51 protein-coding genes, 2 tRNA genes and 4 pseudogenes (1 of these 57 cut by a window edge) are annotated in these 57,121 nt (G+C 66.9%); 32 read left to right on the top strand and 25 right to left on the bottom strand.

The window, feature by feature from the left end; all coding sequences use genetic code 11:
• Both MKK70_RS29550 and MKK70_RS29545 read left to right on the top strand, forming a co-directional pair.
• Positions 1-70: the final stretch of an HK97 family phage prohead protease gene (locus tag MKK70_RS29550; RefSeq protein WP_147858885.1), read on the top strand. 419 nt of this gene lie to the left of the window's left edge; only the last 70 of its 489 coding nucleotides appear in the window; its start codon lies off the left edge, out of view; the stop codon is at positions 68-70.
• Positions 71-155: 85 nt separating this feature from the next.
• On the top strand, positions 156-1,439 hold the full coding sequence (locus tag MKK70_RS29545; protein WP_243951581.1) for a phage major capsid protein: 1,284 nt from the start codon (positions 156-158) through the stop codon (positions 1,437-1,439).
• A gap of 54 nt (positions 1,440-1,493) precedes the next feature.
• Here MKK70_RS29545 and MKK70_RS29540 read toward each other — a convergent pair whose 3' ends face one another.
• The 3 genes from MKK70_RS29540 to MKK70_RS29530 all read right to left on the bottom strand — a co-directional run bounded on the left by MKK70_RS29540 (position 1,494) and on the right by MKK70_RS29530 (position 3,977).
• A complete protein-coding gene (locus MKK70_RS29540; protein ID WP_147843741.1) occupies positions 1,494-2,069 on the bottom strand; it encodes a PAS domain-containing protein in 576 nt (191 codons plus the stop codon).
• A 181-nt stretch (positions 2,070-2,250) separates the two neighbouring features.
• Complete coding sequence (locus MKK70_RS29535) at positions 2,251-3,126, bottom strand: S1 family peptidase (RefSeq protein ID WP_147843740.1); 876 nt, start codon at positions 3,124-3,126, stop codon at positions 2,251-2,253.
• Positions 3,127-3,233: 107 nt separating this feature from the next.
• Complete coding sequence (locus tag MKK70_RS29530) at positions 3,234-3,977, bottom strand: S1 family peptidase (protein ID WP_243951579.1); 744 nt, start codon at positions 3,975-3,977, stop codon at positions 3,234-3,236.
• Positions 3,978-4,013: 36 nt separating this feature from the next.
• Here MKK70_RS29530 and MKK70_RS29525 point away from each other — a divergent pair, with 36 nt between their 5' ends.
• From MKK70_RS29525 to MKK70_RS29485, 9 genes are all read left to right on the top strand, one after another.
• A complete protein-coding gene (locus MKK70_RS29525) occupies positions 4,014-4,571 on the top strand; it encodes a hypothetical protein (RefSeq protein ID WP_243951578.1) in 558 nt (185 codons plus the stop codon).
• Positions 4,572-4,610: 39 nt separating this feature from the next.
• Complete coding sequence (locus MKK70_RS29520; RefSeq protein ID WP_243951576.1) at positions 4,611-4,982, top strand: head-tail adaptor protein; 372 nt, start codon at positions 4,611-4,613, stop codon at positions 4,980-4,982.
• Positions 4,979-5,434 carry a DUF3168 domain-containing protein gene (locus tag MKK70_RS29515; RefSeq protein ID WP_243951574.1) on the top strand — a complete coding sequence of 152 codons (456 nt, stop codon included), beginning with the start codon at positions 4,979-4,981 and terminating at the stop codon, positions 5,432-5,434. Before MKK70_RS29520 ends, MKK70_RS29515 begins: the two co-directional genes overlap by 4 nt.
• Positions 5,431-5,841, top strand: coding sequence for a phage major tail protein, TP901-1 family (locus MKK70_RS29510; protein ID WP_243951572.1), 411 nt, complete (start codon positions 5,431-5,433; stop codon positions 5,839-5,841). The genes MKK70_RS29515 and MKK70_RS29510 overlap by 4 nt, the downstream gene beginning before the upstream one ends.
• A 110-nt stretch (positions 5,842-5,951) precedes the next feature.
• A complete protein-coding gene (locus tag MKK70_RS29505; protein WP_147858893.1) occupies positions 5,952-6,275 on the top strand; it encodes a gene transfer agent family protein in 324 nt (107 codons plus the stop codon).
• A gap of 29 nt (positions 6,276-6,304) precedes the next feature.
• On the top strand, positions 6,305-6,490 hold the full coding sequence (locus MKK70_RS29500) for a phage tail assembly chaperone (protein WP_243951570.1): 186 nt from the start codon (positions 6,305-6,307) through the stop codon (positions 6,488-6,490).
• A 27-nt stretch (positions 6,491-6,517) separates the two neighbouring features.
• Complete coding sequence (locus MKK70_RS29495; RefSeq protein WP_243951568.1) at positions 6,518-7,093, top strand: phage tail tape measure protein; 576 nt, start codon at positions 6,518-6,520, stop codon at positions 7,091-7,093.
• Between the two features lie 14 nt (positions 7,094-7,107).
• Entirely contained in the window at positions 7,108-7,749 is a 642-nt protein-coding gene (locus tag MKK70_RS29490) for a DUF2460 domain-containing protein (RefSeq protein WP_243951566.1), read from the top strand.
• Between the two features lie 13 nt (positions 7,750-7,762).
• A complete protein-coding gene (locus tag MKK70_RS29485) occupies positions 7,763-8,551 on the top strand; it encodes a DUF2163 domain-containing protein (RefSeq protein WP_243951564.1) in 789 nt (262 codons plus the stop codon).
• Positions 8,552-8,770: 219 nt separating this feature from the next.
• Here MKK70_RS29485 and MKK70_RS29480 read toward each other — a convergent pair whose 3' ends face one another.
• The 3 genes from MKK70_RS29480 to MKK70_RS29470 form a co-directional block, all read right to left on the bottom strand.
• Entirely contained in the window at positions 8,771-9,967 is a 1,197-nt protein-coding gene (locus tag MKK70_RS29480; protein ID WP_243951562.1) for a hypothetical protein, read from the bottom strand.
• A gap of 106 nt (positions 9,968-10,073) precedes the next feature.
• Complete coding sequence (locus tag MKK70_RS29475; protein ID WP_243951561.1) at positions 10,074-11,273, bottom strand: IS256 family transposase; 1,200 nt, start codon at positions 11,271-11,273, stop codon at positions 10,074-10,076.
• A gap of 42 nt (positions 11,274-11,315) precedes the next feature.
• Complete coding sequence (locus MKK70_RS29470) at positions 11,316-12,143, bottom strand: alpha/beta fold hydrolase (RefSeq protein WP_243951559.1); 828 nt, start codon at positions 12,141-12,143, stop codon at positions 11,316-11,318.
• Between the two features lie 282 nt (positions 12,144-12,425).
• Here MKK70_RS29470 and MKK70_RS29465 point away from each other — a divergent pair, with 282 nt between their 5' ends.
• Entirely contained in the window at positions 12,426-12,722 is a 297-nt protein-coding gene (locus MKK70_RS29465) for a type II toxin-antitoxin system ParD family antitoxin (protein ID WP_313899123.1), read from the top strand.
• Positions 12,715-15,135 (top strand): PAS domain S-box protein, encoded by a 2,421-nt coding sequence (locus tag MKK70_RS29460; RefSeq protein WP_409568342.1) that lies wholly within the window; start codon positions 12,715-12,717, stop codon positions 15,133-15,135. Before MKK70_RS29465 ends, MKK70_RS29460 begins: the two co-directional genes overlap by 8 nt.
• A gap of 652 nt (positions 15,136-15,787) precedes the next feature.
• Here MKK70_RS29460 and MKK70_RS29455 read toward each other — a convergent pair.
• A complete protein-coding gene (locus MKK70_RS29455) occupies positions 15,788-17,707 on the bottom strand; it encodes a DUF6538 domain-containing protein (protein ID WP_243951556.1) in 1,920 nt (639 codons plus the stop codon).
• A gap of 120 nt (positions 17,708-17,827) precedes the next feature.
• Positions 17,828-17,902 (bottom strand) — tRNA-Gln (locus MKK70_RS29450).
• 75 nt (positions 17,903-17,977) lie between these two features.
• On the opposite strand from MKK70_RS29450, the gene MKK70_RS29445 reads away from it, so the two are divergent.
• Positions 17,978-18,718, top strand: coding sequence for an SDR family oxidoreductase (locus MKK70_RS29445; RefSeq protein ID WP_243951555.1), 741 nt, complete (start codon positions 17,978-17,980; stop codon positions 18,716-18,718).
• Between the two features lie 157 nt (positions 18,719-18,875).
• Positions 18,876-20,492, top strand: coding sequence for a peptide chain release factor 3 (locus MKK70_RS29440; RefSeq protein ID WP_409568341.1), 1,617 nt, complete (start codon positions 18,876-18,878; stop codon positions 20,490-20,492).
• Positions 20,493-20,523: 31 nt separating this feature from the next.
• Here MKK70_RS29440 and MKK70_RS29435 read toward each other — a convergent pair whose 3' ends face one another.
• Entirely contained in the window at positions 20,524-20,976 is a 453-nt protein-coding gene (locus MKK70_RS29435; RefSeq protein WP_147725058.1) for a response regulator, read from the bottom strand.
• Between the two features lie 121 nt (positions 20,977-21,097).
• On the bottom strand, positions 21,098-21,565 hold the full coding sequence (locus tag MKK70_RS29430) for a BLUF domain-containing protein (RefSeq protein ID WP_147725060.1): 468 nt from the start codon (positions 21,563-21,565) through the stop codon (positions 21,098-21,100).
• Positions 21,566-21,805: 240 nt separating this feature from the next.
• Between MKK70_RS29430 and MKK70_RS29425 the strand changes: the two genes are divergently transcribed.
• From MKK70_RS29425 to MKK70_RS29410, 4 genes are all read left to right on the top strand, one after another.
• Positions 21,806-23,239 (top strand): flagellar hook protein FlgE, encoded by a 1,434-nt coding sequence (locus MKK70_RS29425; RefSeq protein ID WP_147725062.1) that lies wholly within the window; start codon positions 21,806-21,808, stop codon positions 23,237-23,239.
• A gap of 45 nt (positions 23,240-23,284) precedes the next feature.
• Positions 23,285-25,132, top strand: coding sequence for a flagellar hook-associated protein FlgK (gene flgK / locus MKK70_RS29420; RefSeq protein WP_243951553.1), 1,848 nt, complete (start codon positions 23,285-23,287; stop codon positions 25,130-25,132).
• A 10-nt stretch (positions 25,133-25,142) separates the two neighbouring features.
• Complete coding sequence (locus MKK70_RS29415; RefSeq protein ID WP_243951551.1) at positions 25,143-26,960, top strand: hypothetical protein; 1,818 nt, start codon at positions 25,143-25,145, stop codon at positions 26,958-26,960.
• A 163-nt stretch (positions 26,961-27,123) separates the two neighbouring features.
• On the top strand, positions 27,124-27,486 hold the full coding sequence (locus MKK70_RS29410; protein ID WP_243936616.1) for a porin: 363 nt from the start codon (positions 27,124-27,126) through the stop codon (positions 27,484-27,486).
• A 5-nt stretch (positions 27,487-27,491) separates the two neighbouring features.
• On the opposite strand, the gene MKK70_RS29405 is transcribed toward MKK70_RS29410, so the two are convergent.
• Genes MKK70_RS29405 through MKK70_RS29395 form a run of 3 tightly spaced genes read right to left on the bottom strand, consistent with a single transcriptional unit; the run spans position 27,492 to position 29,501 of the window.
• Positions 27,492-27,965, bottom strand: coding sequence for a hypothetical protein (locus MKK70_RS29405; RefSeq protein WP_147725071.1), 474 nt, complete (start codon positions 27,963-27,965; stop codon positions 27,492-27,494).
• Positions 27,955-28,335, bottom strand: a complete 381-nt coding sequence (locus MKK70_RS29400) for a rod-binding protein (RefSeq protein ID WP_147725072.1) — start codon at positions 28,333-28,335, stop codon at positions 27,955-27,957. Before MKK70_RS29400 ends, MKK70_RS29405 begins: the two co-directional genes overlap by 11 nt.
• 35 nt (positions 28,336-28,370) lie before the next feature.
• The gene (locus MKK70_RS29395; RefSeq protein ID WP_147725074.1) at positions 28,371-29,501 is read right to left on the bottom strand and encodes a flagellar basal body P-ring protein FlgI; all 1,131 of its coding nucleotides are present in this window, start codon (positions 29,499-29,501) and stop codon (positions 28,371-28,373) included.
• 238 nt (positions 29,502-29,739) lie between these two features.
• Here MKK70_RS29395 and MKK70_RS29390 point away from each other — a divergent pair, with 238 nt between their 5' ends.
• From MKK70_RS29390 to MKK70_RS29345, 10 genes and pseudogenes are all read left to right on the top strand, one after another.
• Positions 29,740-30,165 carry a flagellar assembly protein FliX gene (locus MKK70_RS29390; protein ID WP_243951548.1) on the top strand — a complete coding sequence of 142 codons (426 nt, stop codon included), beginning with the start codon at positions 29,740-29,742 and terminating at the stop codon, positions 30,163-30,165.
• Between the two features lie 148 nt (positions 30,166-30,313).
• Positions 30,314-30,390 (top strand) — tRNA-Arg (locus MKK70_RS29385).
• Between the two features lie 1,439 nt (positions 30,391-31,829).
• A pseudogene (locus MKK70_RS29380) lies at positions 31,830-32,657 on the top strand (IS5 family transposase).
• Positions 32,639-32,953, top strand: a pseudogene (locus tag MKK70_RS29375) (integrase core domain-containing protein); the annotation flags it as partial. The pseudogenes MKK70_RS29380 and MKK70_RS29375, both read left to right, overlap by 19 nt.
• Positions 32,954-33,283: 330 nt before the next feature.
• Positions 33,284-34,183 carry a ferritin-like domain-containing protein gene (locus tag MKK70_RS29370; RefSeq protein ID WP_243951546.1) on the top strand — a complete coding sequence of 300 codons (900 nt, stop codon included), beginning with the start codon at positions 33,284-33,286 and terminating at the stop codon, positions 34,181-34,183.
• A 99-nt stretch (positions 34,184-34,282) separates the two neighbouring features.
• A complete protein-coding gene (locus MKK70_RS29365) occupies positions 34,283-34,873 on the top strand; it encodes a hypothetical protein (RefSeq protein WP_243951544.1) in 591 nt (196 codons plus the stop codon).
• 68 nt (positions 34,874-34,941) lie between these two features.
• Complete coding sequence (locus tag MKK70_RS29360; RefSeq protein WP_243951542.1) at positions 34,942-35,442, top strand: hypothetical protein; 501 nt, start codon at positions 34,942-34,944, stop codon at positions 35,440-35,442.
• Between the two features lie 136 nt (positions 35,443-35,578).
• Positions 35,579-36,079 (top strand): tetratricopeptide repeat protein, encoded by a 501-nt coding sequence (locus tag MKK70_RS30925; RefSeq protein ID WP_243951540.1) that lies wholly within the window; start codon positions 35,579-35,581, stop codon positions 36,077-36,079.
• A gap of 395 nt (positions 36,080-36,474) precedes the next feature.
• Complete coding sequence (locus MKK70_RS29350) at positions 36,475-37,392, top strand: ferritin-like domain-containing protein (RefSeq protein WP_243951539.1); 918 nt, start codon at positions 36,475-36,477, stop codon at positions 37,390-37,392.
• A 54-nt stretch (positions 37,393-37,446) separates the two neighbouring features.
• The gene (locus MKK70_RS29345; protein WP_243951537.1) at positions 37,447-38,361 is read left to right on the top strand and encodes a ferritin-like domain-containing protein; all 915 of its coding nucleotides are present in this window, start codon (positions 37,447-37,449) and stop codon (positions 38,359-38,361) included.
• A gap of 256 nt (positions 38,362-38,617) precedes the next feature.
• Here the strand turns inward: MKK70_RS29345 and MKK70_RS29340 are convergent, their stop codons facing one another.
• The 11 genes from MKK70_RS29340 to MKK70_RS29290 form a co-directional block, all read right to left on the bottom strand.
• Positions 38,618-40,108: a TadE/TadG family type IV pilus assembly protein gene (locus tag MKK70_RS29340; RefSeq protein ID WP_243951535.1), complete on the bottom strand. Its 1,491-nt coding sequence runs from the start codon at positions 40,106-40,108 to the stop codon at positions 38,618-38,620.
• Positions 40,105-40,725 carry a TadE/TadG family type IV pilus assembly protein gene (locus tag MKK70_RS29335; protein ID WP_243951533.1) on the bottom strand — a complete coding sequence of 207 codons (621 nt, stop codon included), beginning with the start codon at positions 40,723-40,725 and terminating at the stop codon, positions 40,105-40,107. Before MKK70_RS29335 ends, MKK70_RS29340 begins: the two co-directional genes overlap by 4 nt.
• The gene (locus MKK70_RS29330; RefSeq protein ID WP_243951531.1) at positions 40,715-41,161 is read right to left on the bottom strand and encodes a TadE/TadG family type IV pilus assembly protein; all 447 of its coding nucleotides are present in this window, start codon (positions 41,159-41,161) and stop codon (positions 40,715-40,717) included. Before MKK70_RS29330 ends, MKK70_RS29335 begins: the two co-directional genes overlap by 11 nt.
• Positions 41,162-41,169: 8 nt before the next feature.
• Positions 41,170-42,063, bottom strand: a complete 894-nt coding sequence (locus tag MKK70_RS29325; protein WP_243951529.1) for a type II secretion system F family protein — start codon at positions 42,061-42,063, stop codon at positions 41,170-41,172.
• Positions 42,064-42,097: 34 nt separating this feature from the next.
• Positions 42,098-43,024, bottom strand: a complete 927-nt coding sequence (locus MKK70_RS29320) for a type II secretion system F family protein (protein ID WP_243951528.1) — start codon at positions 43,022-43,024, stop codon at positions 42,098-42,100.
• Positions 43,025-43,043: 19 nt separating this feature from the next.
• On the bottom strand, positions 43,044-44,453 hold the full coding sequence (locus MKK70_RS29315) for a CpaF family protein (protein ID WP_243951526.1): 1,410 nt from the start codon (positions 44,451-44,453) through the stop codon (positions 43,044-43,046).
• Entirely contained in the window at positions 44,450-45,664 is a 1,215-nt protein-coding gene (locus MKK70_RS29310) for a CpaE family protein (RefSeq protein WP_243951524.1), read from the bottom strand. Before MKK70_RS29310 ends, MKK70_RS29315 begins: the two co-directional genes overlap by 4 nt.
• Positions 45,665-45,757: 93 nt before the next feature.
• On the bottom strand, positions 45,758-46,729 hold the full coding sequence (gene cpaB / locus MKK70_RS29305; protein ID WP_243951522.1) for a Flp pilus assembly protein CpaB: 972 nt from the start codon (positions 46,727-46,729) through the stop codon (positions 45,758-45,760).
• Complete coding sequence (locus MKK70_RS29300; RefSeq protein ID WP_279603851.1) at positions 46,726-46,917, bottom strand: Flp family type IVb pilin; 192 nt, start codon at positions 46,915-46,917, stop codon at positions 46,726-46,728. Before MKK70_RS29300 ends, cpaB begins: the two co-directional genes overlap by 4 nt.
• Positions 46,918-47,085: 168 nt before the next feature.
• A complete protein-coding gene (locus tag MKK70_RS29295; RefSeq protein ID WP_243951519.1) occupies positions 47,086-47,529 on the bottom strand; it encodes a prepilin peptidase in 444 nt (147 codons plus the stop codon).
• Positions 47,530-48,054: 525 nt separating this feature from the next.
• A complete protein-coding gene (locus MKK70_RS29290) occupies positions 48,055-49,566 on the bottom strand; it encodes a type II and III secretion system protein family protein (protein WP_243951517.1) in 1,512 nt (503 codons plus the stop codon).
• Positions 49,567-49,835: 269 nt separating this feature from the next.
• On the opposite strand from MKK70_RS29290, the gene MKK70_RS29285 reads away from it, so the two are divergent.
• Both MKK70_RS29285 and MKK70_RS29280 read left to right on the top strand, forming a co-directional pair.
• Complete coding sequence (locus tag MKK70_RS29285; RefSeq protein WP_243951516.1) at positions 49,836-53,048, top strand: glycosyltransferase; 3,213 nt, start codon at positions 49,836-49,838, stop codon at positions 53,046-53,048.
• Positions 53,029-54,030 (top strand): hypothetical protein, encoded by a 1,002-nt coding sequence (locus MKK70_RS29280; protein WP_243951514.1) that lies wholly within the window; start codon positions 53,029-53,031, stop codon positions 54,028-54,030. The genes MKK70_RS29285 and MKK70_RS29280 overlap by 20 nt, the downstream gene beginning before the upstream one ends.
• A gap of 277 nt (positions 54,031-54,307) precedes the next feature.
• On the opposite strand, the pseudogene MKK70_RS29275 reads toward MKK70_RS29280, so the two are convergent.
• Positions 54,308-55,168: pseudogene (locus MKK70_RS29275) on the bottom strand (integrase core domain-containing protein); the annotation flags it as partial.
• 72 nt (positions 55,169-55,240) lie between these two features.
• Here MKK70_RS29275 and MKK70_RS29270 point away from each other — a divergent pair.
• Positions 55,241-56,283: pseudogene (locus MKK70_RS29270) on the top strand (IS110 family transposase).
• Positions 56,284-57,121 lie beyond the last annotated feature (838 nt).

Genomic DNA, 57,121 nt, shown 5'->3' with positions numbered 1-57,121 from the left:
GCGCGCCTTCGCCCGGCGCCTCGCGCCGGTGCGTGCCGCCGGGCGCTCCGCCACCCCCGCCGGGTGGTGAGAGGCGGCGGGCGCCCACGTTCTTCCCTCCCCCGCAGAGGGGGAGGGATCCGCGCGTAACTTTTCATTCCAACGGTGAGGCTCACATGACCCGTCACGAGACCTTCGATACCAAGTCCGATCGCGTGCTGCTGGAGAACAAGGCCGGGCGGCCCGGCGCCGAGCCGGGCACCGCGCGGGACGCCTTCGACGGGCTGACCCAGGCCTTCGAGGCCTTCAAGGAGACCAACGACACCCGGCTCGCCCAGATCGAGGGCCGGCTCGGGCCCGACGTGCTCACCGAGGAGAAGCTCGCGCGGATCGATGCGGCGCTGGACAGTGCTCGGACGCGCCTCGACCGGATCACCCTGGACCGCGCCCGCCCGCCGCTCGGCCGGCCCGAGCAGCCGCGCGATGCGGCCGCCGACGAGCACAAGACGGCGTTCGACCTCTACGTCCGCGCCGGCGAGAGCGGCGGCCTGAAGAGCCTGGAGGCCAAGGCGCTCTCGGCCGGATCCGGCCCGGACGGCGGCTACCTCGTGCCGCAGACCATCGAGCGCGAGGTGCTCAAGCGCCTAGCCGACCTGTCGCCGATCCGTGCCATCGCCAGCGTCCGCACCATCTCGGGCGGCCAGTACAAGCGCGCGGTGGCGACCGGCGCCCCAATCGCCGGCTGGATCGCCGAGACCGCGCCGCGCCCGGCCACCGACGGGCCGGTGCTGTCGGAGCTGAACTTCCCGGCGATGGAGCTCTACGCCATGCCGGCCGCGACCCAGACCCTGCTCGACGACGCCGTGGTCGACATCGACGCCTGGCTCGCCGACGAGGTCGAGACCGCGTTCTCCGAGCAGGAGAGCGTCGCCTTCGTCACCGGCAACGGCGTCAGCCGCCCGCGCGGCTTCCTCAGCTACGACACCGTGGGCAACGACGCCTGGGTGCCGGGCAAGATCGGGATCGTCGGCACCGGCACGGCCGGCGCCTTCCCGGCGGCGAACCCGGCCGACGTGCTGTTCGACCTCGTCTACGGCCTCAAGGCCGGCTACCGCCAGAACGCCGGCTTCGTGATGAGCCGGCGCACGCAGAGCGCGATCCGCAAGTTCAAGGACAACGAGGGCAACTATCTCTGGCTGCCGCCGACCGCCTCGGACCGGGCCGCGACCCTGCTCGGCTTCTCGGTGACGGAGGCCGAGGCGATGCCCGACATCGCCGCCGGCAGCCTCGCGCTCGCCTTCGGCGATTTCCGCCGCGGCTACCTCGTGGTCGACCGCACCGGCCTGCGGGTGCTGCGCGACCCGTATTCCGCCAAGCCCTACGTGCTGTTCTACACCACCAAGCGCGTCGGCGGCGGCGTGCAGGACTTCGCCGCGATCAAGCTGCTGAAGTTCGCCTGATCCGGGCCGCGGGCGGCGTCCCCGCCCGCGTCGACGGCCCGCCCCGGGCCGGCCTCACGCGCCCTGGCGCCGTGCCAGGGCGCGGCCCACCTCTAGCAGCAGCGTATCGACGAGGGTGCGCAGGCGCTTCTGCCCGGTCCGGTCGATCGCCACGCGGGCGGCCAGGATCTGGTCGGCGGCCTGCTCCAGCGGATCGGCCGGGGGCAGCAGGCGAAGCTTCGGCCGGGGCAGGACGTCGAGCTTCGCGCGCGTGTCGGTGACGTCGAAGAAGGCGCCGTGGCCGTGCATGCCGGTCTCCGTCCGGGTCACGTGGCCGCGGTTGCGGATCCAGCGGATGTCGCCGCCTTCCGTGACGATCCGGAAGTCGGCGGAGAACGAACCGCCGGTCTCGCGCACCTGCCTGATCCGGTCGAACACCCAGTCGCGATCCTCCGGGTGGATGCGCGCGAGCGACTCGTCGAGCGTGAGGGGCTTGCCGGCGAGCGACGCGTCGCCCGCCATCACGTCGCAGGCACCCTCGTCGAGGACCGAGCGCCCGGCCGCGACGTTCGTCTCCCAGGCGCCGACGAACCCGAAGGCGATGAGCGCCGAGGCGAGCGAGGGCGTGGCGGGTGTCGAGCCGTCGAACATGAGCGATGCTCCCGGGAGCGAAGCCGCATCGCGTTCCGGTTGAGGCCGGATGCGTCGGCGCCATCGCATCAAGCGGTATCATTCACTGAATTGAAAATGCAATCGACCAGATGCACGGGCGACGATCGCGCGACCGCACGTGAAACCTGGTCCTTCTGCAAATTCCGGTTCGGGTCAGGGTTCAGCGGTTGCGCCCGGGCCGGGCCATCCAATCCGAGCGGTTGCCGCGGCCGGCCGGCATCGCCTGGCCGACCTCGATCCGGGAAAGCTCGGCCGAGCGTGCCGCGATCCACCCGGTGTGCTCGGCCACCGGCGTCACCGCCGTGAACCCGCCGCAGGCGGTGCGGCGGCGGGCGTCCTGGCGCATCGCCCCGCTCGACCAGCTCACCACGCCGACGATCTGGTAGCCGCCGGGGCCGCCCGACAGGATCGGGCCGCCGGAATCGCCGAGGCAGGCGCCGGCGCCGGCGGTCTCGGCCATGCGGCGGCGGTCGGTGACGACGGTGACGCGGTTGGCGACCTGCAGCGACCCGATCGAGACGAGGTGCGCCTGGCGCAGGGTGCGGGCGGTGTTGCGGCGGTTCTCGGCGACGACGCCGAAGCCGGCGATGTCGACCGCGTCGCCGTTGCCGATCGAGCCGGCGCCGCGCGGATCGAGGGGCGCGTAGTCCGTGCCGAGCGGCTGCTCGAGCTTGAGCAGGGCGAGGTCGACGCCCGGCTGGTCCTCCGGCGTGGTGCCGGGGACGAATTCGGGATGCATTGAGGCGGCGATCACCGAGACGCGGCGCTGGCGGAAGCCGCGGTCGACCGCCACGATGCTGTAGCCGGCCGGCTGCATCACGCAATGGGCTGCGGTCAGCACGAGATCGGGCGCGATCAGCGTGCCCGAGCAGATCTCGCCCTGGGTGCTCTCGATCCGCACCACGAAGTTGCGCGTGCCGTTCGGGTCGCGGGTCACCTCGCCGTTGATCACGGCCGAAGCCGGTGCCGGCAGCGAGCCGAGGAGGCCGACGGACAGGCCGCCGAGCAGGGCGCCGCGGAGCACAGTGGCGAGCATCGTTCTCTCCGGGGGCCGAGGGCGCTCTCGGCAGGTGGGACTGAAGCCTAACGTAAAGCAATCCGTCGGCCAAGGTTCGGTTCCTCGGGGCCGGCGGGACCGCCGGCTCAGTGCCAGCGCGCCGTCCGGTCCCAGCCGGCGAGCGTGCGGTCGAGCCAGTCGCGCTGCGGCGCGACGCGGACGGCCTGGGTCAGGCCACCGCAGGCGCCGCCGATCCAGGCGGTGACGGCGACGACGCCCGCCGCGTCCGAGACCGGGCCGCCGGAATCGCCCTGGCAGCCGCCGGCGCGGCCCGCTGCCTTGAGCCAGACCAGGATGCGGCTCGGGCCGTAGGGCTCGATCACCGGCAGGGCGACGCTGCGGAAGGTACCGGTCGAGCGCGGGTCGCCGGGCCGCTCGGCGCCGTAGCCGGCCAGCGTCAGCGTCTCGCCGGCCCGCGGGCTCGCGGTGCTGAACGTCGCCGGGGAAAAGCGCGGCGGCAGCGGCGTCGCCGTGCGCAGCAGCGCGAGGTCGATCGAGCGCCGCCGGCCGGCGATCGCCCCGGCATCGTAGCCCGGATGGACCGCCCGGGCCGCGACCTCGACGAGGACCGGCTGCCCGGACGCGTCGCGGAAATGGACGCGGTGCTCGAGGCCCGCGCCGGCGCAATGGCCGGCGGTGAGCACCGTGTCCGGCGCCACCACCACGGCGGAGCAGACCCCGCCCTTCGACGACAGCACCATCACCGCGCCCTCGGGCGTCGCCTCGGCGCCGCCGACCACGGCATGCGCCGGCCCGCCGGCCCACGCCAGGGTCGCGAGCCACGCCAGGCCGATCGCGACCGGGCGGGGAACGCGCTGTCCGAACACCATCGAGACCCCTCGATCCACGCTTCATGGAGATGCGCGATGATGCCGATACGCGTGGCCGGCGCCGTCGTCGAGCCGGTGAGCGTGCCCGAGCTGCGCGGCTACCTGCGCCTCGACCCGGACGACGCCACCGAGGACGACCTGCTCGCCGGCCTGATCGCGGCTGCCCGCAGCGAGGTCGAGGCCGAGACCCGGCGCATCCTCGTGCCCGGCACCTGGCGGATGGTGCTGGACCGGCTGCCCGCGGACGGGCGCGTGTCGGTGCCGCTGAGCCCCCTCGTCGCCCTGGTGCGCGCCGGGTTCTCCGCGGCGGATGGCGGCATCGCCGAATTCGCCGCGGGCTCGGCGAGCCTCGCCGCCGACCGGATCGAGGCGCCGGGCCTGCTCTTCGCCGCGATCCCCGATGCGGCCGGGCGCGCCGTGCTGGTCGATCTCGTGGCCGGATACGGCGGCGACGGGCCTCCGATCCCGCCGCCACTGAGGCTCGCCGTGCTGCGGCGCGCCGCCGCCCGGTACGAGCACCGCGGCGACGACGCCTTCTCGGACGGGGCCGACCTCGCGTCGGCGACCGCGCTGTTCCGCCGGCTGCGGCTCTGATCCGCGCCGCCGGACGCGCTCGCCCGAACCCGCTTCGCGATGTCCCGTACCCCGGAGGCCACCATGCCCGACACCGTTCCGCGGGCGATCGGCACGCGCCGGCGCCGGCTCGTGCTGGAGCTGCCGGTGGACGAGCCCGACGGGTTCGGCGGCATCCTCCGGCGCTACGTCGCCGGGCCGGTGCTGTGGGGGGCGATCGAGCCGGTCGGCGCCGTCGAGCGCCTCCGCGGCGGGCGCGACGACAGCGTCGCGACCCACCGCATCACCCTGCGGGGGCGCACCGGGCTCACGCCGGCGATGCGGCTCGCCGCCGGCCCGCGCCGCTTCGCCATCCGGACGATCGTCGATTCGGACGAGCGCGGCCGCGACCTCGTCTGCCATGTCGAGGCCCTGTCGGAGGCGAGCCCATGACCGACGCATCGCCCGGCACGGCCCTCGCCCCGCCGGCGCCGAGCCCGCTCCTCGCCCTGCGCGCGGCGCTCATCGCGCGGTTCTCCACCGATGCCGCGCTCGCCCGGCTGATGGGGGGCACGTTCCGGCTCTACGACGAGCCGCCGGCCGGCGCGCAGCCGGTCTACGCCCTGTTCGGCGACGCCGAGATCCGCGACGATTCCGTCGACGGCGCCGTCCGCCACCAGCACAACCACGCGCTCGTGGTGTTCGCCCGGCCCGGCTCGGTCCGCACCGCGCTCGACGCCGCCGAGCGGATGTCGCTCCTCGTCGCCGATCCGGCCCTGGCGCTCACCGGCCACGCCCTCGTGACCCTGCGCGTCCAGGCCATCGCCGCGCGGCGCGACGAGCGCACCGGCGAGGCCCGCGCCGTCCTCACGCTCCAGGCCGTCACCGAAAGGAACCCGACATGACCGCTCAGAAGGGGAAGGACCTGTTGGTCCGCGCCGGCAACGGCGCCGGCGGCTTCGTCGCGGTGGCGGGCCTGCGCGCCCGCCAGATCGCGTTCAACGCCGAGGCCGTCGACGTCACCAACGCCGATTCCGCCGGGCGCTGGCGCGAGCTCCTCGCCGGTGCCGGCGCGCGCCGGGCCGCGATCTCGGGCTCCGGCGTGTTCCGCGACGAGGCCTCCGACCTGCGCCTGCGGCAGGTGTTCTTCGACGGGGTCATCGAGACCTTCCAGGTGGTGGTGCCGGCCTTCGGCACCCTCGAGGGGCCGTTCCAGATCACCGCGCTGGAATACCGCGGGGATCACGCCGGCGAGGTGACCTTCGACTTGAGCCTGGAATCGGCCGGCGCCATCGCCTTCACCGCGCTCTGAGCCGGCACGGGCATCCCGACGCCGGTCGGCGAGCGCGACCGCGCGCCGCCGCCGGTGCGGCGGACGCCGTCGGCCGGTTCCGGTCGAAGGCCACCCCGGAGAACCCCTTCATGGTCAACCGCAGGCGCGGCGAGGTGCCGCTCGATCTCGGCGGCACCCGCTACACCCTCTGCCTGACGCTCGGCGCCCTGGCGGAACTCGAGGCCGCGCTGCAGGCGGGCGACCTCGTCGGCCTGGCCGAGCGCTTTTCCTCCGGCCGGCTCGCGGCGCGCGACCTGATCGCGCTGCTGGGCGCGGCGCTCCGGGGCGGCGGCCACGCCCTCGACGACGCGGCGGTCGCCGCCCTGCCGCTGGCCGGCGGCCTGGAGCCCCTCGCCGGCGCCCTCGGCGAGGCGCTCGTCGCCGCCTTCGGGGAACCGCCCGCGGACCCTTGAGCCCCACGGGCGGGAGCGCGCCGGGCCCGATGCCCGCCTTCCCGTGGGACGACGCGCTGGCGCTCGGGCTCGGGCGCCTGCGCTGGCGCCCGCGCGATTTCTGGCGCGCCACGCCGCGCGAGCTGCTCTCCGCCGCCGGTCTCCGCACCGGGTGCGGAGCGCTCGGCCGCGACGGGCTGGCGCGGCTGATCGCCGACCATCCGGACGCAACCTGACGCCGGTCCGCGTCGCTGGAGGCCACCATGGCGGAGACCGACCTCGACCGGGCGAACGCCGCCCGCATCAAGCAGCTCGACACCCTGGACAAGCTCGCCCAGCGCTTCGGGCAGAGCCTGTCGACGGCCCTGACCCGAAGCCTCAGCTCCGGGCGGCAGCTCGACGGGGTGCTCGGGTCGCTGGGCACGCGGCTCGCCGGGGCGGCGGTCCAGGCCGCGCTCAAGCCGGTCCGCACCGGCCTCATCGGCCTGGTCGACGGCCTGCTCGGCTCGAGCGTGGGGGCGGACGCGGCGTTCGCCCGCGGCGGCGTGCTTCAGGGCGGCCGGGTGCGGGCCTTCGCCGGCGGCGGGGTCGTCGCGGCGCCGACCTACTTCCCGATGAGCGGCGGCACCGGCCTGATGGGGGAGGCCGGCCCCGAGGCGATCCTGCCGCTGCGCCGCGGCCCCGACGGCCGCCTCGGGGTCGGCGCCGGATCGGGCGGCCGGCCCGTCGCGGTCACCGTCAACATCGCGACGCCGGACGCAACCTCGTTCCGCAAGTCCGAGGCGCAGGTGACCGCGAGCCTCGCCCGCGCCGTGGCGCGCGGCCAGCGGGCGCTATGATCGGAGGAGGACCGATGCCGGACGATTTCCACGAGGTGTCCTTTCCCCTCGACGTGGCGCTGCGCGGCAGCGGCGGCCCGAGCCGGCTGACCGAGATCGTCACGCTGGCCTCGGGGCGGGAGCACCGCAACAGCCGCTGGGCCGATTCGCGCCGGCGCTACGATGCCGGCTTCGGCATCCGCTCGCTCGACACGCTCCATGCGGTTCTGGGCTTCTTCGAGGAGCGGCGCGGGCGGCTCTACGGCTTCCGCTATCGCGACCGGGCCGATTTCCGCTCCGGGCCGCCGGGCCGGGTGCCGGCGCCGACCGACCAGCGCCTCGGCATCGGCGACGGCGCGACCGCCGCCTTCCCTCTGGCGAAGACCTACGGTGCCGGGCCGACGCCCTACCGGCGGACGATCGCCAAGCCGGTCGCGGGGAGCGTGCGGGTGGCGGTCGCCGGGATCGAGGTGGCGGCCGCGGGCTTCGCCTGCGATCCCGCGACCGGGCTGGTCGTGTTCGGCGCCGGCTCGGTGCCGGCGGCCGGCGCCGTGATCACCGCGGGCTTCGCCTTCGACGTGCCGGTCCGGTTCGACACCGACGACCTCGTCGTCAACCTCGAAGCGTTCGCCGCGGGCGAGATCCCGAAGGTGCCGCTCGTCGAGATCGTGCCGTAGGGAGTTCGGAACCATGCGCGACCTGCCGCCCGCCTTCGCCGCCCACCGCGCCGGCGGGGTCACCACCCTCTGCCGATGCTGGGCCCTGCGCCGCCGCGACGGCGTCGCCCTCGGCTTCACCGACCACGACCGCGACCTCGCCGTGGCGGGCCTGACCTACGCCGCCCGCACCGGGCTGGAAGCGGCCGAAGCTGCGGCCGAGCTCGGCTTCGCCGTCTCCGGCGGCGACGTCTCCGGCGCGCTCGCGAGCCTCGGGCTGACCGAGGCCGACATCGCCGGCGGCCTCTACGACGGCGCCGGGATCGAGACCTGGCTGGTGGACTGGACCGACCCGGACACCCGCCTGCTGCTCGACGTCGGCACGCTCGGCGAGATCCGCCGGGCGGGCGACGCCTTCGTCGCGGAGGTGCGGGGCCTGGCCGACCGGCTCGACGCCGAGCGCGGCCGCAGCTACCGCGCCACCTGCGGCGCCGACCTCGGCGACGCCCGCTGCGGCGTCGACGTCGCGCGGTTCCGCACCGACGGCACGGTCGACGGCCTGCCGGAGCCCGGCACCTTGTCCGCGGCGGTCGCGGGTACCTTCGCCGACGGGCTGTTCAGCGGCGGCCGCCTGAGCTGGACCGCGGGCGCCAATGCCGGCCTGTCCGGCGACGTGCGCACGCATCTCGGCACCCTGATCGAGTTGTGGGAGGCGCCGCCGCGCGGCATCGCGCCGGGCGACGCCTTCACCCTCGTCGCCGGCTGCGACTGTGCCGCGACCTCATGTTCGACCGCAAATCCTATAGGGGAGGCCGCACCTTAGACGCAGGTTGGCCCGCAATGGGAACCATAGTTTGCCCGCAAACCAGCACACTGCAGGACGTGCCTTTCTCGTGGCTTCTAGGGTTTGCTGCTACGTTGGTTGATGCCGGGGGGGGACTGCAAGCGCATTGGGAACGCGGGCCACGAGATCGACTCGTAGCTGCCGACCGTTGTCAGCAGCGAAGCGACCGCCAAATCGATACGCTTCCTATCTGCGAGGCTAGGTTCGTATGATCGAAGCTTCGCTTCGTAAGTATAAATTTACGCCAATTTCATTGACGGATTGCACTGTAAATATATTACGTTCGCTCAAAATTTTGTCGAGGGCGGAATATGATACGCCAAGCGAGCGAGCAAACTCGAACCGAGTGATATATGTTTGTCGAAAACTTTCAATGGTGTTCCACGGTATGATTTTGGTTGCATCCCGCTCCCGGGAAGAATTCAGATTTTGGGCTGTTAAATAGCCATGCGCGACAAGCGCATTTACAGCTGCGGGGTGGATCCGAAGTAGGGCGGCAGCTTTCTTGAATGTCGGGCCGTTTAACTTTTCTGGAAAAGCGACCCGTCGAACTTCCTCGGGGTCGAGATAGATGCTTGGAACTCCGCTTGCTCCCCTCCATCGTTGGACACGGGTCAGACGGCGTTCGAGTAGCATCGTTATTAGGTCTTTCGTTCGTGTTAGGGACCGACGTCGCGTCGACAGAAAGTCGAATAATTCAGGCGACGGAGTGTCCACGACCGTTGCGTTCTGAAGCATGCGATCGAGGAGATCGCAGATGTCGGACTTGCGAAAGAGGTCGCTCTTCAAACGATGATCGGCTTTCTCGACCATGGGTTCGATGAACCCAGGCCCAACGAATTCCCCGACGGTTCGGCGGGGGACGCCGAGGAGGGAAGTCAAACTGCTCCAGCCTACGCAGCCTCGGAGTTCTTGAAGGAGTGTCTGTAGGTCGGCTGCGGGAATGACGATGCGATCGTTCGAGAGCGCAGCTTCCTCGGGACTGATCCGCCCCGCGGCCGTCATGACATTGCGAAGTCGACCGGGGTCGATGTCGAAAGCCACGCTGGCCGTCCAGATCGTGTACCAGGGCCGGTCGATGATCTTACGTCCAAAGAGTGACCCGCGGAGATGACTTGCGGAATGGCCTATGATGTATTCCGCAGCGTAATCCTTGATTGAGGCGTATGCCGGGTCTTTCGCGTGATACAACCAAGCGTGTAGGTTTCCGTAAACGGCACTTGGCCTCGCCGAGATTGAGGCGGGACCTGTGCATCTTCTTCGGACGCGCTCCATCAGATCGCAGATGCCGACGCGTCCACTGCTGAGCGATGCGAAGCCGGCGTCACCAGCGGCGGTTCGTTCGTCCGGGCTGAGCGTTTGAAAAGTGCGCGAGGTGCCATAGAGATCGGCCATACCAAAAACTTCGCTCGCGCGGATCACCGCATAGAGCGGGGTCGTGTCCCTTGGCGTGGTGTAGCTCGGTGAGGACCACCACGATCACCGGCTTGGGCCGGGACGATCAGGCTGCCAGAGTGGGCAGGCTGACCAGGGGATCATCGCCGATCGGGGCGATGCTTTCCAGGGTCATGTAGCGCGACCGCTGGACGGCCCATTCGTCATTCTGTTCGAGCAGGATCGCGCCGACGAGACGTGTGATGGCAGCCTCGTTGGGGAAGATGCCGACCACCTCGGTCCGGCGCTTGATCTCGCCGTTCAGGCGCTCCAACGGATTGGTCGAGTGCAGCTTGACCCGGTGGGCGGCCGGGAAGCCCATGTAGGCCAGCACGTCGGGCTCGGCCGTGTCCATCAGGGCGGCGAGCTTGGGCACCTTGGGGCGGAGTTGGTCGGCCACCCGCCGCCATTGCTGACGGGCCGCCTCGGCATCATCCTGGGCGAAAGCGGTGGCGATGAAGGCCGAGACGACGCGCCGCCCGCTGCGGCCGGCATGGGCGAGCACATTCCTCATGAAGTGCACCCGACAACGCTGCCAGGTGGCGTTCATCACCTTGGCCACCGAGGCCTTGATGCCCTCGTGAGCGTCCGAGATGACGAGCTTGACCCCGCGCAGGCCGCGCCGGGCGAGCTTGCGCAGGAAGTCCGTCCAGAACGTCTCGGCTTCCGACGGGCCGACATCCATGCCGAGGACTTCGCGGCGGCCGTCGGTGTTCACGCCGACCGCCACGATGACGGCGACCGAGACGATGCGCCCGTCCTGGCGGACCTTCACGTAGGTCGCGTCGATCCAGAGGTACGGCCACTCGCCCTCAATGGGGCGGTCGAGGAATGCGCCAACCCGCTCGTCGATCTCCTGGCACAGGCGCGAGACCTGGCTCTTCGACACGCCCGTGCCGCCCATGGCCTGGACCAGATCATCCACCGAGCGGGTCGAGATGCCCTGGATGTAGGCCTCCTGGATCACCGCCGTCAGCGCCTTCTCCGCCATGCGACGCGGCTCAAGGAAGCCGGGGAAGTACGAGCCCTTGCGCAGCTTCGGGATGCGCAGTTCGACTGTGCCGGCGCGCGTCTGCCAGTCCCGGTCACGGTAGCCGTTGCGCTGGACCAGACGCTCGGCGCTCTTCTCGCCGTGAGCCGCGCCGGTCAGGCCGCCCACCTCCAGCTCCATCAGTCGCTCGGCTGCAAAACCGATCATCTCGCGCAGCAGATCGGCGTCGGCACTCTTCTCCATCAGCCCGCGCAGGGCCATGATCTCGTCGGTCATCGGGGGTCTCTCGGGTTCGGGGTTGGTCGTCGCAACCCGACCCTACCCGGCAACCGCCGATGACCACCCCTCAGCTACACCACCGCCTGGGACACGACCCAGCACGAGGGTCGGCAGCGGTTGCGCGCGCATCCACGCCTGCCAAGCTGGATAGGATGCGACGTTCGTTTGGTAGTCGGAAAGGAGGGCCGCCTGGATGTCCCGCTCACCCGGCCGGGACAGGATCGCGTACTCGTCCATCCAGGTGTCCGGGTTGTACCGCTCCGGGTTCGGGCTGGTGCCGAGATGGCGCTGCTTGGCGCCTTCGAGGGACATGAAGGCGTCGACCTGCTCGGGATGGGCTGCGGGGTCGGCCCAGTACTGGCCGATGCCCTGCCACTTCGCTCCGAGCCCCTCCACGTAGGCGTTGGCGTTCTGGACGATCAGCGCGCTCACCCGGTCGGGATGGGCGAGCGCCATGCGGAAGCCGACCGGGCCGCCGTAATCCTGCATGAACAGCGTGTACCGCGCGAGGCCGAGTTGCGCGGTCAAGCCCTCCATCGTCGCGGCGAGGTTGTCGAAGGTATAGGTGTATTGCGCGGGCGTCGGCGCATCGCTCTGACCGAAGCCAGGGTAGTCCGGCGCGATCAGGTGGTAGCGATCGGCGAGCAGCGGCAGCAGCGGGTCCCACTGCCGGGATGACGACGGATAGCCGTGCAGCAGTAAGATCGTGGGCGCATCGCGCGGCCCTGCCTCGCGGTAGAAGATGCCAACACCATTTACCTCGACCCGATGGTAAGTCGTCGTAGCCTGGGTGGAGGGAAGCGGCTGCGGCGTTCCTTGTCCAAGCGCCAGGGCCGTTGCAGCGGCCAGGACTGTCTGTGTCGGCATAACTCATCTCCTCTGCGGGGGAGAGATAGGGCCTTCCCGTTGGACAGGCCGCAACGACCACTTCCCACTCGATCCAATCGCAGGGCTCTCTGACGTCGAGTGCCCCTGAGCGGTCCTCCCGCTTCCGACCCAACCCGGCCGCTTAGATCGGCATGGGCGCTTCCCGAAAGCGGCCATTCGTCGGCCGTCCGGCAACGTCGGCTCGGGGTGGGGAGCGGACCCTGACCCTTCGCCCTGAAGCGGACGTTCCGCCAGCGACCCAACGCGCACCATCCTAGCGACATGCCGCAAGGTCCGGACTTGTCCAGCAGCAGACAATCTGCCGGCTCTGGCGGGATTGGTCTTGTAAGAAGCCTTCGTACACCGCACAGCATTCCGATGGCCATGCCTGTGCGCAGAACACTCACTGTCTCGATCACCCAGGAGCAGGACGCCCTCGTGAGGGCGTGCATCCAGTCCGGCCGCTTCGCTAGCGCCAGCGAGGTCGTGCGGGCTGCACTGCGGCTGCTCGACCGCGATGAAACAGTGATGCGCCGGGATAGGTCGAACGCGGCACCGAAGTCGAACGTCCGTGCTTGACACGACGGACCACCGGAACACCTTCCTCGCCGGTGGAGGCGAGATGGGAGAACGGATGCGCGCCCATGATTGGGCCGCGACACCGCTCGGTCCCCTGGACACGTGGCCATTGCCGCTACTCTCGATGGTCTCCGCCTGCCTGAACTCGCCCATGTTGAGCACGGTCCTCTGGGGACCAGATCTCATCATGCTCTACAACGATGCCTACGTGCCTTCGCTGGCCGACCGTCATCCGCACGCGCTCGGCCTCCCGGTCGCAGAGGTCTGGGGCGAGACCTGGGATCTCATCGCGGCTCCGTTCCATCAAACGATGGCGACGGGGGAAGGCTTCGCTCAGACCGACGTGGAACTGCCGATGGTCCGGCGCGGCATACGTGAGATCACCTACTGGAACATCACCGCCACACCCATTCGCGGCGAGAAGGGCAGCATTCTCGGCCTGCTCAATCAGGGCGTGGAGTTCACGGAGCAGCACCGCACGGCAACCGCGCTGCGCGACCTGAACGTTGATTTAGAGCACAAGGTCGCTGAGCGTGCGCTGGCACGAGGCAAGACGTGGCGGGTGAGCCCCGACATCATGGGTGTGCTCAACGCGGACGGGTACTTCGAGGCGTCCAACCCCGCCTGGGCTGACGTGCTGGGCTGGTCGGAAGAGGAGGTTGCCCGCACGGTCTTCTTCGATTTCATCCACCCCGACGACCAAGCGGTGACGCATGCGGCTTGGGACGCGGCGATCCAGCTCGGATCACCCGCGCTCCGGTTCGAGAACCGCTACCGACACAGGGATGGCACGTGGCGCTGGTTGTCTTGGGTCGCGGTTCCGGATGAGGGCAAGGTTTATTGCTCCGCGCGCGACATCACGGCGATCAAAGAGAGCGAGGCGGAGCTGGCGGCGCGGACGGTCGAGCGCGACCGCATGTGGGAGACTTCACCCGACCTGATGCTCATCATCGACTTCGAGGGTGTGTTCCGGCGCGTGAACCCAGCGTGGATGACGGTTCTCGGCTATGGCGCGGACGAACTGGTCGGCCACCACGTCAATGAGTTCGTCATCCCTGACGACCATAACGAGACGACGGATGCCGTCGAGCTTGCGGCGGAAGGTGGGCTGCCCAGGATCGAGAACCGTTACCGCCACAAAGATGGTTCCGTCCGCTGGATCTCGTGGGTAGGGGCTCCGGCCGGCGACATGACCTACGCCACAGGCCGCGATATCACCGTCGGCAAACAGCAGGCTGGCGCCTTGTTGAGGGCGGAGGAAGCCCTTCGCCAGTCTCAGAAGCTGGAAGCCATCGGGCAGCTCACCGGAGGCGTGGCGCATGACTTCAACAACCTCCTGACGGTCATCAAATCCTCAACCGACCTGCTGAAGCGGCCCGATCTCGCCCCTGAGCGGCGGACCCGCTACGTCACAGCGATCTCAGATACAGTGGACCGCGCCGCAAAGTTGACAGGTCAACTCCTCGCATTCGCGCGGCGGCAGACACTTAAACCGGAGGTGTTCGACGCCACCGAGAGCGTACGAGCGATCAGCGACATGATGGGAACCCTGACCGGCTCCCGGATCAGGATCGTGACGGAGCTTCCGAACGTACCCTGCTTCCTCAACGCCGATCCGAGCCAGTTCGACACGGCCCTAGTCAACATGGCCATCAATGCGCGTGATGCGATGGACGGCGAAGGTCAGATCACGATCAGTGTGGAGGCCGTTGAGCAAATGCCGGCCGTCCGAACCCACGGGGCTGTCGCAGGCGCGTTCGTGGCCGTCTCGATCATCGACACCGGCAGCGGCATCCCCGAGGAACGTCTGGAGCAGATCTTCGAGCCGTTCTTCACCACCAAGGGGGTCGGCCAGGGCACCGGCCTTGGCTTGTCACAGGTGTTCGGCTTCGCCAAGCAGTCGGGCGGCGAGGTCACGGTGACGAGTACGGTCGGTAAGGGCAGCGCCTTCACCTTGTATCTCCCACGTATCGGAAACGCTGCGCCGGCGACGGGCACCGACTACTTGGAGCCCTTGATGGATGGCCACGGCACCTGCGTGCTGGTGGTGGAGGACAACGTCGAGGTCGGTACCTTCGCGGTTCAGACATTGGCGGACCTTGGCTACGTGACAGTCTGGGCAGCCAACGCCGAGGAGGCACTGGCCGAACTCGCGAAAGATGCTGACCGCTTCGACGTGGTGTTCTCCGATGTCGTGATGCCCGGCATGAACGGCATTGACCTCGCACACCGCATCCGCTCGGAATACCACGACCTCCCCGTCCTACTGGCATCGGGCTATAGCCACGTCCTGGCGCAGAATGGCACCTACGGCTTCGAGCTACTGCACAAGCCCTACTCGGTCGAAGATCTCTCCCGCCTGTTGCACAAAGTTGCCAAGTGGCAGCGGCGCAAACGCATCATGGGTCGGTAACGTACCCGCGAAGCGGTGTCGAAGGTTTCCAGATTGCGGCTGCTTGGGGAATGACGGGCCCGGCTGGCTCAACCCGAATACCGGACATCCCTGACGCATCCATTGAACCCCTGCTCCCCACCTGATCCAGATGTAGATCATCCTCCACCAAGCTGTTGCGAAGCGGACCTTTCGAGGGTCCGAGAAGGGTCGGGAGCGGTCCCCGCGGCTATGTCTGCTTCAATGCATCCGCCTTCCAGAAGCGGACGGGCAGGAAACCACCCAACCCGGACGTTGGCCTGTACCTCAACAGCCTGGGAGCGGACCTTCCGAAGGTCGGCAAGGGGTCGTGAGCGGTCCCAGGGGCTATGTCCGCTTCGATGCATCCGCTCTCCGGAAGCGGACGAGCAGGAAACCACCCTACCCGGTCATAGATGTCAGCGTCAGGAATAGCCTGTAAGCGGAAATTGCGGCCGCATCCTCGTGCCGCAAACGGCTTTTACGCACACGGCTGATTGCATTAAATCGAATTCTCTTTCGGAACGCAGGTAAAGCGTTTTAAACAATCTTGACTGTCGCATTGTATAATTAACACTTTCGGGAGCATATCAGCTTTTATATTATAATTAATATTGCGCCGATCAAAGCCCAATACGAATCGTCCTGTCGTATTCTATAGGGCCGACGGCTGTCTTGGATGGAACGCTGCGCAAGGACCGTCGGTCGGCGCCGCTTCCATGATTCTCTTCAAGTCTATCGGAAGAACAAGTCGATCGATGACATTTTTGAGCATTAACAGGGTTTGGCCCTTATTGTAACGCTTGATTTCAGAACGCCTTTCCTTGCTTTCATGGCCGATGAGCTCTTCCACGAATTCTCGCTGAACCCCGACATTGCAAAGAAGCGTTGTCACCGTGTGCCGGAAGGAATGAAACACCACCTCATTACGCACGCCGTATTCCGATTTGAAGCGCTGAAACCACTTTCCGAAGGCGCTGCCAGATGACGCGCTGTCGCCGTCGTCGAGATCATCCTGTTGCTCGGGGCCTTCATCGCCCTCCGGCAAGAGCAATTCATGCTCTCCTCGTCGGTGTACCAACGCTTCAAGCAAGCCCAGCTTCAGCAGATTTTGATGAAGAGGGACCCAGCGGGCACTGCCCTCCGCTTTCAGCTCGAGGGTTCGTTCCGTCAAATTGAAGTACCAAATACCGGTCTCTGCATCCTGCACGACGTGCCGCACGCGGAGCTGGAAGAGTTCGCCACGACGCATACCGCTGTGACAGCCGATCAGGACGCCCCAGTACCGCTCGTCGCGCAAGACGTTCGGTCCCGGCCTTTTCCAGCTCCGACGACTTCGAACACCCGTGAACAAGGGTGCATTCAGAACGTCCGCGAGTTCGGTCTGATCCCACATCGGCCGTTCGTCTCGCGCTCTATGGAGCTTTCCTCGCGCGCGCTTCAGGTTGATGTGCAGACCTTCAAAGATCGAGGGGAGACCCTTGGCGACGACTTCGTTGGTCTGGGCCCAAGGCCAGATGCCCGACAAGGCGGCCAGGTGCCGATTGAAGGTTTGCGGCTTCAGTCGATCGATCCCGGGCTTGCCGCTGCAATGGTCGATCAAGCCACGGATGCCGCACCGGCGCTGGATGTCGCGCCACTCGGTGTTCTTGTCGTAGTTGGCCGGCAACGCGAGCAGAGCACGCTTGAAGGCAGCCCCATCCGCCGACCCATAGGCGCTCAGCGGCTTGTCCCCGCAGATCTCGACGAACATGCGTCCCGTCGACCGGGCTTGCCGTTCATTCGACGCTTTCCAGTCACCGCTGTCGACGCGGTCCCGCGCATAAATCGCCCAGCTCTCGCTAAAAAGCTTTTGTGCCCCGCGCAGCATCGCGGGTTCTGGTGCCCTGGGCTGGGAGAGCGGAGCCGGTGCGATCGTACGACGGGTCGTCGTGTGCCGAGGGTGGTGAGGCAGAACGACGTCGCGGAGAAAGGTCAGCTTCTCCTCGGTGATCGTGATGTCGGCGTCGAGCAAGGCGCGGCAAAGCGCGTTTGCATGGGGGTACGAGTCGAGGTCGATCTCGTTGCGCGCAGCGAGATCCTTTGCGGTGTCGCGAACGGCCGTAAAATTGTTGAGTGATCGGTCGCGCTTCAGGCCGTTCAATCGGCTCTCATAAAGGTCGAGCCATTCGGCTGGGTCATTAAGGGTCCCCTTCGGAGCGTCCGGGGCGGGATCGCTGCTATCGTCGATCTCGTCTTCGGAGGCCGGGCTGTCGGACGGAGGGAGATCCTCGAGTTCCGGAAAGTGCCCAATGGTGGCGAGCAGGCCATCGTGCTTGAGAGACTCGGATTCGAGGTACTCTTCCGCGAGCCGAGCGATATCGGCGCGCGTGAGAGACCGGTTGAAACGGACGAGGGTGAACAAGGTCTCTGTCCCATCCCACAGGCGTTGCGCCATCCGACGAGCCTCGCCGGGCGTGGCGTGGCCGAGAGAGCGCAGGATCTCACGCTGGCCGAACCGCTGGCGCAGGTCACGGGGGATGATACGGCGAAAAAAGACCGTTTGTCGGCGACGGCGGAGGTGGGTGCGAGACAAGGCAGGAATCCCTGCCGTCCGGACAAGTGGACCTCCCGAGTGGACCTGGACGGAGCGGTCGGCCCGGGCGGGTCCGAAAACAGCCGAGAAATCAACGGTCGGCTAAGAATCCTGGGCCTTTGGCTGGGGCGCCAGGATTCGAACCTGGGAATGGCGGTACCAAAAACCGCTGCCTTACCACTTGGCGACGCCCCACCAGAGGACGGCGCTGTCTAGACGTGGATGGGCGGACAGGCAACTGGTTTGACAGGGGCGGTGGAGAGGCGCGCGATGGGCGGCAGGGTGGCTTTGGTGACGGGGGCGGGGTCCGGCCTCGGGCGGGTGGTGGCGTTGGCGCTCGGGCGGGCCGGCTATGCCGTCGTGCTGGCCGGCCGGCGGCGCGCAGCTCTGGACGTGGTGGCGGGCGAGATCGGCGCGGCGCTCGTCGTCGAAGCCGACGTCACCGATCCGGCTTCGGTGGATCGGCTGTTTTCCCGCGTGGCGGCGGCGCATGGCCGGCTCGACCTCCTATTCAACAATGCCGGCATCTTCACGCCGGCCGCCGCCATCGACGCGGTTTCGCTCGAGGATTGGCGGGCCAGCGTCGACACCAACCTCACCGGCGCGTTCCTGTGCACGCAGGGCGCGTTCCGGATGATGAAGCGGCAGGATCCCCGCGGCGGCCGGATCATCAACAACGGCTCCGTCTCGGCCCACGTGCCGCGGCCGCACTCGGCGCCCTACGCGGCCACCAAGCACGCGATCACCGGGCTGACGCGCGCGACCTCGCTCGACGGGCGGCCCTACGACATCGCTTGCGGCCAGATCGACATCGGCAACGCCGCCACCGAGATGACCGACGGGTTCGCCGCCGGCGTCCGGCAGGCCGACGGGTCGATCCGGCAGGAGCCGGTGATGGATGCGCGGCACGTCGCCGAGGCCGTTCTCTACATGGCCGGGTTGCCGCTCTCGGCCAACGTCCAGTTCATGACGCTGACCGCCACGGCGATGCCGTTCATCGGCCGCGGCTGAGCCGGTCGCTTCGCCAGCGCGTCTTTGCCAAGCGGCGGCCGGGCGCCTAGAGGAGGGCGCAAAGGTCGGTCGCCCCGTTCGAAGGGTGTGGAGGCCCGCCCGAAACTCCACGACACCGACCCCGGATGCGGGTCTGAGAGCCGTTTTGACGATGCTGATGCAGCCGCAGACCAAGACCGAGGCGAGGCCGCCCGCCGATCCGGTGGCGCGGCGGCGCACCTTCGCGATCATCTCGCACCCGGATGCCGGCAAGACCACGCTGACGGAGAAGCTGCTGCTGTTCGGCGGCGCGATCCAGCTCGCGGGCGAGGTCAAGGCCAAGCGCAACCGCGTCTCGACCCGCTCGGACTGGATGGGCATCGAGAAGGAGCGCGGCATCTCGGTCGTCACCTCGGTGATGACCTTCGAGTACGGCGACTGCGTCTTCAACTTGCTCGACACGCCGGGCCACGAGGATTTTTCCGAGGACACCTATCGCACCCTCACGGCGGTCGATTCCGCGGTGATGGTCATCGACGCCGCAAAAGGCATCGAGGCGCGGACGCGAAAACTGTTCGAGGTGTGCCGGCTGCGGGACATCCCGATCGTCACCTTCGTGAACAAGCTCGACCGCGAGGCGCGCGAGCCCTTCGAGTTGCTCGACGAGATCGAGAAGACGCTGGCGCTCGACGTCGCGCCGATCACCTGGCCGATCGGCCGCGGCCGCAACTTCGCCGGCACCTACGAGCTCGGCGGCAACCGGGTCCGCCGCTTCGACGCGGCCGACGACGCCGGGACGGAAGCGGTCGCCGGCTTCGCCGATCCGCTGTTCGACCGGCTGCTCACCGAGAACGGCGAGGCCGATGCCTGGCGCGAGGAGGTCGAGCTCGCCGAGGGCGGGCTGAAGGCCTTCGATCTCGAGGCGTTCCGCGAGGGCCATCTCTCGCCCGTCTTCTTCGGCTCGGCCCTGCGCAATTTCGGCGTGCGCGACCTCATCGACGGGCTCGCCCGCTTCGCGCCGCCGCCGCGCGGGCAGGATTGCGACAAGCGCACCGTCGCCCCGACCGAGCCGAAGATGACCGGCTTCGTCTTCAAGATCCAGGCGAACATGGATCCGAACCACCGCGACCGCATCGCCTTCATGCGGGTCTGCTCCGGCCAGCTCCGGCGCGGGATGAAGGCGAAGCTCGTGCGCACCGGCAAGCCGATGTCGCTCTCGGCCCCGCAATTCTTCTTCGCGCAGGACCGCGCCATCGCCGACGAGGCCTTCGCCGGCGATGTGGTCGGCATCCCGAACCACGGCACGTTGCGCATCGGCGACACGCTGACCGAGGGCGAGGACATCGTCTTCCGCGGCGTGCCGAGCTTCGCTCCCGAATTGCTGCGCCGGATCAAGCTCACCGACGCGATGAAGGCGAAGAAGCTGCGCGAGGCGTTGCAGCAGATGGGCGAGGAGGGCGTCGTCCAGGTCTTCGTGCCGCAGGACGGCTCGGGCGCGATCGTCGGCGTGGTCGGCGCGCTGCAGCTCGACGTGCTGAAGGAGCGGCTCCAGGGCGAGTACGGCCTGCCGATCGACTACGACGCGACGCGCTTCTCGGTCTGCCGCTGGGTGGCGTCGGATTCGGAGGTTGAGCTCGACAAGTTCATCGATTCGCACGGCTCGGCCATGGCGAAGGACCTCGACGGCGCCCCGGTGTTCATGGCGACCACCGCCTTCTCGCTGCGCTACGAGGAGGAGCGCTACCCGGCGGTGCGCTTCACCGACATCAAGGACTACCAGAAGCGCCAGGCCTGAGCGCCGGCGCGGATCGGCCGCCGGCGCGGGATCAGTACTTGCCCAGCATCGGGAAATCGACGCTGAGTGTCGATTCCGAGGCCATCGGCGCCTCGCGCTTGCGCGGCTTGCGGTTGAGGACCTGCTTCAGCTTGGTCTTCAGCACCGCCATGTCGAACGGCTTGAGGATGAAGGCGTCGGCCCCGGCCTGGTGGGCGACGTTGATGTCCTCGAAGTTGAACGACGTCTCGGTCAGGATGAAGGGTGTGTTCATCAGCGCGTCGTCGGCGCGGATCTCGCGCAGCAGGCTGATGCCGTCCATCGGCTCCATGTCGAGGTCGGAGATGACGAGGGCGTATTTCCGCTCGCGCAGCCGCTCCAGCGCCACGACGCCGTCGGTCACGCCCTCGACATCCGGGAAGCCGATGCGATTCATCAGCATCACGATGAGGCGGAGGAGCTTTTCCTGGTCGTCAATGATGAGGATCGGTGGCGTCTCGGTCATGACATCGTCTGCGGCATGGAGCGGGCCGTGGGTTCAAGGTCCGATCGCGAGATTAGGTGAAAGGGATGAAAAAACTGCTCTCTTCCATCCCGGAGATTGCACCGGAATGAAATGACCCGCCTTAGATGAAGAGGTGGTCGATACCCTGCTTGGACATCTCCTCGGCCTGAAGCGCGAGCGCCAGCGCGTGGATCGAGCTCGCCTTGGGCGTGCCGCGCTGGAACATCGGCAGCAGGTTCGCCTTGGCGAAGTGCGGGTCGGTCGTCGACGAGCGGATGCTGCTGCGGCAGGAATTGACGAACTCGCGCTTGGTGATCTCGCGCCATTCGCAGATCTGCACGTCGCGGTGGCGGTCGTCGGCGAAGATGCGGTTGAAGGTCTCGTGCACCGAGGTGCGCTCGCCCTCGATCACCTGCGCGGCGAAGTTCTGCTCCACCAGCAGGAAGCTGGTGATCACCGAGAACTCGTTCTTTTTCTGCGCGTGCCGGGTGATCTCGCCGACCTGGCCGGTGCGGACCTGCACGTCCGACGACAGGGTCAGGCGCGAGAAGTAGATCAGGTGGACGAGGCTCGTTCGCTTGGCACGCATGTGGGTCCCGAGTCCCGCGGACGACGTCGGGTTCTACCGCGCCAACGATAAGGGCCGGTAAACGCTGCCGCAGCCGGCAGAAGCTGCCGGGTCGGCGGACCGGAACGGTGGGTTTCTGCCGGGTTCGGCGACGGCGGCTCAACGATATCAAGGGCTTGGCCCTGGCACGGCGGTTGCGCGCCGATCCCCGATCAGGCGACCGCCACATGCGCGTCGCCGACCCGGGAAAGACGGCGCGCCATGGACATCTTCACCGCGTTGCAGACGGCGGTCTCGGGCCTGAAGGCCCAGTCCTACGCCATCGACAACATCTCCGGGAACATCGCGAACTCGCAGACCACCGGGTACAAGCGCATCGACACGAGCTTCGTCGACCTGCTGGCCGAGCAGACGCCGAAGCATGAGGTCGCCGGCACGGTGCTGGCCCAGTCGCAGCTGACCAACAGCCTCCAGGGCAACATCGCCTCGTCGACCGTCGCGACCAACATGGCGGTCAACGGCGACGGGTTCTTCACCGTCCAGGCCAAGACCGGGGACGCCAACGGGCAGGCCGCCTTCTCCGGCACGCCGGTCTATACCCGGCGCGGCGACTTCGCCCCGGACAAGGACGGCTTCCTCGTCAACGGCGCCGGGAGCTACCTGCAGGGCCAGAACTACGATGCGGTGACGGGCCAGGTCTCGAGTTCCGGCCCGATCAAGATCGCCAACCAGACGCTGGCGGCGAAGCCGACCACCACGATCACCTACGGCGCGAACCTGCCGGCGACGCCGGCCACGACCAACGCGTCCAAGGCCGGTGGATCCGCGCTCTACACGCCGGAGGACGCCAACGGGCTCCCGGACACCAGCGCGCTCGTCACCGCGACCGACGGCACCGCCACGGCGAACAAGCAGGTCAGCGCCGGAAACGCTCCCGCGTTCGTCAACAGCAGCATCGCCGGCCCGTCGCTGACCGCCTACACCACGACCGGCGCACCGGTTCAGGTCACCACCCGCTGGGCGAAGATCCAGGACGCCAAACTCGCGGATGCGACCACGACGCCGGCGACCGCGGCCCAGCCGGCGATCTGGAACCTGTTCTACGCCGCCGACAGCTCGGCCGACCAAACCAAGAGCGCCTGGACCAACGCGGGCAGCGGCTTTACCTTCGACAGCAGCGGACAGCTGATCCAGCCCTCCGGCGGCGACGCGACGATCACCGACATGACGGTGAACGGGACCAATCTCGGCAGCATCAACATCGCCTTCGACAAGACCACGCTGACCCAGTACGCCGCCGCGTCCGGCGCGGTGACCACGAACGCCCTGACGCAGGACGGCTACGCAGCCGGAACCCTGAACTCCGTCTCGGTCGGGACCGACGGCAGCATCATGGGCGCCTTCTCGAACGGCTCCTCAGTGAAGCTCGCCTCGGTCGGCATCGCGCGCTTCATCAATCCGGACGGGCTCAAGCCGCTGTCGAACGGGACCTACGCGCAGACGCTCGATTCGGGCGTGCCGCTGGCCGGCCTCGACGGGTCCACGATCGTGGGCGCCAGCGTCGAATCATCGAACACAGACATTGCAAGCGAATTTTCAAAGATGATCGTTACCCAACAGGCGTACTCGGCCAACACGAAGGTGATGTCGACCGCGCAGACGATGATGTCGGATCTGCTCAACATCATCCGCTGAGGTCATGTCATCCGCACGCGGCAGTGAGAGAGGACCTCCGGCGCCATGGCTCTGAACGCCCTCCAGACGGCCACCGCCGGCCTCAAGGCGACGCAGACCGCCATCGGTCTGGTCTCGCAGAACGTCGCCAACGCGAGCACCGCCGGCTACGTCAAGCGGACGATCACCACAATCTCGTCCGGCGTCGGCAATTCCGGCGTGTCGACCGGGACGATCACGCGCAGCTTCGACGCCGCCGCCCTGAAGCAGCTCCGCCTCGAGACCGCCGGCTCCGCCTATACCAGCACCAGGGCCGACATCGCGGGGCAGGTCGACACGCTGTTCGGCACGCCGGGCAGCGCGACCGCGCTTGACGGCCTGGTCAACACCTTCACCGGCTCGCTTCAGACCTTGGCCGCGAACCCGACCTCGGCCGCCGCCCGCACGACGGTGCTCAACGCCGCCTCGGGCCTCGCCGGCAGCATCAACGGCATCGCGACGAGCGTTCAGGCCCTGCGCAGCGGCATCGAGGCGAGCCTCGGCACCCAGACCGCCAGCGCCAGCACGCTGCTGAGCGGCATCGCCGCGCTCAACGTGAAGATCCAATCGACCACGGACGATTCCACCCTGGCCGACCTGCAGGACCAGCGCGACCAGAAGATCACCGAGCTGTCCGGCTACCTCGACATCCAGACCGCCGACCACCGCGACGGCACCGTCTCGATCTCGACCAGCTCCGGCGTGAACCTCGTCGCCGGCGGCACGGCGGCGACGCTCAGCTTCGACGGCCGCACCACCCTCGGGCCCAACTCGGCCTATTCGAACGATCCATCGAAGCGGAGCGTCGGCACCATCACGGCGACGACGCCCGGCGGCGGCAAGATCGACCTCGGCGAGCCGGGCGTGCTGCGCTCCGGATCGATCGCCGCCAACCTCGAGCTGCGCGACACGACGCTGCCGCAGGTGCAGCGCCAGCTCGACGACCTCGCCGCCGGGATGGCGAGCGCGCTCACCGACACCAGCACGACCGGCACCGCCAGCGGGGCGGGCACGGCGATCGACCTCACCGGGATGCAGCCCGGCAACACGCTGACCCTCACGGTGAAGGCCGCGAACGGGTCGATGCGCAACGTCATCCTGATCGCGTCGAAGGGCGACTCGACGTCGGTCGACCCGAGCCTGACCGACGACGGCACCGCGCTGGCGCAGACCTTCGACGTCACCAAGGGCCTCGCCGGCGTCCAGCTTGCGCTGGGGAAGCTCGGCGGCGGCTATGGCTCGGCGCTGTCCGCGACCGCCAGCGGCTCGACCGTCATGGTGTCGGGCAGCGGCGGCCTCAGCGTGGTGGCCGCCACGGCGACGAAGACCGCGCCGACGAGCGCGACCGACTTCTCCACCGCCTACCCGCAGATCGCGCTGTTCGTCGACGGATCGGGCAAGGGCCTGTTCACCGGGTCGTTCGATGCCGGCTCGCAGCTCACCGGCTTCGCGCAGCGCATCACCGTCAACCCGGCCCTCGGCGCCAACACCGCGGCGCTGACGGCGCCGGGACCGGCGAACACCGGGTCGAGCGCCACGCGGGCGCAATTCGCCTACGACGCGCTGACCACCGCGCAGCAGACCTTCTCGTCGTCGAGCGGGATCGGCGGCGTCGCCGCGCCCTATGCGACCAGCGTGACGAGCTTCGCGCAGGACATCATCGCCGCGCAGGGAGCGGCGGCGGCCAACGCGTCCAGCCTCGATTCGGGCCAGAGCGTCGCGCTCTCGACCGCTCAGGGCCGGTTCGCGAAGTCGGCCGGCGTCAGCGTGGACGAGGAGATGTCGAACCTCATCGCCCTGCAGACCGCCTATTCCGCGAACGCCCGGGTGCTCACCGCCGCCCGCGACATGCTCGACACCCTCCTGCGGATCTGAGGGACAGCACATGACGACGATCAGCCCCTTCGCCGCCGGCAGCTACCTGACGACGCGGTCGACCTCGCAGCTCCTCGCGATGAAGAGCCAGCTCGACGCCCTGACGACGCAGCTCTCCACCGGCCGCACGGCGGAGACCTATGGCGGCCTCGGCGCGGGGCGGAGCAGCAGCCTCACGGCGCGCGCCACGCTGAGCGCGCTCGACGGCTACGATGCCGGGATCGACGCCGCGCAGACGCGGGTCCAGCTGGCCTCCACCAGCCTGCAGCAGATCACGACGCTGACGAGCGACCTGCGCCGCGGCATCGCCACGAATCCGCAAGGCGTCGGCACCACCGTCACCGCCCAGCTCGATCGGGCCGACCTCGACGGCGCCATCGACGCCCTGAGCCAGAGCTCGGCCGGGCAGTACCTGTTCGGCGGCCGGACCACCGACACCGCGCCGGTGAAGTCGACCGACATCATCCTCAACGGCGACAGCACGACGACGCCGAAGCAGGACGGCCTCGCGACCCTGGTCGCGCAACAGAAGGCCGCCGACCTGGGAGCCGACGGCCTCGGCCGGCTCCAGCTCGGCGCGACCAGCGCCGGCAACACGTTCCAGCTGTCGGAGGACCAAGCCGACACCACCGGCGAGACGCGTGCGAATTTCGGGTTCCGCCTCGTTTCGGCGACCGCCACCGGCGCGATCACGGCCGCCGCGACGAACACCGCCACGCCCGCGACGGTGACCGGGCTCGATCATGCGCCGGTCGCCGGAGAGAGCTTCCGCGTCACGGTCAATCTCGCCGACGGCAGCCAGAAATCCTTCGACCTCACGGCGTCCGCATCCGTCCCGGCGGGTTCGACCACCGCGTTCGGCCTGTTCGGATCGCCTGCGGCCGCCGCCGCCGGGCTGAACGCTTTCGCCGCAACGCAGGGCGGCACCGTCGCCAGCGTCCAGAGCGGCAACACGCCGGTCCTGAACGCGACCTTCGGCGGCGGCGCCTATGCGGCCTACGACATCGGCCTGTCGGGCCAGCCCAAGGTCGGCGACAGCATCACGATCGAGCTGGCGCTGCACGACGGCACCAAGACCAGCGTGACGCTCACCGCGGCGGCGAGCGGCACAACGGCCACGACCGGCACCTTCGCCATCGGCGCGGACGCGGCAACCACCGCGGCCAACATGAAGGCGGCGGTGACCACCGCGCTGGGGGCGGCCGCCGCCGGCCCGCTCTCGGCCAGCTCGACCACCCGCGCCGCGGAGGACTTCTTCTCGGCCTCGACCGCCTCCGGCCAGACGCCCAAGCGCATCGATACGTCCGGCGCGACGCCGACCTACAAGGACGCCGCCTCGACCGACACCGTGATCTGGTACCAGGGCGACGCCGCGAGCACCGATCCGCGCGCCACCGCCTCGGTCCGTGCCGGCGCCAATCTCGACGTCCCGGTCGGCGCGCGCGCCAACGAGGTGCCGATCCAGAAGGCGCTCGCGGGCTTCGCCGCGCTCGCCGTCGACGGCATGGCCGATCCGAGCGGCAGCACCGTCACAGGCCGGTACGCGGCCCTGACGAGCCGGACCTCCACCCTCCTGGGCAAGGCCTCGGACGATCCGAGTCTCGAATCGATCGCCGTCGACTTCGGCCTGGCCGCCAGCACCCTGACCTCGGCGAAATCCCAGAACGCGGCGACGCGACTGACGCTGCAGAACACCGTCGACGGCGTCGAGAGCGCGCCGATCGAGGAGGTCGCCTCCAAGCTGCTGGAGATGCAGAACCGGCTCCAGGCGAGCTACCAGATCACCTCGTCGCTCTCGAAGCTATCGCTGGTGAACTACATGAGCTGACGCCGGCGCAGCGGGACGGATTGATCGTCCTTGATCCGGCGGGCTATCCTGCTTCGGCATGGCGCGGGCACCCGCCCGCTCTCCATCGGATCGCGCACGCCCCCGCATGGCCCGACGCGCTGGGCAGGGGACGTGTGGGCCGATCGAACCGCCGGGGGCCGCGATGCGTGAACAGGGAAGGCCGGCGGCGGGGCAAGGCGTCGTCGGGCAATCGCATCGCATCGCCGGCGTCATCCTGATCGCTGCGATCGGGCTGTCGCCGTGCGAGGCCCGCGAATGGGAGAAGGCGCCGCCCAAGGCGACGTCTCAGCCGTGCCCGGGATACGGCACCGGTTTCGTGCGCGCACCGGGCAGCGCGACCTGCATGCGCCTGTCGGGCCGCGTCCGCGCCGGCGCCGACCTGAGCGCCGGCCGCGAGGTCGCCGTCGCCCCGATGGCGGCGGGGCGCTTCGCGATCGACACCCGCACCGAATCCGATCTCGGGCCGGTCCGCACCTTCGTCCGGATCGGCAACGGACGGCCGTGAGAGATCTACAGGGTGCGTGAGAACGAGAGCGGCCCGCTGGCGTTGCCGCGGCCGTAGGGGGAGGGCGCCCGCGACGGCTGGCCGTAGACGCTCGGGGTGTTGGCGCGGCCGAGGTCGGCGGCGAGCGACTTGATCAGCCCCTCGGAGACCGTCCGCGCCGTGCCGAGCACCGCCTGGTTGGCCTCGACGGCCTGCGCGAAGCGACGATGGGCGCCCTTCAGCAATTCGACGCCCGCCGGCGCGAAGCGCGCCAGCGCGACCGCGTTGGCCTTAGCCACCTCGAGCCCCTGAAGGTAGGCGCCGGCCAGGGCCGCCTTGGCCTCCGCCTCGGCCAGACCCTCGCGCAGGCGGCCGACGCGGACATGGCCGGTCTCGGCGGCGAGCACGGATTCCAGCGCCTGCATGGTGGACATCACCTCGGCGACGAGGGCGTCGGCGCCGGCACGGTCGGAGACGCGGAAGGCGGGATTAAGCGGCATGGGCCGCCCCCGCGCCGGCACCGGCGCCGCCCTGCATCTTCATCATCTCGGAAAACACCTGGTTGGCGATGCCGACGCCGCCGCTCTTCATGATCTGGCCGGCATATTCCTTGGTCAGCATCGAGCGGTAGACGCCGCCGCCGGTGCCGTTCTCGCCGAGGGGCCCGTCGGTCCCCTCCGACTGGGTCAGCCGGTCGAGGGACGATTCCAAGAACATCGACTCGAAGTCGTTCGCGGTCTTGCGCGCCTTCTTCGTGGCGGCCTCCGTCGAGGCCTGGGCGGTCTTCGAGGTCGTGTCGGCCACGGCGCCGGTGATGGCCTTGCCGACGCCGATGGCGGCGGAGACCGCGAAGGTTGCGAGCGGTAGCATCGTCTAGTGTCTCCGGAGCTTGGGGGAGGGGGGCATCACATCAGCTCGATGTCGGCCTGCAGCGCGCCCGCGGCCTTGATCGCCTGCAGGATCGAGATCAGGTCGCGCGGGCCGACGCCGAGGGCGTTGAGGCCGTCGACGAGGTCGCGCAGGGTCACGCCCTCCTTGACCAGGGCGAGCTTGTTGCCGTCGCCGGTGTCGACCTTCACGCCGGTGCGCGGCACCACCGTGGTGCGCCCGTTCGAGAGCGGGGCCGGCTGGCTGACCTGCGGCTGCTCGGTGATCGTGACGGTGAGGTTGCCCTGGGCGATCGCCACCGTGGAGACGCGCACGTCGCGGCCCATCACGATGATCCCCGAGCGCTCGTCGACCACCACCCGGGCGGTCTGGTCCGGCTCGACCTTGAGCTGCTCGATCTCGGTGATCAGGCGGATCATGTTGCCGTTGTACTTGGCCGGGATCTGGATCGTAACCGTGGCCGGGTCGGTCGGCTCGGCGGTGTCGGAGCCCATGAAGTCGTTGATCGCGGCGGCGATCCGCTTCGAGGTGGTGAAGTCGGGGTTGCGCAGCGACAGCCGCAGCGAGCGGGCGTCGGTGAGCTTGAACGCGATCTCGCGCTCGATGTTGGCGCCGTTGGCGATGCGCCCGTTGGTGGGCACGCCGCGGGTGATCTTGGCGGCATCGCCCTCCGCCGAGAAGCCGGCGATGGCGACGGAGCCCTGCGCCAGCGCGTAGACCTCGCCGTCGGCGCCGAGCAGCGGCGTCACCAGCAGGGTGCCGCCCTGGAGCGACTTCGCGTCGCCGAGCGACGAGACGGTGACGTCGATGCGGGTGCCCTGCGCCGCGAAGGGCGGCAGGCTCGCCGTCACCATCACCGCGGCGAGGTTCTGCGTGCGCATCGTCGCGCCGCGGGTGTTGACGCCGAGGCGCTCCAGCATCGCCTGCAGCGACTGCTTGGTGAAGGGGATGTTGTTCAGGGTGTCGCCGGTGCCGTTGAGGCCGACGACGATGCCGTAGCCGACGAGCTGGTTGGCTCGGACCCCCTCGATCTGCGCGAGGTCCTTCACCCGCGACAGCGCCATCGCCGCCGTGCCGCCGAGCACGAGCAGGGCGGCCGCCAGGACGAGGCGCAGGAGATCGCGGATCTGGGCGTGGCGCTGGGGCATGCCGGGCTTTTCGGGGTTGCGGACCCGCACTCTCCTGCCAGCCCCGTGCCAGGCGGCCGAAAAGCGCAACCCGCTGAAAACGCTGGCCTCTCTTCGGACGCGGCGCCTTCGGGACCGATCGTGAGGCGCGCGTTCCCTGCCGACCCGGCAGCTTCTGCCGGGGCTTTTACCGCTCGTTAACCGTGTCGAACCGACACTCGGCACGGGCCCCTCCGGCCCGTCGGGAGCGATCGAAGCGATGCGTGTCGAGAATCGTCCGGGACCTCTCGGGACGACCTCCGTCGGAGGCACGCGCAGGGCCGAGTCCGGCCCGAGCTTCCAGGTCGGCCCCGGGCCGGGCGCCCAGCGCACCGCCGGCACGGGCGCGACGACCACGCTCGCCGGCCTCGATGCGATGCTGATGCTGCAGGGCGAGCCGGACACCCCGCACGAGCGCCGCCGCCGTTCGGCGCGGCGCGGTCACGACCTGCTCGACGGCCTCGACCGGCTGAAGGCCTCCCTCCTGTCCGGCCGCGTCGCCACCCACGAGCTGCTGGTCATCGCCGGGCGCCTCTCCGAGCGCGCCGAGACCTGCGGCGATCCCCGCCTCGACGGCCTGATCGCCGACATCGAGCTGCGCGCCGCCGTCGAGCTGGCCAAGGTCGAAGCCGCGCGCGGCGTCTGACGCAAACCATCGGGGCTCGCGTCGAGCGCAAGACGCGACCCGACCGCGGCGCAGCACGGCGCGTTCGCTCCGGCGCGACCTGAGAACCGGTGACGCCCAGGGTTGACCGCAGGATGGACCCATGGCTCATACCGTCGTCGGCACCCCTGACTCCGTAGCTCAGCTGGATAGAGCAGCCGCCTTCTAAGCGGCAGGTCGTTGGTTCGAGCCCAACCGGGGTCGCCACCAATTAGCCCATCAGGTCAATGACTTGATGGGCTTTTTTATGCCTGGTACGCGCTAAATTGTGTTGCAATGGCTTGCAACACGAACCTAACGTTTACAACGAGTTACGGCTGGGCGTAGGCTGGTCCGTGCAACACGGATGGAACACGATCACTCGTGAAAATGGCTGCCTCTCCGGACCCTACCAAAGCTCGAAGCGACACGCTCTGGCCCTAGTACGCGCTGACCGCGATCTATCTAAGTTTTGGCTGCTTGGTTCTCTGGGATCGCTGGGGAGAGGTCGGGTCGCTTTTCGAACCGCCCGGCTCAACGCCCGGTCGACTCCCACTGAATAGCATCGGCGATGTGCTCGCTGGGTTCTTTGCCCCGCTCGCGTTTCTATGGCTGTTCGTCGCTACACAACTTCAGAGAACAGAACTTAGGATTCAGAGGGAAGAATTAGCTGATACAAGAGAAGTCCTTAATGAACAACGAATCGAACTTCAGACGGCAGCCAGAGAAAGCAATATACAAACATCGATTATGCAAAGGTCTCTTGATTCCGCTAGATCTAGAGAAGCATTTGAATCATTCGGAATGTATCTTTACTATCACGCTAGGAAGTGCTTCTTGCTAGACCAGCGCTATGTCAGCTTCGAGTACGGCTTGAACGGTAACATATTTCAATCAAGCTTATCCGGGATTGCGGACGAATTCGAAGTAAGCCAGACCGATCCTTCTACTGTCGATTTTTTTTTGAAAGATTTTCTGGCCATATAGCGGTCCACAAGTCTAACTTTTCTAGTTTAAAACTTGAAGCCATCAATAAAAATGATATGGCTCGTGATGTTGTCATTGATACGATAGTTCTTCTAGCTAACATCATTCACCATGCAAATATGCTCGATAATGATCTTATTCATTCTGGACCGAAATCTTTGAATTTGGAACTATCTCATGAGAATTTAAAGGATATTGTCTACGGAAAATCAAAGACGCGCGGTAATTAGATACTTAAAGATTTGTCGATCAGCGCTGCCACCATGCGGAGCCACTTTCCGTGGCGCTTGGTGCCGTTCTTTGATCCCGAGGCGGTGAAGGCCGCCAAGCACTCGAGATGCCACTATGCGAGCCACCGCAGGCGGAAGGTTCAGTCGCCAGCTGGCAGGCGCATCATCTCGGCGGCGCTCCGGCACGACTCGTTGATGGCAGGGATTTGCAATTCGAGGGGTAGAATGGATCGCTCAGCCCGCCTCAACAGCTTGATCAAGAAGGTAGCCGACACCCCCACCCCCTCAGGCGAGCTTTTCGCCGAGGTGTGGTTCGCTACCACCGGCAAGCAGCATCCCGACATCAAGGGTCGGTTCGCTGTCCTTATGGACGCCAAGGCCTGGACCGAAGCCGGACTAAGAGCGCCTAACGGAACGGGCACGGATCGGGCGGGCGGGCGGGCGTAAATATTGACGGCTGGTACGCTTCTGCCCGAGGATCTCTGGACTAAGATTGCTTCTGCCGCCGCCCCGCCCACGTCCAGAAGGTGGTCGACGGCCGATCGAGAACCGAGCTGCATTGACCGGCATTCTGTTCGTGCTGCGCTCAGGCGTTCCGTGGGAGATGCTGCCAGCGGAGATGGGCTGCGGCTGCGGGATGAGTTGCTGGCGCCGCTTACGGGACTGGCAGGCGGCCGGCGTATGGGCGCGCCTGCATCAGGTGCTCTTGGAGCGCCTGCACGGGGCGGGCGAGATCAACTGGAGCCGAGCGAGCTTAGACAGCGCCTCTGTCCCAGCCAAAAAAGGGGCTCTGCCACCGGCCCGAACCCGACGGACCGGGGCAAGGCGGGCACGAAGCGCCACCTCATCACCGATGCGCGAGGTACGCCGCTCGGCTTCCGCCTGAGTAGGGCCAACCGGCACGACAGCGTGATGATGGCACCGACCCTTGATGCCATTCCACCCGTGCGCAACGGTCGGCGGGGCCGGCCGCGACACTGCCCGGACAAACTGCACGCTGACAAAGCCTATGACGCTGAACCGCGCCGACACGAGTGCCGAGCGCGTGGGATTGTACTGCGCATCGCACGCCGCGGCATCGAGAGCAGCGCGAGGCTGGGCCGGCACCGGTGGGTGGTGTAGCGCACGCACGCTTGGTTCAACCGCTTCCGTCGCCTGCCCGAGCGCTACGAGCGACGTGCAGACATCTACGAAGCCTTCACCAGCCTCGCTGCCAGCCTCATCGCACTCAACCAAATCAGACGGTTCTGTTGGGCGCTCTTAGTACACGGGGCATGACCCACATCAGCGGCGTGCGGTGTCATCCGCAAACGCCGGGCAAGATCGAGCGCTGGCACCAGACACTCAAGAACCGCATCCTCCTCGAATACGCCTACTTTCTTGGCGAACTCGAAGCACGGGTGGCGGCCTTCGTCGAGCATCACGATCACTGCCAAGCTCACGAAAGTCTCGGCAACCTCACGTCCGCCGACGTCTACTTCGGACGCGTCGAAAGAGTCCTGGCCGAGCGAGAACGCATCAAGCGTCAGCCTCTCATGGATCGCCACGGGCGCCATCACGCGCAGGCCGCCTAACCTCTCATCCCAGATAAACCAAAGCCTCTGCTCCTGAACCCCGCACACTGTTCCAAATCATCTGACGACGGACAGCAGCCGTGACGTTGCATCCTTCAGGATCGCAGGCTCGCTCCGCATCGTCATGCGGCCGACGACGCACCGACTGCGAACCCGAGCCTCGCTGCAGGAACGGCCGGGCGCCTGCGGATCAGCGTACCGGTTCTCCGGTCGATGCCGCGCGGTAGGCTTTCTGAAACCTTCTCGCGTTCCAGGCCGTAGCCAGAGCTTCCGCCCGTCTCGGTCGGTACAACGAGGAAGCGCCTTTCCATGACCCGATCTGATTTTCGTTTGAACGCTAAGACTCTGGATGCCGATACTGCTCCGCAGCCGATCAACCTCGAGGCGGGACGCCGCGCCTTCCTGCAGACCCTGGGCCTCGGGGTGGTCGGCGCAACGCTTCTGGGCTTCGACGTCGGCCACAGCCCGGCCGCGGCGCAGTCAATCACCGATGCCGACATCTTCAACTTCGCCCTGAATCTCGAGTACCTCGAGGCTGAGTTCTACCTTCGGGCCTCCGTCGGCCAGGGCTTGGCCGACGCGGAGGTCCAGGGAACCGGCACCCTCGGTCCGGTCGCCGGCGGCCGCGCCGTGCCATTCCAGTCCCAGATCATCGCCAACTACGCCAACGAGATCGCGCGCAACGAGCGGCAACACGTCAACACCCTGCGCGCCGCCCTCGGCAGCAACGCCGTCGCGCGGCCCGCGATCGACCTCGGCTTCGCCTTCACCATCGCCGCCCGCGCCGCCGGCCTGGCCGGCCCCAACGACACCTTCGACGCCTTCGCCAACGAAACCAATTTCCTCTTGGCCGCCTTCATCTTCGAGGATGTCGGCGTCACCGCCTATCACGGTGCCGCGCCGCTCATCAAAGACCCGGCCAATCTCGCCGGCGCCGCTGGCATCCTCGCCGTAGAAGCCTACCACGCCGGCATCATCCGTACGGTGCTCTACAGCCGAGGCCTCTACACCCAAGCCCAGGCCATCTCCGACGCCCGCGACTCGCTGGACGGGGCCAGCGACCTCGACCAGGGCATCGGCAACGCCACCACCTCGAACCTCACCCCGGTGGATTCGAGCGGCATCGCCTTCCAGCGCACCCCCCAGCAGGTCCTCAGCATCGTCTACCTCAACGCTGGAGCCCAGCCTAACGGCTTCTTCCCCAAAGGCCTCAACGGGAACGTAAAGTAACACCGTCCCCGGGTGCGGTCGTCCGACGACTGCTGACCAACGACGCCCAACGCGGTACGCCGCGTCGGGAACCGATCGGCCTCTTCCTCCGTCGCGCCCGTGGGCATCGGCAACGTGGATACCCTCGAAAACGTCATCTTAAGAGGCGTCTGCGCCCATACGCCGATGACGCGTATGCTGACGATTCAAACCTGCGGTACCCTTGTCGTCCTCGGCGCCTTCGCCCTGGCCGAGGTCGCAACTTACGCTCTCGACGCCTCCCCTAACTGGGACCTAGCATGGTATCTCAACGTGGTGGTGTTCCGTTCCTTCGAGCGCGCTCGTGTCGAATCCTCACCTTTGAATGGCGCCTTTGGCCCCTCGACGCTACCCATCGTTCTGGCGCTGATGGCGGTTGCCGTCGCCTTCCGGCTGATGCGGCTCCGCTTGGCCGTAGCGCTCATGGCCAATCTCAGCTTCGGCGCGGCGCTACTCTTGGCCCATGCGGGGCTGTCGAGCGAAACCGGGCCGGCGACGGCTTCGCTGTCCGCGATCAGCCTGCGACCCAGGGCCGAAACATGGACGGTGGGCCTAATCATCATCACCTCGTTCGTCGCGTTCGCAACAAGTCATGCCGGCTTCGTCCTGGCGATCTGGCGCGACTCCAAGGGGGGGCGTTCGGAAGCCTGCCCGCTCGCCGACGGGGCGTGATCCTCCCACGCGTCTTGGTTGCCGCAGGCTTGTTTTTAGTCCGTGAGGGTCACAGCCACGCCCGGGAGGTGACCGCCCTCGTCGGCCAGAACGGCTGGGATCTCGAGCGCTTCGGCACCGAAGCGACGATCCTGCGGGCGCGGCGTGTCACCACGTCCGTTGCAAGCACGGGCGGCCTGCTGCTGTCATGCGCCGGAGCTGACCGGCGCCTGCGCCTGACGTTGCCGGGCGCCATCGCCGCTACGTCCGGCGGCTCGGGAGCCGGCCGGCTACTCATGCGGGCAGGCGGGGCGGCATCGACCGCACGCGTGACCGTTCAGGGCGGCGTCCTGACACTGACGGATCAGCGGATGATCGACATGGTGCTTCTCGAACTGCGCGCCTCCGCAGGAGCTTCGCATACGCTTAGCTTGCTTCTCGACCTGGGATCCAGTTCGATCATGCTGGGCCGATCGATGGCGTTCCATCTCTCCTTCGCGTCAACGGCCGGCGACGCGCCAGCCTTTCGCGACGCAGCGGAAGCCTGCGGGCGAGACACTACAGAGTCCACCCCTGCAACGCCGCGGTAACGAGAACTACGCCTTAGTTCGGTAGCTTCCTGGCTTTAGGTCGTACCTGGCGTTGACACGCGGGAGTGCGTTGCAGCGGCCCGACCGAGTAGGCGACCGTTCGGGGGTCGCACCGCACATTAGGTCTGAGGACGCAGTGAAGATCGTCAGTCTGTCTACAATGATGTGCACGGTCCTCTTAGTCGGAGGATGCCAGACGCCGCTCTTCGGAGAGTCGGTCGTTTCCAGTGATCCTCCCGCCTTCGACACGGGCATCCTCACCTCGAACGAGACAAATCGCCTCGGCCGAGCCGACCTCGCCGCGGGAAACTACGGGATGGCCGAGCGGCATTTCCGCGAGGCCGTGGAGAAGGATAAGAACGATGCACCGTCCTGGATCGGGCTCGCCGCAGCTTACGACAACCTTTCGCGCTTCGAACTCGCCGATCACGCCTACGCCCAGGCTGTTGGGCTCCTTGGCGAAACTCTCGAAGTAGTCAACAACTTGGGATATTCCTATCTGTTGCGGGGCGACAAGCGTCGGGCGTTGCAGCATTTCGAACGTGCCTTGAGGCTCGACCCGACCAACGCCGTCGTTCGCAACAACATCAAGATCTTGCGCGCTGGCGAGCGGCCGAACCGAGCTGTCCCGCTTTAGGACCGCGGAACAACTGCAAGGCTCAATCGCGCGTATGAGCTGGGACGGGGGGGGATATGGTAGACTTGAACAGACGATATACGTTGCGGCTCGAGAACTAGTAGCCGATTTGCCTAACGCAGTCTCAAGGCTTGCTCCTGGAGACTTAGCTGGTTAATGATTTTTATAGATCCAAATTTATTTTTATAGCATAACATAGGTTATGGATATGACCGCCGGCGCCACATATCATAGGAGCTTTTGCCCGGGCTAGGCACCTCCACGACAGACGTTATTGGTTTAAGCAAAAAATTGCACTTGATCGTAGGACGGAATGTCCTAGCTTGGCACAGTATATCTGCGGTCATTGGGCGACTAAGGCTACAGATACCTTCGTGCAGCTGGAGCGACACACCGTGACTGATGATCTGACGCGTGGAGCCAGCAAGGCTCTGACCTCGCAAGACAACGCCGTCGATTTTGCGGCCGGGCGCCGTGCTTTCATACAGACCGTTGGGCTCGCCGCCGCGGGCGTCGCCGTTCTCGGCGGACTGGATGTTCAGCCGGCAGCAGCGCAGTCCGCCCAGACCGACATCGACATCTTCAATTTCGCGCTCAATCTCGAGTATCTCGAAGCCGAGTTTTATCAGCGGGCCGCCTACGGTCAGGGTCTGTCAGCCGCGGATGTCGACGGCGTTGGTAACCCGGGGCCCGTGTCGGGCGGTCGACAGGTACCGTTCGCAGACCCGAACATCCGCAAGATCGCCGTCGAACTCGCCAACGACGAACTCGCGCACGTCCGCACCTTGCGCCGGGCGCTCGGGTCCAACCGCGTCGCACGCCCAGCGATCGATCTCAACTTGGCGTTCACTTTCGCCGCGCGCTCCGCTGGGCTCGTCGGACCGAACGACGTCTTCGACGCCTATGCGAACGATGCAAACTTCCTGCTCGCGTCCTATATCTTCGAGGATGTCGGTACGTCCGCCTATCTTGGCGCGGGGCCGCTGATCAACGATCCGGCGAACCTATCCGGCGCGGCACGGATCCTGGCGGTCGAAGGCTATCACGCCGGGGCCATCCGCACACAGCTCTACGTCAATGGCTTCTATGCGCAGGCGCAGGCTATCTCGAACGCCCGCAATTCCTTGAACCCGGGAACCAACCTCGACCAAGGCATCGGCGATGCCAACACCGCCAACATCGTCCTGACGAACCCCACGACCGGCGTCACCCCGGGGCGGACCACCACCCAGGTACTGAATATCGTTTATCTGAACGCTAATACCCGACCGACCGGCTTCTTCCCGAATGGCCTCAATGGAACCATCCGCTAAGTCGAACGCAATTCTTCCATTCAGGACGAGGTATTTCCGATCATGACTCAAAGCATGCCCCGCTTCGCCAACGATGTTTTCCGGCCGGCCGACGGTCCGGAGGTCAGTGTCGCCCAGGGCCGACGTGGCTTCATACAGGCCCTAGGCCTCGCTGGACTCGGAGCCGCCATCCTTGGTGGAAGCGCTACGACCGCCGCCGCGCAGGCTGCGCCGAGCGACTTAGACATCGCCAACTTCGCTCTCAACTTCGAGTATCTCGGCGCCGAATTCTACCTGCGGGCCTCCGTCGGGCGCGGCTTGACTGATGCTGAGGTCAGTGGGTCCGGCACGCTCGGTCCTGTCTCGGGCGGTCGGCAAATCACCTTCGCAACGCAATACATCGCTAACTTCGCCAACGAACTCGCCCGTGACGAGCGGGCTCACGTTAATAGCCTCCGTGCGACGATTACCAACGTCCTTGGCGGCACGCCGATCGCGCGTCCTGCGATCGACTTAGCTTTCGCCTTCACCTTGGCGGCCCGCTCGGCCGGGCTGATTGGGCCGAACGACACCTTCGATCCCTACGCCAACGAGAACAACTTCCTCCAAGCGGCCTTCATCTTCGAGGACGTCTGCGTCACGGCTCTCGCTGGTGCCGCGCCGCTGATCCGCAACAAGACCTTCCTCGCCAACGCCTCCGGCTTCCTCGCAACGGAATCGTACCAAGCTGGGGCCATTCGCACCTTCCTGTACTCGCGCAACCTTCTGCAGCAGGCCAGCCTAATTTCTGGCGCCCGCGACGCGGTCGACGGCCCCCAGGCGGATGATCAGGGCATCGGCGACAACGCAACGATCAACATCACACCGACAGATGTCGACGGCCTCGTCTTCGCCCGCACGCCGCAACAAGTGCTTCGGGTGGCCTACCTCAACGCCAACGGCACGCCGACCGGTTTCTTCCCTAACGGAACGAACGGCACGATCCGGTAGCTTTTAACCGACCGGCGCAAACGAGAAGGGGGCAGCACCGCCGCAGGTGCTGCCCCCTTCTCGTCGTGCAGCGTCGCTCCCGCTATACCGGTCCCGCTCGTCGTCCGTCCGCCTCTGCGGCTTCAGCGTCCGCGGGCGATCGCAGCGTTCCGCGACTTTGTGGATCCTCCCAATTTGCATCCGGCCACGGCGTTCGCCGACGGCACCCCAGTAAGCTATGCCTGACCTCGGTCCTGTGCTGCTCAGTCCGCGGATGTCAGTCCGTTTCGACAAGCTGCACCACGTGGCGCAGCTTGCCGTCGTCCTGGGCGGGCGTGAGCAGCCCAACGAATTCGACCAGTGTCGCGCCGAGATCCGACGGTTCGGTGACGAAGACCTTGGCCACCCTTCGCGAAAGGTTTGCGGCGGTGGCCGCGCTAGGGAAGGCCGTGCAATCCGCGATCGACAGGTAGAGGATGCGTCGCCGCGCCTGCGTTGGCGGCAGCGTTCCAGCATAACAAATTGGCGCCGCGCGCTCGCGTAGGGGACTGCTCGCCGGCCCACCACTCGGGATCGTCGCAGTTGCGGACCCGTAGCTTCGGGTATCGACGGGCTTGCCCTCGCTGCTTCGGTCGAGGCCGAGTTCTTGCAGATAAAGATCCCAGCGGGTCGGCGAATCTCGCAGCCGCGCCTGAAGGTTCGGCGACTTGTTGTCGTGGTTCCAAAACACGTACTCGTCGAGCGCAGAGCGCGCCCCGAGGCTGCCGACCGGTCCGGCCGTGCGCCAATCTCCCGCCCCTTGGTCCCAGGGAGCGGACAGCCTCAGGCCCTGGAAGGCGCTGTCGCGCGGCAAGGCGAACGGCGGCGCTGTGCTGTAGCCGTTGATCGGCGAGGCGCAGGTCTCATAGCGCCGCCCCTGCACCACGATCGGTGCCGGAGGATAAACGGCGAGGTCGGGGGCCACCGGTCCGGCGCGTCCGAAGTAGCGGTCGAAGCGGATGTTGAGCGCGTCGTCGTATTCAGTGGGCGCGACGTTGGTGCGCAGGACGACGCCGTCGCCGTAGCAGAACTGGGGCCTGTCGCCCGCCAAATCTTGCAAGCTCTGACGCGTCCCGACGCGGTCGGGGCGGTCGAGGAGCGCGATCGATCCAGCCACGCGGTTGCCATCCATGCGTAGGAGGTACTGCCGTCCGGGGCGTACGGTCGCCGCGAAGGCGTCCGGGTCAGGCTGACACAGGACGGCGGGGGTTACATCGCAGGCGTAGTACTGCGATTCAGCGATGGCGCGGCGTCGCACGCGTGCTGAACGGCCCCCCAGTAGGGCGAGCAGGCTCGCATCGAGCGAGACCTCCGACGTCGTCGCCTCCGCATAGACCGCGGAGGTGCCAGCGGTCTCGGCGAGGGGGCTCGTCGCGCCGGCCTTGAGGTCCGAGAGGTTGGCGGCGAATCGCAGGCTGAGGCGCCGCCCGCCACCTAGGTTGGCCAGCGTGACGCGGTTGTCGAGCGCGAGCGCTGCGCCGCGCGCCGCCGCTATGGCGCCAGCGGAGCGATCGAGGCGGTTTGCGGCGGCGAGCGCCGCAGCATCGGCTATCGCGGCGGCCTGCGTGTCGAGTATCAGGAGCCGCGCTCCGTCCACGGCCAGTCCAATGAGGCCGAGCAGGGCTGGGATGCAGATGGCGAAGAAGACGAGTACGAAACCGGCTTCGTCCTGCCGGACGGTCGCCGCGCGCCGCAGCATCTGCCGAGATCGAGGCGGATCGGCGATCACCGGGATGTAAGGTCCTCGCCGGGGAGCGTCGCGGAAGCGCGCAACGGGATGCGGCGTCCGATCAGGTCGCCGAGGATGAGGGACTCGTACTCAAGGCCAATGAGACGAATGGTGACGTCCACCGGTACGGGCGGCGGCCGGCCGACATAGCCGAGAGCGTTAGTCGCGTAGCTCACCTGCACGTTCTCCGAGCGGATGCCCGGCAATACGGCTCGCATCGCGGCGAGGATCGGCGCGAGCCGCCCGCCCGACGGGGTGAAGCCGCAGGCATTCCCGTGGCACGTACAGCCAGTAGAAAGATCGCACGTCACGGCGAAGGTCGGGCAGGGGCTCGGATCCCGCCCCGCCGGCAGACAGCGCAGGCCCGGCGGGAGGTCCCGCCAGTAGGCAGCACTCTCCGTGCGAACCAGGCCGGGACCGGTGGCGACGGGATCGGACACGATCGCGCGACGGACGCCGAGCTGGACCGCCTTGGCTGCCAGATTCAGGTTCCAGGCATAAAAGCTCACCTCCATTAGACCGAACACAAGTAGCAGGATGAGAGGCAGGACGAGCGCAGCCTCGATCAATGCGGCCCCCTCCTCGCCGATCAGGACCTGCGGCGCGTCATTCCGCAACGCGAGCCTCCTGATGGATGGCCGTCAGCCTCATCGTCGGGCTTAGACCGACCCAGCCGAGCATGTCGACGGACAATACGACTTCCGCCATCATCATCACGGTGCCTGAGGGCGGATCCGGGAGGGGATAGACCCGCACCTGGGACAGCGCGAGGCGCGTGTTCTCGACGATTTGATCGGTCGCGAGCGCCACCGCGTGGGCCGCCCCGGCCGAGCAGACAGAACGGCAGGTCGGGTCCGGTACGCGTGCGAGGTAGCGCGTCCCTCCGCGAACCGCCTCCGTGATGGCGGACTGGACGAGGAGCGCCCGGCCGAGTTCGAACCCGCCGGCGAGCAGCACCAGCAGCAAAGGCAGCACCAGAGCGAATTCGAGGATCGCCGCGCCCTCCTCGCACTGGTTGAGCGCCCTCTGACTTGTCGTGGTCGTGGCGGGCATGGCGGCCGTCAACCAGCCAGAACGTGCATTATGCGCATCACAGCCGGAGCTAGAACGGCAATCAGCACGACGGGGAAGATGAAGAGGCCGAGCGGAAGCGTCAGCTTCGGTGGGAGCGCCGCGGCCTTCTCTTCAGCGCGCGCCATGCGCTTGTCGCGCATCTCATCGGAGAAGACGGTAAGGGCCTGAGTCAGGTCGGTGCCGAGTTCGATCGTCTGTTGAAGCAGGGCCGCGAACGAGCGCGCCTCGCGAAGGCACAGGCGTTCGGCGAGCGTTCGCAACGCTTCGCCCGTGCTTTTGCCGGCGCGCATCTCCCCGGCCATGAGGTCGAGATTGGTGCGGAACTCTGTGTCACCACGGCCGAGCTCCCGCGCTGCTCGTTGCAGCGCCGCTTCCAGGCTCAAGCCTGCATTGATGCACACCACGAGCATGTCGAGGAAATCGGGGAACGTCTGGCGGTAGCGCACCTCCAGGATCCGTTGTCGGCGGCTCAGGTAGGCGCGCGGCAGATAGTAGGCGACGGCGAGAAGCGTTAACGTCAACGCCGCCTGTTCCATGAGGCCGAAGACCGGCAATAGGACGGCGCCGGCTGCAAAGCCGGCGAGCGGCAGGAACGAGAGCAGGGCGATGCGGGACAGAGCAAAGGTCGTCACTGCGGACGGCTCAAAGTATCCAGCGCGGATCAGCTCGGCTCTGAGGACCCGTTGCGCCGCCGGATCAAAGCCAAGGCGGGCCGGGTCGATCCATGGCCCACGCGTCTCCTCGCCGTCGGGGAAGTCGACCGTGGCGATGACGCCGTAGCGGCGGCGCACGCGGTCGCGCTGCCCAACCAGTCGAATCCCCGTGGCGGCGAGAAGCGCTCCGGATGCGAACACCAGGATCGTGATGAGGAGCAGGATCACTGGGCTACGGCCCACGCAGACGCGATCACGGCGCTCAAACCTTTAGGTTCACCAGCCGGAGAATCACGGCGTTGCCGATCAGCAGGAGGACGAGGCTGATTGCCAGAACCGTGCTCGAGGACGGGCTCTTCCAGAACTCGGCATAGTACGCCGGGCTGAGGATGTTAATTAGGGCGAACAACCCTACGGGCAGGATGCTCAGGGCGTAGCCGCTGAACCGACCTTCCGCCGACAGGGCCCGGACTTTGCGCGACAGGCGGAAGCGGTCGCGCAGCATGCGCGAGAGGCGAGCCAGGATCTCTCCCAGGTTGCCGCCCGTTTGATGCCCGATTGAGACCGCGGCGACGACGAAGCGCAACTCCGGATAGCCGACGCGCTGGTAGAGGTTCTCGAGGGCTTCGGTAAAGCTGCGCCCGTAATTGACTTCATCGACCACGAGCGCGAATTCGCTCTTGGCCGGCTCAGGCATCTCGCGGGCGACCAACGCCATCGAGACGGGCAGAGGGTGGCCGGCGCGCAACGAGCGCGTGATGACGTCGAGGACTTCCGGCAACTGCTCGCCGAAGCTGGCGATGCGCCGCGCGCGCTTCACGCGCAGCCAGGCGAGCACAAGGCTGCTGGCGGCGATCAGCGCCGCGAGCAGCCGCAAGGGGGCGCTAGGCAACGGCAGGACGACGAACAGCACGACTGCCAGTCCGGCGACGAGGCTGCCGAGACCCGCTGGCGTCATCGCCGTCCCGGATTGCAGGAATAGGCGCGCTAACGCCCGAGCCGGTGCTGACGTGCCGAGCCGCGAGGCGCGGCGACGGAGAGCCGCGGGCTCGTCGGGCATAGTGTCGCCTGCGAGCGCATCGAGGCGCCTGCGGGTCGCGCTCCGTCCCTGGAGGAGAGTCGAGGCAGCAATCTGGCCCTGTTGGACGGCGAACGCCACCCCGGCGAAGACCGCGAGGTAGATCAGCAAGGATCCGACCGACATGGCGTTACAGCGCTGCTCGGGGATCGAAAAACGCCCCTGGCATCTCGACGCCCTGCGCGCGGAGCTCGGTCAGGAACTTCGGTCGCACGCCGGTGGCCCGGAACTGTCCGACGACGGCCCCGCGATCGTCCACACCTTCGCGCGCGAACGTATAGATTTCCTGCATCTGGATGACATCGCCCTCCATGCCGGTGATTTCGGCAACGCTGGTGACGCGACGCTTGCCGTCGGTCATGCGCTGCAGCTGGAGGATGAGGGTGATGCCCGACGCGATCTGGCTGCGCACCGACGACACCGACATGTTAGCAGCGGCCATGCCGATCATCTGTTCGATGCGCGACATCGCATCGCGAGGCGTGTTGGCGTGCACCGTAGTCATCGAGCCCTCGTGGCCCGTGTTCATCGCTTGGAGCATGTCGAACGCTTCCTCGCCGCGGCACTCGCCGAGGATGATGCGGTCGGGTCTCATGCGCAAGGCGTTCTTCAAAAGCTCGCGCTGACGGATCTCGCCCCGCCCCTCGACAGATGGCGGCCTAGTCTCCAGGCGGGCCACATGGGGCTGCTGCAATTGCAGCTCCGCCGCATCCTCGATGGTGATGAGCCGCTCGGTCGATGGGATGTAGGAGGACAGGGCGTTGAGCATGGTGGTCTTGCCCGAGCCCGTTCCGCCGGAGACGACGAGGGAAACGCGGCCCTTCACCGCCGCCTTCAGCAGCTCGGCGATCGCCGGACGCAGCGCACCGAGCTCGACCAGCCGCTCCATCAAGATCGGCTTCTTGGAAAACTTTCGGATCGAGACCAGCGGTCCGTCCACCGCTACAGGACGGATCGCGACGTTGACGCGCGAGCCGTCGGGCAAGCGCGCATCGACCATCGGCGATGATTCGTCGACGCGGCGGCCAACGGCGGCGACCATCTTGTTGACGATACGCAGGAGGTGCGCCTCGTCCTTGAAGCGGACGGGACTGAGTTGAAGTTGGCCGCCCCGCTCGACGTAAACCGACATGTGCGCGTTGATGAGGATGTCAGTGACGCTCGGATCCTTCAAAAGGGGTTCAATCGGTCCCAGGCCGATCATCTCGTCAACGATGTCGGCGGCGAAGGCCTCCAACTCGCGCTGATTGAGCGTAAGCCGCTCCTGGGTCGCATAGTCCGCAACGTAGCGGACCACCTGCCGGGCGAGATCGCTCGCGGACAGCTTGTCGATCAGTGCAAGGTTGAACTCGTCGATGATGCGCCCGTGGAGCCGGACCTTAGCATCGATCAGCGCCGTCCCGGGCGTCGACGTCAGCGGCGGAGCGTCAGGCAGGATAGCACGGGGCGCGATCGCGGCCGGAGCCGGTTCCGGTGTCGTCTCGTTGGTAGCCGGTCGGCCGGGTGCCTCGCGCCAGCGGTCGGAGAAACCCGGTTTCATGCGGCGCCCCCCTGCCGGCCGAGCGCCTTGCGGAGATCGGTTTCCCGAGCGTCGGCCTCGCCGCCCTTCGCGGCGGCGGCCGAGCCAGCGACGAGTCCCTCGATCCAGGTCGCGAGGCGACGAATGTCGCGACCGACGCGGCTGTCGGGGGCCGACTCGAGCAGCGGGCGCCCGGAATCGGAGGCGTCTTCGAGGGCAGAGCCGTCACGGCGCACGAAGAAGAGGCGATGCCCGTCAAGTACCCGCTCGATTTCGGGACGGCGCTTAAACCGTCCGAAGAGGTCAGTGCAGACCTGGTTGACTGCCACGGCGCGCTTGCCCTCGGGAACACCCAACCCGGCGACATGCGCCAGCCGAAGGGATAGGCGGCGGAGGGCCGGCACGGTGGTGGTCCCAGTTACGACGACGGCGTCCGAGCCCTGGATCAACGTGTCGGTCCACGCGAGCCAGGTCTCGGGCAAGTCGAGAAGGATCGCGTCGTAGCGAGCGCTGATCGCGTCGATGAACGTAAAAATGAGGCCCGGTCCGACCTCTTCGGCGGCCGAGGCGCGCATCGGGCTCGCGAAGATGTCAAGGCGGTTCGCGTAGCGGCTGGTGAAGACTTCGATGAGTTGCTCGTCCAGGCGCTCAGGGCGTCCTATGATCTCGGCGATGTCGAAGCGGGGCTCAACATCGAGGCAGTCGGCCAGCGTGCCTCCCTGAAGGTTAAGGTCGAGGACGGCGACGCGTCCGCCTCCCCGACGAGAGTTGGCGAGCCGGTTGGACAAGTGAACCGCCGCCTCGATCACCAAGGTCGTGTTGCCGACCCCGCCCTTGCTCGGCAGGAAGCTGACGACCCGTGCGCCTCCGTCGCTGTGAGCGGGCGCGGAAAAGCTGAGCGCCACCTCCGCAAGCTCCGCCTCGCAGCTTCCCCACTGGATCCATTCGCCTGAGCCGGAGCGCACCAAGGCCTTGTAGGCCTCCGGCACGACGGTGTCGGCGACGAGGACCACGAAGGCTTGCCCGGCTGCCTGCACGGCGAAGTCTGCGGCATCGAACGCGAGGGAGGAATCGGCCAACAGGACGAGCGCCCGCGGCGTCGCCAGGAACTGCTTGTCGATCCTAAGCGCATCCATCGCGGCGACCGTCGACACGGTGAAGCCGAGATCGGCGGCAACCGAGCCGAGCCGCGCGGCGCCTTGCGAATCCGCACCAACGATGAAGCATCGCACTGGAAGACCTGTACCTGTTGTCCGTTCTCACGATAGGCGCCGCGGCCTGTCGCCAGCGCCGGGTCGGCGATCAGCCCGATCGCCGGCCGCTGATCACCGCTCCGCGGCAACCGTGTAGGATTCAGTCTTCGAACCATTCCGGATGACATTGATCACCGATCCGGACGGCAGCGCTTTGGCGGCAGCAGGAGGCCCCATTGACGCCATGGCCGAGGGACGATTGAGCTCCCGCATCCGCGCTTCCATCTCCGACAGACGTTGTGCCGCCTTCCGGTCGGCTTCGGCGCGCGCTTCGTCGTCGGCCTTTCGCATCGACTCGAGGCGCTTCTCCAGCTCGGCGATGCGGTCGCGCTCGATCGTTTCGCCCGAACCGAGGTCGCTCGCCGTGACGCGGATGCTCGGCCTGTCGTCGGCCTCGTTGGCTTGGCGCAGGACCAGGGACAACCGCCCGATGCCCTGCGCGAGCACCACCTTCTGAGCGTGCTGGGGCGTCAACTCCAGGGTGACGGCTCGCGCCACCGTCGGTTTATCCTGGCCTTCTGTGGCGATCTGGTCGACTGCGAGTACCTTGGCGTTCTGAAGAAGCACGTCGGCGAAGGCTGCCGAGTCCAGGCCCCCGTTCTCGCCGCGGGTCAGGATCACGTCGACGCGGTCGCCGGGCAGGACGAAGCCCGCGACGCCCCGCACCTCGTCGACGCGGACTGTGACGGCGCGCATGCCTTCATCGAGTTGGGTGGACAGCGTTGCGCGCTGGTTAGGTGCCGTAACACGGGGCGCGAGGATCGGCTCGTTGCGCTGAATGCTCGCGAGGGCGAGGCGGCGCCCGTCGCGCACTAAGTCACCGACATGCGCGAAGGATCCGTCCAGCGGATCGGCCGCATGCCATGCCACCTCGCGAAGGTTCTCAGGAGTCAGAACGGCGCCTGCAGCGATTGGTCCGCGGGCGACGACGATAGTGCGGCCGACCACTGCAGGACGCCCCTGGATAAGTCCATGCGCCAGGAAGGCGGCTAGCAGCCCGAAAACCAGAGCGATCAGCAGCGTGATCCTGGGGGAGAGTCTCACGGCTGCTCACATGGGGCGGATGGGTTCGAGATCTTGCAACTAATCTTAGCGAACTGGGCGTTGATGCTGGTCCCCGTGGCGGAGACGCCGACGATGGCCACCAGCGCGATCAGCGCCACGAGGAGAGCGTACTCCACCATGGCTGCACCGCCCTCATCCCGCAGGAAATCTCTCACGAAGGAACGCATACCCAATTCATCCTACCCTTGCTCGGCTGCGACGCCCGCCGTTCGCCTCATCCTACGAGAATAAGGCCCGAGTGGATTCACGATTGCTTAACCCTTCGAGCGAGTCAATTACATGCCCGTACGTGGCCCGAAGGTCCGAACAAGGAGGCCGCTCTCCCTCGTGAGGAACTATAACAAGGCACGCTGCAGTCCCATCACAACTAGCCATGCGGCAGCGATGCAAGGGCCGAAGGGGATGCGCGTTCGCCCGTTCGTCGTCCGTGACGGCACGAGTCCGAAGCGTGCTCCCGCGGTGTAGAGCAGCACGGCGCAAAGCAGCAGGATGGCGAAAGTGAGGGCGCTTTCCGGTCCGAGCCAGAGAAGCGCGACGCCGAGCAGCTTCGCATCGCCGCCGCCGATCATCCGAGCCGCGAACGCACCGATCAGCAGGGCGAAACCGCAGGCGGCGAAGGTGACGTGGACAAGGAGCAGCCCCACATGGCCCTGCAGGAGAGAGGCGCCGAGAAAGCCGCCCGCGAGAAGCGCGACGGCGCGGTTCGGGATGCGGAACCGCCGCAGGTCCTCGGTCGCTGCCCAAACTAGGACGGCGGCAATGGCCAGGTCGATCAGCACCGGGCCGAAGCCTCTATCGCACCCCATGGATCAGCGGATCACGCGGTCGTGCGAGCTCGCCGTCGGCGGGTCGGCGCGCATAGAATAGGGCGCCCGCCCTTCCGGCGCAGGTGCCGCCTTGAGCCCGCCCCCGTTCCCTTGATCTGTCAAACATCCTCGCATCGCAGGCGCCCTACCGGAAACCGGACCCTCCGATTGGCGGTGCGTTGGACGACCCTACGGGTACCGGAGGCGGAAGCGCGCTCGCGCCCACGCCCGCGCCCGCGCCCGGTCCCGAGCCCGGGTTGCGGTAGCGTTCGATCGCGTGCTGAGCGCGCTCGCCACTCGCGTCCCGATCATATTGCTGGGCGTGAGCCGGCCAAGGGTTGATGACGTGCTTGGCGATGTTGGCTTGGACGGCCTCGCCCGAGCCGAGTGTGAGCGTGTCGCGGCGGGCCAGATAAGCGTCTTGGCATCCTGCCGTCAGCACGCAGACGAGGGCGGCGGTGAGACATCGCGCCGGATGGGGCCGGGGCATCGTCGCCATCAACGCACCAGGATTTGCGACCCGGCCTCGGGGGCCGGGACAATGTGCCCGTGCGGTCCGATAGCGCCACCACGCGACGTCACGAAGGTACGCGTGTCCCGGGCAATTTCCATCTTACCGTTGACGAACAAGTCGACGTCGTTGGCCGGCAGCGTCGTGTCGAGCGGCGAGGCGAGCACCTGGCCTGGTTTGGCCGGGTTCACGAGCGCCGGCGTCACAATGACGACCAGCTCCGTCTCGCTGTCCTGGAAGGACGGGCTGCGGAACAGCGCCCCCAGCACCGGCACTGAGCCGAGCCACGGCAACTGCTCGATGGTGCGTGTCGACTGGGTCTGGAGTAATCCGGCGATCGCGAAGCTCTGCCCGTCGCGCAACTCGACGCTGGTGCGCGCCCGGCGCTTGGTCAGACCCGGCACGGAGACGCCGCCGCCGACGCCGACAGCGAGCGTCGGGTCGATCTGGCTAACCTCCGGCTCGAGTTGGAGGTTGATCTGGCCGTTGCGCAACACCGTTGGGGTGAAGGCGAGCCTCACGCCGAACTCCTTGTAGGAGACCGTGATCTGCGGCGAGCCGTTGAATGTCTGATTGGCGATCGGTATCGGGATCTCGCCGCCGGCGAGGAACTCGGCCCGTTCTCCGGACTGCGCGATGAGGTTCGGCTCGGCCAATCGCCGCAGAAGGCCTTTGGTCTCTAGGGCGCTGATGAACACGTCGAGCTGGCGCGACGAGCCGCCGAACGACTGTACTAAGGTTCCGAACGGCACGCCGCCGGTGGTCGCGGCGCTGACCGCCGTACCGACGAGCCCTGACAGGAGCCCAGTGCCCGGGTTCTGAGTGCTTGTCGCCTGGTTCACGCCACCGAAATTGCCGACCGCGGCCAGCGTCCGCGGGCCGCCGAACTCGAAGCGCGCGCCGATCTCTCGCCCTGCCGTACGGTTCACCTCCACGAAGCGGACCTTGAGCATCACCTGCTGCGGGGATTTGACCCTAGTTAGGTTGATGGTGCCCGGGGGGGCAACCTGCATCGCGCGGTCGACGGCGGGCCCATCGGATGCGACGCCGCCCAGGATCAGACGATCACCCTGGCTGCCCACGGTCAGGCTACCCTGGCCGGTGCTCTGCCGGACCTGCGAGGTGATCGCTTCGACGTCGGGACGCACCTCGATGTCGAGGAGGCCAACGAGCCGTTTCTCGGCATCGATCAGCGATACGTTGGTCGTGCCGGTCTTCTTTCCCAACAGGTAGATCGTCCGATCGCTGATCGGCACGACGTCGGCAATCTCCGACGACCCGACTAGAACGTCTGCGAATATGCTGTCGACCTTAATGGTCTGGGATTTGTTGACGGTCAGCTTGAGCCGGCTCAGGACGGTGTTGCCGCCGGAGCGCGGAAGCGTTCGAACCTGAGCCACGGCCGGTGCGGCGACCATCAGCGCGACCGCCGCAAGGCAGGCCAGGGCGCCAATCGCCCGTCGGTGATGTCCGAGAAGGTCTACGGTCCGTTCGGCCACGGCTGCTACCTCGAGAACGCATCGCATGCTTTAACCGGACGTTAACGAGTGTCCGGGCGCAAACCTAGCCGCTGACGGAGCCCCGCACGCGATTGCTCGTCCGGTGAGGCTAGGGCGACACGCTTTGCCTTTTGATGGCTTTTCAACGACCTTTGTTGCCGTCTCTCCAGACTTGTGATTAGTCGCCCCGTCCAACGTAGGCGCAGGGTATAAATGCACGGCCGGAATTAAGTCCGCCTACGGGCGCCACACATGGAAATCCCGTTCTCATGCGCTTCTTTCGTAAAAGATCCGCCAAGACCCTGGATCATATACCAAGTAGCGAGACCGAAGCAGCGGTCTTCGATGCCGTGCAAGCTTCCGGCTTCTTCGACCCTGAGTTCTACCTGCTGCGCTACCCGGAAATTCGCTCCTTCCGAAAGGGGCCGCTCGTTCATTTTTGCCAGTACGGCATCTATGAGCATCGCGATCCGGGTCCGAATTTCGATACACGTGCATATCTAGACGTCTTCCCCGAGGCGGGAAAGCTCACGGTCCCGACATTCCTACACGTCCTCGGCAGCGAGCACATCGAGGAGCCAGGTCTCTGGCTTGCCAGAGACATTGGATCACTGCGCTTCCTCTTGGAACGCAGCGGCTTGTTCGATGCCAAATGGTACAAAGCCCGGAACCCCGACCTCGTGCGCGTCGGCCTGGATCCGATCTCGCATCTGCTGGACCACGGGATGCGCGAGTGGCGCGATCCCGGCCCGGGCTTCGAAACTGCCTTCTATGCGGAGAGCCATCCGTCGTTCCTGGCGTTGGGCCTCTCCCCCTTGGAGCATTTCTTGCGGATCGGCCGCGCGGCCGGCTACACCGCCACCGGCCTGCCGAAATACGAGCGATGGGTCCAACGCTTCCAGGCTTTGAGTGTGGCGGATGAGGCGCGCATCGCCGCGGACGCAGCGGTTCGGCCCCTGCCGGCTATCGCGTGGTACGTTTCGCCAAACGACGCCGACACCGACGCGGTGCAGGCGGCCCTCGCCGCTCAGGTCGGCGCCGAGCCACGCCTCGTGGGCGGTGAGCCAGGCACGACGCTCGCCGGCCTCGCTGACGGCACCGTGTTGATCCTCATCGGGAGCGGCGCGCGTTTGCGCCCACAGGCCTCGTATGTCCTTGCCCGCGCCCTCGAAAGCTTCGGGATGCTGGCGGCCTACAGCGATCATGACAGGATCGACGATGCGGGCGTCCACAGCCATCCGGTCTTCAAACCGGCGATGGCCCCAGACTTCATGGCACGGCTCCCCTATGCTGGGCCGGTCGTCGCCCTGACGCTCACGGCAGAGACCCGTGCTCGTGCGACCCAGGCATTTACGACGGCCGATCCCTCGGCGGCTTGGGGCCGCCTCCTGCTCGGCCTGCCCGCGACGCGCGTGATGCGGGTGCCGATGCCGCTCTACAGCCTACTCGATCGGGCCGTTTCGGAAGACGGGGAGGAGGGCGTCTACGAGCCCGTCGCCACGCGTGGCCTGCCGGCATCGGCGCTCCATCCGAACTCGTCGACGGAGAAGACCTGGCCTCCGGTGAGGATTGTCATTCCGACCCGCGACCGGCTCGAGTTCCTGGAAGCCTGCCTCGATAGCCTCTTCGAGCATACGACCTATCCCCGCGACCGGATGCGGGTCGTGGTGGTCGACAACGATTCCAAGGACGCCGCAGCGCTCGCCTACCTCAACGCTTTCGCAGCCCGTCCTTGCTGTACCGTCTTATCATCGCCGGGGCCGTTCAATTTCGCCAAGATCTGTAATGATGGCGCAGCTGGGTCTGAAAGCGAGATTTTGGTCTTTCTGAACAACGATACCACGATTCTGCAACCCGACTGGCTGGACAAGCTCGCCCACCAAGCTGCCCGGCATGAAATCGGCGCGGTCGGAGCGCAGCTGCTCTACCCGGATCGGACGGTGCAACACGGTGGCGTCATCTTAGGAATCCAAGGCGTTGGCGGTCACCGCCTGGTCGGCGTCAAGGCGGACCGGGCGGCCCAGCGCGACGTCACGCGCGAGATGGTCGCCGTGACGGGTGCATGCCTCGCGATCCGCGCGGCGGTGTTCGAGGAGCTCGGCGGCTTCGATGAACGACTGGGCGTGGCGTTCAACGACACGGCGCTTTGCGTGCGCGCCCACGAGGTCGGGTATCGAAACCTCTACATCGCCGAGCCGCTCCTGATCCACCATGAGTCGAAATCGCGCGGGTTCGACGACTCCCGCGACAAGCTGGCGCGCCAGCGTCGCGAGGCAACCTACGTGCGCGAACGCTACGGGGCGCTGTTCCGCGACGACCCTTCCTACAGCCCGAACCTGTCGCTCCAGAACGTCGGCCACCTTGCGGTCCCACCGCGGGTCGTACGGCCGTGGCGGCGGTCGAAGCCGGGCGCGCGCAGGGCGCTCATCCTGTCGTCCGTTCATGGGATCGGCCACGGCGTCGCCGAGGTGGTGGCGCAGCAGGCCGCGTTCCTGGTCGGGCTCAACTGGGAGGTCATCGTCGGCGGCCCGACCACGCGTCGGGACCGTCCCTATCCGGGATGCCGCCGGGTCGCGATCTGGACCTCTATGGACGCGGCCGCGCTCGCCGTGGAGGACGGCGTCGATTGTATCATCGCCCATACGCCACCCTTCTTCTCAGTAACGCGCTTCCTAGGACGGCGACCGCTGGTCTACCTGTATGACCACGGCGAGCCGCCGCCCGAACTGTTCGTCACCGATCGGATCCAACGCGAGGACGTCGATTGGGAGAAACGCTTCGTCGCTCCCCTGGCACGCCGAACCTTCGTGATTTCCCGGGCGATCCGCGACCAACAGTTTCGCCGTGACGCCGTCGTGCTACGCAACGGCAACTCACACCTGTCGTCATGGACGCCGGACTGGGCGCGGCGGCGGGCAGATCTGCGCGCGAAATTCGGCTTCGCCGGCCGCTTCGTCGTGCTCAACGTCTGCCGTTTCGGTGCGGAGGAGCGGCGCTACAAAGGGATCGATGCCTACATCAAACTCTTGGACGACCTGCCGTTCATCGTCCCCGACCTGGCCGAGATGGGGGTGTTCGCGCAAGCGGGGAGGGGCGACCATCGTGACATTGCCCACGTGAAAGCAGGCGGATTGACGCCCTTCGCTAACGTGACCGATGTCGAGTTGGCCGAGCTCTACGCGGCGAGCGATCTCTACCTCAGCCTATCGCAGTGGGAAGGCTACAATCTCGGTATCGGGCAGGCGTTGGCGATGGGACTTCCGGTGGTAGCCTCCGATATACCCGCTCATCGTGAGTTCGGGATCGATACGGCTTCCACTACCCCACGCCTCTGTGCCCTGATCGCCGAGCACTACGCGGCCTGGGACGAGGCGGCGACCGCGCGACAGGCCAGGATCGAGCCCTGGGAAGTGCCGCTGGCGCGAATGGCGGAAGTGATGGAGGCCGACTGCGCCGAGGAGGATGTCGGGCCGTGGTATTGATCGGGTCGACGAAGCTGTCGCATCCAGCGATGCGTTCCGCGCGGCGATCGCAGCGCTGATGCCGTCACGGCTTGGAGCTCTTTTCGGCCGCATCCTCGGGAGGAGCCACTCGCTGTCTTCCGAGCCAAGCCTCGTCGCGAGCTTGCCCGCACAGGCGGAACCGGCGCCGCTTTCGACCGTGCGCATCGAGCGGCGCGATCTCTGCCTCGCCGACCTTAATGCGGAGGGCATACGAGCGCTGATCGGCGAGCTGAATGCCGTCGCGGATCAGGTCGGATGCGTCGTGTTCCGCCCGCCGGGGACCCATGCGTGCGTTACTATCATCTTCGCGGGCAACCTCGAGCGGTTCTTCATGTTAGCGGCGGCCCGTGCGCTGCGTGGTCCAGTCGTCTACGTTCAGGACACCGTAAGCTGGTGGTACCAGGGGTCGGAACGTCTTCCCGAGCTCGACACCTTCTGCCGGGCCGTCCTTGTCCCCGAGGTCGGCGAAGCCCGGGCTCTGCTGTTCGGGCAATCGTCGGGGGCCTACGCGGCGCTCGCAGCGAGCATCCACCTGCCGTCGGCCACGGTCATCGCCTGCGCACCACAGACGTTCTCGGATGCCGCTACGAAGGCGCGAATCCGCTTCGTTGGTATCCGGGCGCTCTCGACGCCCGAGGGGCTGATCGACCTGCGCGAGCGGCTCACCCGACATCCCGATCCGAAATCAATGCGCGCCCTCGTCATAGCCGCGGGCGAAGTTGACAATCCGGCGACCGCTCACTGGTGGGGCGATTACCTTCACATGGTGCGGATGGCCGATATTCGGGATCTGTCGATCTTCGTCGTGAATGCGAACACGCACGTGATCGCCCACGGCCGCGTCAACCGCTTCGCCGAGCTGCTCTCGAATCTCGCGGCCCTGGCGTTCGAGGCGCCCTCAATCCGCGAGTCCGCCCTCGACGCATTCCTTGAAGCTGAGTTCGGCAGACCGCTCGGATAAGCGCCGTTGGACCGGAGCGCGCACCGAACGGCTCGGATCGCCTTATGACCTGACGGGCACTGCCACTCAATGCGATGCTTGGTTATCCGGGGTGGAAACACAGCAGCCTCTGCCTTGTCCGCCGGCGGCACCGGCGCGGCGCCGCGACGGTCCAGACGACAGCTGTGCGCTGGGATATCCCAGCGGATCCCCTAAAGCTTAAGGTACGGCCGATGCCGAGAAGTCTGATCTTGCTGGTATTCTGGACCGAGTCAGTTAAGAGAACACTGCATGGCAGCGCCATAGGTAGTCGGAAGGCCAGATCCGGGACGGTGACAGGCGTGGGCGGGAGGTCCCAAGGGAAGAGTGCGGCCGAACACAGTTGTAGGGGTTCTGCTAGGTTCCATTACGATCTGCGCCCTGGGCAGAGAAAGAATCTTTCAGCGTAGGCACTTGTCCTTCAGCTTGCCGTCAAAGCTCGCGGTAGTCGTTCTCCCAGGGGGGCTGGGAAATGTACTTGATTTCAGAACCGGCTTTGGCAACCCATTTACCCAGCACCTTCGAGATCATCTCGCTGCGCGGTGTTTCAGTTCCGGCCCGTTGTCGTAGCGGATGTGCTCTGGGATGCCGTGGAGGCACATCGCGTCGGCTAGGGCCTCAATCACGCCCAGGCTGTCGATCCGCCGTGCGACCTTTAGCGCGAGACAAGCCTGGCTGTGTGTTCATCAATCAGCGTCAGGATGCGCAGGCTCCGGCCGTCGTGCGTTTGCGCCTGTACGAAGTCGAAGCTCCAGATGTGGTGGCGGTAGAGCAGTCGCAGCCGCACGTATGAGCCGTCGTTCAACCATAGGCGGATGCGGGGCCGCTATCGACTGGGGACCTTCAGCCCCTCTCGACGCCAGATGCGCTGAAATCGGTCCTTGCCCACTTGCCAACCGGCTGCCTGCAGTAGTGCCGTGACGCGACGGTAACTGTCGCGCCCGTACTCGGACACCAGGGCGATGATGGCGCGGGTCAACTTATCCTCGTCGGCCGGCACGGTGGGCACTTAGCGCTGCGTACCCCGATGCTGGCCGACAATTCGGCAGGCGTGACGCTTCCAGAGGCCGTACTTCTTCCGGATGCCGTTGACCGCCTGCCGGCGTCGCTCGGGGGCTAGATGGAGTATTCCGGGTGCATCGCGCTGTGGAAGCGGCATGATAGTGCTCCGAACCAACCTCGGAGCCCTGCCATGGACCAGCAGCACCACGTCGGCCTCGATGTTGCCGTGAAGGGGACCGCGATCTGCATCGTCGATTCCCACGGCAGGGCGTTCACCGCGCCACCGTCGAGAGCCATCCCGAGGTTATTAGCCAGCATCTCGTCGACCTCGGGCACAGCTACGGGCGTGTCGGCCTGGAGGCGGGGCCGCTCTCGCCTTGGCTCTACGCCAGCCTGGTCGTGGCCGGGCTCCCGGCGATCAGCGTCGAGACCCGCCATATGATGCCGCCCTCTCGGCGCGCATCAACAAGATCGACCGCAACGACGCCATGGGCATCGGCCAGGTGATGCTGCTCGGCCTGTTCAAGCCGGTCCACGTCGAGACCTCGGCCAGCCAGCAACGCCACCTGTCCCTGACCTCGCGCAAGCCCCTGCAGCGCAAGGCCTACGACATCGAGAGAGACCTGCGCGGCCAGTTGCGTAACTTCGGCCTCAAGGTCGGCGTCGTGGGGGCCGCCGGGTTCGAGCAGCGCGTGCGCGACCTCGTGCTCGATCTGCCGTTCGTCGCGGCCGTGGTCCTGCTGCTACTGGAGGCACGCTCGGCGCTGCGGACCTAGTTCGCAAAGCTGTACAAGATGCTGTTTGACCAAGGTCCGTACCGATCCGATCTGCGGGCGGCTGATGACCGCGCCTGGCATCGGGCCGATCGTGGCGTTGACCGACCGCACCTGCGTCGACGATCCGGCTCGGCTCGGACGCTCGCGATCCGTCGGGGCGCATCGCGGTGTGACATCGCGGCTCTACCAATCCGGTGAGACGATGCGGATCGGATGGATCTTGAAATGCGGGGACATGATGATGCGTGCCGCGCCGTTTGAGGCCGCGCTCGTGCTGCTGACCAGCCGGCGCGGCCGGTGGTCCTCGCTCAAGGCCTGGAGGCTGGCCGTCGCTAAGCGCTGGGGCATGCAGAAGGCGCTCGCGGCCGTCGCCTGCAAGCTGGCGATCGTGCTTCACCGCATGTGGCGCGACGAGACGGACTTCCGCTGGTCGGTCGCGACCGTTATGGCGACCTGAGGCCCGCACACCAGCATAACGCAACATCGAGTTCCTCCGGCGTGGGGGAGGTTCCTGTCGGGCAACGGGAGCGGATGAGACCGAGGAAACTCGAGCGACGGTTCGGTCGAGCGCGCGGCTCGAGAATAGTTCCGACCACTCCCTCGGATCCCATCATGATGGCGGCCCACGCCGATCTTGGAAAGAAGCAAGAACTTCACAGGACTGTTCACGCGCCGAACTGGAATGCGCACGAAAGGGCGCTGAACGATGAACCCCGTATAAAGCACATTCTTCCCGAGGTGACGTCCGCCAGAAATTGTCTCTCCAAGAACATGTCGGCTACTAGCCATCGCAATTGAGCGTCATTGCACTTCAGCGCTTTCATCTTCTAAGCTAGGTCGGTCTTCAGACCGCCATTCTCTTAACGTAAGCGGCGCTAAACCTGCTGAAAAACATCGGCTTTCTTACGTGCGACGACGTTACTCTTACCCTGGGCCGTCTGCGCCACGAGCTGGCGCAACATCAGCACGACCTACTCCACATTTGACCTCTGTCCTCGCTTCGTCCCCAACTCCTCTGATCCAAGCTAATCCTCTCAATCAGCACGGTCCAGAGCCAGCCTGTCAGGTCAGCGGCAGAGCGCGACTTCCTGCCGGTCAGCGACGTGGTGAGGGCCCATGTCGATCTGATCGGGCGAGGCCTGGACATCGCGGGTGGGTCGGTGTTCAACGTCGCCTCGGGGCGGCCGCGCAGCATCGCCAGCGTGGTGGACGACCTGCGCCGGCACGCGCGGGTGCCGTTCGAGGTCCGGGTCGCACCGGACCGGATGCGCCCGTCGGAGATCCCGGTGGCGGCC

The organism is Methylobacterium sp. E-041, assembly GCF_022829665.1.
Taxonomy (GTDB): domain Bacteria; phylum Pseudomonadota; class Alphaproteobacteria; order Rhizobiales; family Beijerinckiaceae; genus Methylobacterium.
The sequence above is the reverse complement of the archived record's forward strand: the minus strand, read 5'-3'. Positions and strand labels throughout refer to the sequence as shown.

Bases quoted from the DNA above. Each gene is read 5' to 3' on its own strand.
- MKK70_RS29440 (WP_409568341.1), top strand. From the start codon at position 18,876: ATGCAGCCGCAGACCAAGACCGAGGCGAGGCCGCCCGCCGATCCGGTG.
- MKK70_RS29430 (WP_147725060.1), bottom strand. From the start codon at position 21,565: ATGCGTGCCAAGCGAACGAGCCTCGTCCACCTGATCTACTTCTCGCGC.
- MKK70_RS29470 (WP_243951559.1), bottom strand. From the start codon at position 12,143: ATGCCGACACAGACAGTCCTGGCCGCTGCAACGGCCCTGGCGCTTGGA.
- MKK70_RS29535 (WP_147843740.1), bottom strand. From the start codon at position 3,126: ATGCTCGCCACTGTGCTCCGCGGCGCCCTGCTCGGCGGCCTGTCCGTC.
- MKK70_RS29405 (WP_147725071.1), bottom strand. From the start codon at position 27,965: ATGCCGCTTAATCCCGCCTTCCGCGTCTCCGACCGTGCCGGCGCCGAC.
- MKK70_RS29330 (WP_243951531.1), bottom strand. From the start codon at position 41,161: ATGCCCGCCACGACCACGACAAGTCAGAGGGCGCTCAACCAGTGCGAG.
- MKK70_RS29425 (WP_147725062.1), top strand. From the start codon at position 21,806: ATGGACATCTTCACCGCGTTGCAGACGGCGGTCTCGGGCCTGAAGGCC.
- MKK70_RS29400 (WP_147725072.1), bottom strand. From the start codon at position 28,335: ATGCTACCGCTCGCAACCTTCGCGGTCTCCGCCGCCATCGGCGTCGGC.
- MKK70_RS29465 (WP_313899123.1), top strand. From the start codon at position 12,426: ATGCCGCAAGGTCCGGACTTGTCCAGCAGCAGACAATCTGCCGGCTCT.
- MKK70_RS29525 (WP_243951578.1), top strand. From the start codon at position 4,014: ATGATGCCGATACGCGTGGCCGGCGCCGTCGTCGAGCCGGTGAGCGTG.
- MKK70_RS29475 (WP_243951561.1), bottom strand. From the start codon at position 11,273: ATGACCGACGAGATCATGGCCCTGCGCGGGCTGATGGAGAAGAGTGCC.
- MKK70_RS29495 (WP_243951568.1), top strand. From the start codon at position 6,518: ATGGCGGAGACCGACCTCGACCGGGCGAACGCCGCCCGCATCAAGCAG.
- MKK70_RS29510 (WP_243951572.1), top strand. From the start codon at position 5,431: ATGACCGCTCAGAAGGGGAAGGACCTGTTGGTCCGCGCCGGCAACGGC.
- MKK70_RS29540 (WP_147843741.1), bottom strand. From the start codon at position 2,069: ATGTTCGACGGCTCGACACCCGCCACGCCCTCGCTCGCCTCGGCGCTC.
- MKK70_RS29435 (WP_147725058.1), bottom strand. From the start codon at position 20,976: ATGACCGAGACGCCACCGATCCTCATCATTGACGACCAGGAAAAGCTC.
- MKK70_RS29300 (WP_279603851.1), bottom strand. From the start codon at position 46,917: ATGCGTTCCTTCGTGAGAGATTTCCTGCGGGATGAGGGCGGTGCAGCC.
- MKK70_RS29410 (WP_243936616.1), top strand. From the start codon at position 27,124: ATGCGTGAACAGGGAAGGCCGGCGGCGGGGCAAGGCGTCGTCGGGCAA.
- MKK70_RS29445 (WP_243951555.1), top strand. From the start codon at position 17,978: ATGGGCGGCAGGGTGGCTTTGGTGACGGGGGCGGGGTCCGGCCTCGGG.
- flgK (WP_243951553.1), top strand. From the start codon at position 23,285: ATGGCTCTGAACGCCCTCCAGACGGCCACCGCCGGCCTCAAGGCGACG.
- MKK70_RS29280 (WP_243951514.1), top strand. From the start codon at position 53,029: ATGTCGGGCCGTGGTATTGATCGGGTCGACGAAGCTGTCGCATCCAGC.
- MKK70_RS29505 (WP_147858893.1), top strand. From the start codon at position 5,952: ATGGTCAACCGCAGGCGCGGCGAGGTGCCGCTCGATCTCGGCGGCACC.
- MKK70_RS29485 (WP_243951564.1), top strand. From the start codon at position 7,763: ATGCGCGACCTGCCGCCCGCCTTCGCCGCCCACCGCGCCGGCGGGGTC.
- MKK70_RS29480 (WP_243951562.1), bottom strand. From the start codon at position 9,967: ATGGCCGATCTCTATGGCACCTCGCGCACTTTTCAAACGCTCAGCCCG.
- MKK70_RS29530 (WP_243951579.1), bottom strand. From the start codon at position 3,977: ATGGTGTTCGGACAGCGCGTTCCCCGCCCGGTCGCGATCGGCCTGGCG.
- MKK70_RS29515 (WP_243951574.1), top strand. From the start codon at position 4,979: ATGACCGACGCATCGCCCGGCACGGCCCTCGCCCCGCCGGCGCCGAGC.
- MKK70_RS29500 (WP_243951570.1), top strand. From the start codon at position 6,305: ATGCCCGCCTTCCCGTGGGACGACGCGCTGGCGCTCGGGCTCGGGCGC.
- MKK70_RS29520 (WP_243951576.1), top strand. From the start codon at position 4,611: ATGTCCCGTACCCCGGAGGCCACCATGCCCGACACCGTTCCGCGGGCG.
- MKK70_RS29390 (WP_243951548.1), top strand. From the start codon at position 29,740: ATGCGTGTCGAGAATCGTCCGGGACCTCTCGGGACGACCTCCGTCGGA.
- MKK70_RS29345 (WP_243951537.1), top strand. From the start codon at position 37,447: ATGCCCCGCTTCGCCAACGATGTTTTCCGGCCGGCCGACGGTCCGGAG.
- MKK70_RS29395 (WP_147725074.1), bottom strand. From the start codon at position 29,501: ATGCCCCAGCGCCACGCCCAGATCCGCGATCTCCTGCGCCTCGTCCTG.
- MKK70_RS29285 (WP_243951516.1), top strand. From the start codon at position 49,836: ATGCGCTTCTTTCGTAAAAGATCCGCCAAGACCCTGGATCATATACCA.
- MKK70_RS29490 (WP_243951566.1), top strand. From the start codon at position 7,108: ATGCCGGACGATTTCCACGAGGTGTCCTTTCCCCTCGACGTGGCGCTG.
- MKK70_RS29315 (WP_243951526.1), bottom strand. From the start codon at position 44,453: ATGAAACCGGGTTTCTCCGACCGCTGGCGCGAGGCACCCGGCCGACCG.
- MKK70_RS29545 (WP_243951581.1), top strand. From the start codon at position 156: ATGACCCGTCACGAGACCTTCGATACCAAGTCCGATCGCGTGCTGCTG.
- MKK70_RS29415 (WP_243951551.1), top strand. From the start codon at position 25,143: ATGACGACGATCAGCCCCTTCGCCGCCGGCAGCTACCTGACGACGCGG.